Here is a 54,724-nt window from a genome sequence, read left to right on the forward strand (position 1 = left end):
GGCGAGCGCGGCGAGGACCAGGCGCGCCTCGGGGGTGTCTTCGTGGGCGGCGCGCTCCACGAACGCCCGCGCGGCCTCCTCGTCGTCGTGCCATTCGGCGGCCAGCCGGCTCGCCCACAGTTCGGCCCGCAACGGCGATCGCCACCTCAGCAGGTCATGAGCCTGCCGTACGGCGTCGCGGTAGAGGTCACTGGTCTCGTCCATCGCACCCACTCCACGACCGTACCCACTCGATGGGTCGGGACATCGCTCCGTCCGCTCGCCGCTGAACCGGGGCCGGGCCGATGCCGGGAGAACGGACCCGCCTTCCGGGCCGGGATCCGCAGTGTCGGTGCCGCATGAGGGTGAGTGACGTGGCGCCTGGCTCGATGCGGGCGGAAGCACGGCGGGGCGCAATGCCGACCGGCGGGACCGTCGCTCGCTCGCCCGGAGACGCGGGTGGTGTGACGGTCGTTCGGTGACGCGGGTGGTGTGACGGTCGTTCGGTGGCGCTGGGTGTGCGGGGTCGTCGCTGGCGGGCGGGGTGCGGAAGTCGACCGAGCGGCAGGGAGCGGGTGGTGTGACGGTCGTTCGGTGGCGCTGGGTGTGCGGGGTCGTCGCTGGCGGGCGGGGTACGGAAGTCGACCGAAGCGGCAGGGGCGCGGGGTGGTGTGACGCGCTGTCGGTGGCGCGAGGGACCGGGCGGTGGCGCTCGATCGGGCAGAGGCGTACGGGAACTCTGGTGGTTGACCTGGGGCGTGGGGTGGGCGACCTGGGTCGGTGCGCCCACCCCACGTGCGATCAGTAGTCGTCGCCTGCCAGGCCCGCCTTGCGCAGGGCCTCGGCGAGCGCGCCTGTCGGAGCAGGCCGGCGCTGGCCGCCGCGCTGGCCGCCCTGGCGACCACCGTCGCGGCCGTCTCCGGAACGGCCGCCGCCGTTCCCGCGGCCACCGTCACGGCCTCCGCCGTCGCGGCCACCACGGCCGCCGTCACCACGGCCACCGTCACCACGGCCACCATCACCGCGGCCTCCATTGCCACGGCCGCCGTCACCACGGCCGCCTTCGCCGCGGTTGTCGCCGCGTCCGGCGTCGGCGCCGCGGCCACCGCCGGAGCGTCCGTCGGCGGAGCGGCCACCCTGCTGCGCGCCGCCCTGACGGCCGTCCGCGCGGCCCTCCGACGAACGGCCGCCGCGCCCCTGCCGGGAGCCCGCGGCGCTCTCGTCCTCCAACCGCAGCGTGAGCGAGATGCGCTTGCGCGGGATGTCGACCTCGAGCACCTTGACCTTGACGATGTCGCCGGGCTTGACCACATCACGCGGGTCCTTGACGAACGTGCGCGACATCGCCGACACGTGGACCAGGCCGTCCTGGTGCACGCCGATGTCGACGAACGCCCCGAAGGCCGCGACGTTCGTCACGACGCCTTCGAGGATCATCCCGGACGACAGGTCGGAGAGCTTCTCCACCCCGTCCTTGAACGTCGCCGTCTTGAACGCCGGCCGCGGGTCACGTCCCGGCTTCTCCAGCTCGCCCAGGATGTCGGTCACCGTCGGCAGGCCGAAGGTGTCGTCGACGAACTCGGCGGGCTTGAGCGAGCGCAGCGTCGCGGTGTTGCCGATCAGCGACTTGAGGTCGGTGCCGACGGTGGTGAGGATGCGGCGCACCACGGGGTACGCCTCGGGGTGCACGCTGGAGGCGTCGAGCGGGTCGTCGCCTCCGGGGATGCGGAGGAATCCGGCGCACTGCTCGAACGCCTTGGGGCCGAGCCGCGCCACCTCCTTCAGCGCGCTGCGCGACCTGAACGGCCCGTTGGCGTCGCGGTGCTGGACGATGTTGTCGGCCAGGGTCGAGCCGATGCCCGACACGCGGGTCAGCAGCGGCGCCGAGGCGGTGTTGACGTCGACGCCGACCGCGTTGACGCAGTCTTCGACCACCGCGTCGAGCGAGCGCGACAGCCTGGTCTCGGCCAGGTCGTGCTGGTACTGGCCGACCCCGATGGACTTCGGGTCGATCTTGACCAGCTCGGCCAGCGGGTCCTGCAGGCGGCGGGCGATCGAGACCGCGCCGCGCAGCGACACGTCGAGGTCGGGCAGTTCCTGCGAGGCGTAGGCGGAGGCGGAGTAGACCGACGCGCCGGCCTCCGAAACCACGATCTTGGTCAGCCCCGGCATGTGCTTGACCAGCTCGCCGGCCAGCTTGTCGGTCTCGCGGGAGGCGGTGCCGTTCCCGATCGCGATCAGCTCGACGCCGTGCTTCTGGGCGAGCGCGCCGAGCACGGCCAGCGACTGGTCCCACTGCCGCTTGGGCTCGTGGGGGTAGATGGTCGCGGTCTCGACGACCTTGCCCGTGGCGTCGACGACGGCCACCTTGACGCCGGTGCGCAGGCCGGGGTCGAGACCCATCGTGGCGCGCGTGCCCGCGGGAGCGGCCAGCAGCAGGTCCCGCAGGTTGGCGGCGAACACCCGCACCGCCTCGTCCTCGGCCGCCTGCCACAACCGCATGCGCAGGTCGAGGCCGAGATGGACGAGGATCCGCGTGCGCCACGCCCAGCGGACCGTGTCGTTCAGCCACTTGTCGGCGGGCCTGCCCTGGTCGGAGACACCGAAGCGGGAGGCGATGCGCAGCTCGTACTCGGGCCCCTCCTCGGGCTCGAGCGCCACCGAGAGGATCTCCTCCTTCTCGCCGCGGAACATCGCGAGGATCCGGTGGGAGGGCAGCTTGGTGAAGGGCTCGCTGAAGTCGAAGTAGTCGGAGAACTTGGCCCCCGCCTCCTCCTTGCCCTCGCGCACGGTCGAGGCGGCCCTGCCGTACGACCACATGCGCTCGCGCAGCGTGCCGATCAGGTCGGCGTCCTCCGCGAACCGCTCGATCAGGATGGCCCGCGCGCCCTCCAGGGCCGCGGCGGCGTCGGCCAGCCCCTCCACGACGTACGGCTCGGCGGTGGCGGTGGGGTCGAGCGTCGGGTCGGCGAGCAGCGCGTCGGCCAGCGGCTCCAGCCCGAGCTCGCGGGCGATCATCGCCTTGGTGCGGCGCTTCGGCTTGTAGGGGAGGTAGATGTCCTCGAGGCGGGCCTTGGTGTCGGCCGCGAGGATCTGCTCCCTCAGCTCGTCGGTGAGCTTGCCCTGCGACTCGATCGACTCCAGGATGGCCGCGCGCCGCTCCTCGAGCTCGCGCAGGTAGCGCAGCCGCTCCTCCAGCGTGCGCAGCTGCGCGTCGTCGAGCGCGCCGGTGACCTCCTTGCGGTAACGCGCGATGAACGGCACGGTGGCGCCGCCGTCGAGCAGGTCGACCGCCGCTTGCACCTGCCCGTCGCGTACGCCCAGCTCTTCCGCGATCCGCTGGTGAATAGAGAGCACTGATTCGCCTTTCGATGGTCCGCCGCCCATTGTGCCGGACCCGGGGCGCGAGTGCGCTCGCCTGAGCCGTCTTGCCTGTACAGGAGGGCCCTTCCTCCCGCACGGCACGCCGACCAGGCGCCTCCGCTCCCGATGGTCCCGTCCGCCGAGGGCGCGCGCCCAGCAGGACTTCGGTCCCGCCGTCACGGCGAGCCTGAACCCGCAACCCTAGACCCCGGCACCGACGTTTTCCGCGACGCGGGGACGACCACGCGCGTGCCGCCGCCCTCCGGCGGGAACGGCGGCGGCACGCCTCCTCAGCGGGGAACGGCCGCCTTCGAGGGGGTCGAGCACTCGGGACACGCGGGCCCCGTCCACGGCGCGGGCACCAGGTGGCCGCGGTCACGCCAGGTCACGGCGCACCTGCCACGCCCGTTGTCGACGTGCCACGCCTCATACGTGTGCTGCCATTCCGAGCGGCATTGAGGGCAGTGATGGGTCCATGTCTCCAGTACGACGCAGCAATCCTTCATGTCTGGCTCCGATCATGTGGTGGTACGGCGGGCGTGGAGCCCTGTCACGTACGCCACACGCAGAGCAGCGTCTGGAGTTCGGCCGTCCGCGCGCATGGGCGCGCGGCGGGCACGCTGCTCGCGGGGGTGCGAGGCCTCGGTGCGGCCCGGCGGGCGGGACGGCGGAGGAGTCGTCCCGCCTTCCGCGAGATCTCCTCGACCGAGAAGCGTTCGGTGGCGACGACCTCGCGTTCGGAGGCGTGCGCCTCGGCGTGGGGCGCGGGCGGGCCGATGACCTGCATGGTCCAGGCGAGGGCGGCCACGAGCACCCATAGCCATGCCCTTCCGCCGGGGGACAGGCGGGGCACAGCGGCGATCACGTACCGTGATATGTCCGCTGCTCAGAGCGTGGAATCGTAACGGAGTGTAATATTCGTCCTCGGCCGCCGTCGGCGTGGCCGCATCCGCGGGCGTGTTTCCGGATGGGGCGGCTCGCGTGGTGGGGTTCCCGCCCTGGCGGGCGGTCAGGGGCGGACGGGCGTTCCGCTGGTGCGGCTCGTCAGGAGCGGGGTTCTCCGGGAGGGCCGGGTCGGGGGAGGGTTACGCGGGGGCCATGCGGTGTTCCTGGGGGCTGAGGCCCCTCTCCCGCTTGAACGCCGTGCTCAGCGCGAACGCGCTGCCGTACCCCACCTTGTGGGCCACGGACGCCACGGTCGCCTCGGGCTCGCGCAGCAGGTCGGCGGCCATGGTGAGCCGCCAGTTGGTCAGGTAGGACATGGGTGGCTCGCCCACCAGCTCGGTGAAGCGGCGGGCCAGCGCCGCGCGGGAGACGCCGACGCGCTCGGCCAGCGCGGAGACGGTCCACGGGGTGGCGGGCTCGTTGTGCAGCACCCGCAGGGCGCGGCCGACGACGGGGTCGCTGTGCGCCTGGTACCACGCGGGCGCCTCCGCCTCGGGCCTGGAGAACCAGGCGCGCAGCGTGGCGATGAGCAGCAGGTCGAGCAGCCGGTCGAGGAAGACCTCCTGTCCGGGCTGGTCCTTGGCCACCTCGTCGCCGAGCAGCGTGAGCAGGGGTGAGTCGAGTGAGGGGACGACCAGCGTCGGCGGCAGGGCGCGCAGCAGCCGCCTGCTGATCTCGCCCTGCATCTGGTAGGTGCCGCTGAGCATGGCCGTGGGGCCGTCGAGGCTGTCGCCCCACGTGCGGACGCCCAGGTCCATCGACGCGCACAGCTCCACGCCGTCGACCGTGGTGCTGCGCTCGCCGGGGTGGATGAGGATCGTCGGCTCGGTGCCGGGGTCGTCGGCCACGTTGTAGGCCTCGGGCCCTCGCATGATCGCCACATCACCCGGCCGCAGCAGTATGGGAGGCCCGCCGTCGGGTACCACCCAGGACTCGCCGCGCAGCATGGAGACCAGCGTCAGCGGGGCCCGGTCGAGGATGCGCACCGACCACGGCGGTGTCATGATCGAACGGAGCAGGAAGGCGCCCCGGGCTCGCGGCCCGTCGAGGAGTCCTGCGAGAGCGTCCATGTCGGAAAGCCTAGACGCTCGATGATGCGGGCGAGCTTCTCGACGATGGCCGCCGCGCAGGGGTCCCGGCCAAGCTGAGGGCATGACGAACCTGGTCCTGGGCGGGGCCGGCAAGACCGGCCGCCGCGTGGTGAAGAAGCTCGAGTCCCTCGGTCCGCCTGATCGCGTCGGCTCGCCGGGCCGTGAGCCGCGGGACTCCCGCCCGTACGCCGAGGAGAGCGCCGCGACCGGGGTGTGGGGCCGACGATGACGACGCTGACGCAGATCACCGCGTTGCTCAGCCTGGTGCTGCTGGGCGCGATGGCGGGGTTGTTCTACGGGTTCACGATCTCGGTGATGCCGGGGCTCGACGCGATCAGGGCCGACCAGGCGGTCGCGGCGATGCGCAGCGTGAACAGGAAGATCCTGAACCCGGTGTTCCTCCTGATGTACCTGGCCACGCCCGTCGCCCCTCTCGCGACCGGGGCGCTGCTCCTGACGCAGGACGTCTCCGAGGCGGGGATCGCCTTCCTCACCTCCGGCGCCCTCTACGTCGTCGGGTCGTTCGCGGTCACCGCGGCGATCAACGTGCCGATGAACAACGCCCTGGAGGCGGGCCAGGGCGAGGCGCAGCGGCTCTGGGCCGCCTACACCTCGCGCTGGCAGCGGTGGAACACGATCAGGGGCGTGGTGAGCTTCGCCTCTCTGATCATCGCCGGAGTCGGGCTGCTGTTGTGGTGATGCCCGCCAAGCGGGAGGTGTAAGTCGCTACGATCTTGCGCGGGCGGGGTGAAACCTGGGCGAAAAGCGCGGATCCCGTCAGAGTGGCTTACGAAAGGAAATCCCCCCATGCGCTGGCACAAGCGTCTGCTCACCGCAGGGGTCGTCGGGGCCGTGACCATGACCGCTTCCGCGTGCGCGGGCGGACAGGTACGCGGTGCCAGCCAGCCCCCTTCAGCGCCCGCCACAGGATCGACAGCCTCCCCCCAGGCGAGCACGGCGACGGAGAACGACAAGGCGTTCGTCTACGCCCCCAACCTGGACGTGGTCACCGACTGGGACCCCGCGACCTCGTACTCCAACGAGAACATCGCGATGCAGAACATCTACGAGTCGCTGACCCGCTACAACGTCACGACCCAGAAGCCCGAGCCGCGCCTGGCCACCGAGTGGAGCTCGGCGACCGGCGGCAAGGAGTGGACGTTCAAGCTCCGCGAGAACGTGAAGTTCCACAGCGGCAACCCCGTCACCGCCGAGGCCGCCAAGAAGGCCATCGAGCGGACCAGGAAGATGAAGGGCGGCGCCGCCTACATCTGGGACTCGGTCAAGAAGATCGAGACCCCTGACGAGCACACGCTGAAGTTCACCCTGTCCTACGCCACCCCGCTCGACCTGGTGGCCTCCTCCGGCTACGCCTCCTACATCTACGACACCAGCACGGTCGACCAGGTGAAGGACGGCAAGACCGACGCGGGCACCGGCCCCTACACGATCGACACGTGGGAGAAGGGCAAGGAGACCGAGCTCACGCTCAAGGCCTTCGAGGGCTACTGGGGCGGCTGGAAGCCCGAGCAATACAAGAAGGTGGCCTTCCGCGTCACGCCGGAGCTGAACACGGCCTGGCAGCTGCTGCAGAAGGGTGAGGTGAACTTCGTCCAGCGGCTCAACCCGCAGCTGTTCGCGCAGGCCGGCACCACCGCCGGCGTCCAGGCGGCTCAGACGCCTTCCTTCCAGAACCTGATGCTGCTGTTCAACACCGAGAGCGGCCCGCTCAAGGACGTCCGCGTACGGCAGGCGCTGCAGAAGGTCCTCGACTACGACGGTCTGGCCGCCGCGCTCAAGGGCGCAGGGCAGAAGGGCTCGGGCCTGGTGCCGCAGGGCCTGCTCGGCTTCACCCCCGGCCTGGAGCCCAAGCAGGACATCCAGGAGGCGACCGAGCTGCTGGCCTCGGCCGACTACGGTCCCGACCTCAAGGAGCTGAAGCTCAGCCTGACCTACGCCCAGGGCGACGCCGACCAGCAGTTGCTCGTCACGCTGCTCAGCACGGAGCTGAAGAAGCTCAACGTCACCCTGCAGGCCAAGCCCATGCAGTGGAACCCGCAGTGGGACCTCGGCAAGAAGAAGGGCCAGGACATCTTCGTCATGTACTGGTTCCCCGACTACGCCGACCCCTACTCGTGGTTCGTCAACGTCTTCCGCAGTGCCGACCCCGTCTCCTTCAACCTCTCCTACCTGAAGGACGAGGCCGTCGACAAGGCGATCGACGCGCTGCCCGAGCTGACCGCGACCGACAGGGCCGCGGCCGAGCAGTCCTACGCGGATCTGCAGAAGAAGATCATCGAGGAGAAGGCCGCGGTCGCGGTGCCGTACGTGCAGACCTACCAGCGCGCGCTCTCGGCCGGCGTGCAGGGGTACGTCGACAACCCCGCCTACCCGAACGTGGTCTCCTTCTACGAGCTGAAGCCCACCGGGTGATGCGTTACCTGGCTCGCCGGCTCGGCCAGGCTCTCCTGGTCGTGGCCGGCGTGGTCATGCTCACGTTCGTCATCATGCGGATGGTGCCGGGCGATCCGGCCGTGGCGTACGCGGGGCCGAAGGCGACGCCGGAGCAGCTCGCCGCCGCACGTGAGCAGTTCGGCCTGGACCGGCCGCTCCACGTTCAGCTCTGGAACTACGCCAGGGACCTCGTCACCGGCGACTGGGGCACGAGCCTGCGCACCCGGAGGCCGGTCGTCGACGACCTCCTCACCGCCTTCCCCGCCACGCTGGAGCTGGTGGGCGCGGCCCTGATCGTCGCGATCCTGGTGGGGGTGCCGGTCGGCGTGCTCGCCGCCCGCTACAAGACGAAATTTCCCGACTTGTCGGTACGGCTGGGCTCCATGCTGGCCGTCTCCGTCCCCGTGTTCTGGCTGGCGCTCGCCCTGCAGACCCTGTTCGCCAGCCATCTGGGCTGGTTCCCCGTCGCCGGCGAGTACGACAACACGCTCGACACCACCAGCCCGCTCACGCTCTGGACCAACATCACGATCGTGGACGCCCTCATCACCGGCAACTGGCCGATCTTCACCAGCACGCTGAACCACCTCGTGCTGCCGTCGCTGGTGGTCGCCGCCTATCCGGCGGGCGTGATCGCCCAGATGACCCGCGCCGCGCTCATCGAGGAGTCGAGCCAGGACCACGTGCGGCTGGAACGGGCCATGGGGTTCGGCGAGACCGCCATCCTGACGCGCTTCGCGCTGCGGCCCGCGCTCAACCCCGTGCTGTCGCTGATCGCCCTCGTCTTCGCCTACTCACTGGTCAACGGCTTCCTCGTCGAGGCGGTGTTCAACTGGCCTGGACTCGGGCGCTACGCGTTCAACGCCATCACCTCCGCGGACACGCCGGGCATCGCGGGCGTGACCGTGCTCGTCGCCGGGGTCTACGTGCTGGCCAACCTGGTCGTGGACCTGCTGCAGGGCGTCATCGACCCGAGAGCGAGGGCGCGATGACCGCCGTCGAGCCGCGCAGGCGACTGTTCCGCGTCCCCGACCGCTTCGCGGCCTTCGGGGCGGTCCTGCTCGTGCTCATCGCGCTGTCGGCGATCTTCGCGCCGTGGCTGGCGCCGTACGAGGAGAACGACCCCAGGCCGCTGGATTCGCTGCTGCCGCCCAGCGGTGCGCACTGGTTCGGCACCGACCAGGTCGGCCGCGACGTCCTCACCCAGGTCCTGTACGGCGGGCGCACCTCGCTGGCGATCGCCGCCGCCGTGCTGGCCATGTCGGCGACGGTCGGCGTCACGCTCGGCGTCGTCGCCGGGTACGCGGGCGGCTGGGCGCGCGACGTGATCATGCGGATCACCGACGTCTTCCTCGCCTTCCCCGCGCTGCTGCTCTCGCTGGCGCTCGCCGTCGTGCTGCAGCCGAGCGTGACCACGGTGATCCTGGCGATCGCGGTGACCTGGTGGCCCTGGTACGCCCGCCTGTCGGCCGCGGTGGCCGCCTCGGTCGCCACCAGGAGCTACGTGGACGCGGCCCGCTGCCTGGGCGTGCCCGCCCCCGTGATCGTGGCGCGGCACGTCCTGCCGAACTCCCTCACACCCGTCCTCGTGCAGCTCTCGCTGGACGCGGGAGGCGTGATCCTGACCGCGGCCGCGCTGTCCTATCTGGGGCTCGGCGCGCACGAGCCGACCGCGGAATGGGGACTGATGGTGCAGCAGGGACAGACGCTCTTCACCACGAACTGGTGGGTGGTCACCTTCCCCGGCCTGGCCATCCTGCTGACGGCGTTCGCGTTCAACGTGCTCGGCGAAGGACTGCGCGGCGCGCTCGACCCGCGGAGGGCCGCCAGGTGATCAGCATCCGCGACCTGCGGGTCGCCTACGGGACCCGGGTGGTCGCGCACGTGCCCGCGCTCGACGTGGGCGCGGGAGAGTGCGTGGCGATCGTGGGAGAGAGCGGGTCGGGCAAGTCCACCACGCTGCTGGCCGCGCTCGGCCTCACCGAGGGCGCCGACGTGTCGGGGGAGGTGACGGTGTGCGGGGTCGACGTCCTGCGGGCCAGGCCGCGTGCGCTGCGGGCGATCAGGGGGTCGAAGGCCGCGCTGGTCATCCAGTCGCCTCAGGCGGCGCTGTCGCCGACGACGCGGCTCGGCGCGCTGATGCGCAGGGCGCTCAGGCTCCATGGCGTCACCGGCCGGCCTTCCCGGGCGAAGAGCCCTTCAGAGGAACCCGGCGTCCCGGGCGGGAGTCCGCGCGGGGGGATCGACGGGGTGATGGCGGAGGCGTGCGAGGCCGTGATGCTCGATCCCGCGATCCTGCGCCGCTACCCGCACGAGATCTCCGGCGGCCAGGCCCAGCGGTTCGCCATCGCCCTCGCCATCGCGCTCGGCGCAGAGGTGATCCTCGCCGACGAGCCGACCAGCGCCCTCGACGTCACCGTCCAGGCCGAGGTGGTCGGCGTGCTGCGCAGGCTCCGCGAGGAACGAGGGCTGGCCCTCCTGATCGTCTCCCACGACCTCGCGCTCGTCTCCACGATCGCCGACCACGTGCTGGTCATGAAGGACGGCGAGGTCGTGGAGTCGGGCCAGGCCGCCCAGGTGTTCACCCGCCCCGGCCACCCCTACACCCGCGAGCTGCTGGAGGCGCTCCCATGATCATGCGCGCCGAAGGCGTCACCCTCGCCTACGGAAGGACTCCCGTCGTCCACGACGTCACCCTCGACATCTCCGCGGGCGGCGTCGGCCTCATCGGCGAGTCAGGCTCGGGCAAGACCACACTGGCCCGCGCCTTCCTTGGCCTGCTCAAGCCCGTCAGGGGCCGCATCACGTACGGCGGGCGGGACCTGCGCGAGGTCGACATGAAGGTCTTCAGGAAGGCGGTCCAGCCGGTCTTCCAGGCCGAGTCGCTCGACCCCAGGATGTCCGTCGGCCGCTCGATCGCCGAGGGAAGCCGTGACAGGGCGGCGGTGCCCGCGCTGATGGAGGAGGTCGGGCTCGACCCCGCCCTCGCAGGTCGCAAGCCGCACCAGCTGTCGGGAGGCCAGCGCCAGCGCGTGGTCATCGCCAGGGCCCTGGCCGTGCGGCCCGAGCTGCTCATCCTCGACGAGCCCACCAGCGCGCTCGACGTCACCGTCCAGGCCAGGATCCTCGGTCTGCTCGAAGGCGTCGGGACCGAACGGCTGCTCATCACTCACAACCTGGCCGTGGTGGGGCGGCTGTGCCGTACCTCCCACGTGCTCTTCGCCGGGCGGATCGTCGAGTCGGGGCCGACGGAGGACCTGCTGCGGCGCCCCGCCCACCCCTACACGCTGGCGCTGCGTGACGCCGTGCCGAAGCTGGGCGGCGAGCCGCCGGTGGCCAGGGGACGGGCGGAGTCGGCGCCCGCCGAGACGGGATGCCCGTTCAGGCTGAGGTGCCCGCTGGCCGTACCGGAGTGCGAGAGCGCGCCCGAACGGCGGGAGGTGGCGGGCAGGACGGTCGCCTGCCACCGGGCGGAGCTCGTCCTCACCGGGCTCGCGGCCAGGTGAGGGACACGGCGGCAGGCCCCGTACCGACCGGCGGTACGGGGCCTGAGGCCCGCTGAGGAGCCACGGGCCCGCGGTCCGCCGATCAGCGGACGCAGGCCGGTGATCACAGGGCGCGCAGCCCGTTGATCACTTCCAGCATCACCTTGGCGTCGGGCGCGGGCGGCGGCTTCTCGACCTCGACCAGCTTCTGCGCGTGCAGGTCGCCGACCAGCACACGCACGACGCCGATCGGGAGGTTCAGCTCCGCGGCCACGTCCACCAGCCGTGTGGGCTTGGTGCACTGTTGAAGGATGATCAGATGCTCGGGGCCGAGGCCCACGGGCATGGCCAGGCCGCCCGCCGTGATGATCACGGCGATGAGGTCGATGGCCTCGCTCGCGGGCACGGTGCGACCGCGGGTCAGCAGGTAGGCCGGGACGATGGGACCTGCGTCCTCGTCCAGCCAGCGCTCCTCACTCACTGGTCACCACCCGCATCTTTCTCACGGGTTCCTGCTCCTGCTCCTCGGGTGTCACGACGAGCTCTGCGGGGATCAGCACGATGGCGGTGGTCCCTCCATATGGCGAACCGCGCAACGTCACGCGGATGTCATGCCTGGCGGCCAGGCGGGCGACGACGAACAGGCCGAGCCTGTCGCTGTCGGCGAGATCGAACTCGGGCGGGTTGGCCAGCCGCTCGTTGAGGTCGGCCAGCTCCTCCTCGCTCAGCCCGAGGCCCCTGTCCTCCACCTCCACCACGAAACCGTGTGCGGCGAGCTCGCCCCGCACGATCACCGTGGTCTGCGGAGGGGAGAAGACAGTGGCGTTCTCGATGAGTTCGGCGATCAGGTGGATGACGTCGCCGACCACGGGCCCGGCCAGCGAGTGGGCGGGCATGGGGGAGACGGTCACCCGGGTGTAGTCCTCCACCTCGGCCGAGGCGCCACGCACCACGTCGTGCAGCGGCACCGGCTTGCGCCAGCCGCGGCCGGGGGCGGCGCCGGACAGGATGATCAGTCCCTCGGCGTGGCGGCGCATGCGGGTGGTCAGGTGGTCGAGGCGGAACAGGTCGTCGAGGGCCTGCGGATCGGTCGCGGTGCGCTGCATGCCGTCCAGTTGGATGCGCTGGCGGTGCAGCAGCGTCTGGCTGCGCCTGGCGAGGTTGCGGAAGACCTGGCCGACGCCGGCGCGCAGCCTGGCCTCGCCCACGGCCGCCTCGACGGCGGTCTGCTGGACGGTGGCGAAGGCCTTGCCGACGTCCGCGATCTCGGCTGTCCTGCCCGGCACGGTCAGCTCGGGCATCTCGACCTCCTCGCCCTGACGCAGCTTGCGGACCACCTGCGGCAGCTCGGTCTCGGCCACCTCGAGCGCCGCCTGGCGCAGTCCCGCCAGTTCCTTGGACAGCCTGTTGCCCATGCGCAGCGAGATGACGATCGAGACCACCACGACCAGCAGGCCGGTGCCCGCCAGGACCATGGCGTTGACGAGCACCGCGTCGGCCACGGGCTCGGCGCGCTCGGTGAGCACGACGCTCGCCTCGTTCTGCGCGTTCTGGATGGCGTTGGCCAGCGCGGTGGAGGTGGAGGGCCAGTCGGCGGGCGCGCGGCCCGCGATGATCTGCTCCTCCATGATCCTCAGCCGCTGGTACGCAGGGGTGGTGATGATGCCGACCTGGATCTCGCGCAGCGGCGCGTCCAGCTCGGACAGCGCCTGGTCGATGAGGAAGCGGCGGTTGCCGACGAGCTGGGTGAAGAGCTTGCGCTCCTCGTCGGCGGGGTTGCCGACCGCGATGGCCTGCTCCCTGGTCAGCAGCTCCTTGGCGTACCCGAGGTTGATGACCAGGCGTGACTGCTCGTAGATCGGGATGTCGTCGATCAGCGCGACGCTGCGCTGCAGGCCGAAGATCGCGTCGGAGATCGCGTTGTAGGCCTCGATCGTGGGCAGCCTGGGCGACAGTCCCGCGTCGACCTCGCCTCTGATCGCCTCAAGGCGCGACAGCTGGCTGAGGACCGTGTCGATCTGGCGGCGCACCGCCTCGCTGCTGGAGCTGCGCGAGCGGTCCGACAGCCGCCGGAAACTGTCTCTGGCCGCGTCGGTCCTGGCCCGCTGCTCGTAGGCGTCGCTCTGGTCCGCGGGAGCGTGCCGGCGCACCACGAGTCTGGCCGAGGTCAGCCGCTCGCGCTGAAGCTCGCCGATCAACTGGCTCGCCGGTTGGCGTAGATTGGTCCAGCGCTCCTTGTACGAACGCAGCTCAAGGCTCTCGCCTGCGGTCACGGCCACGATGACACCCCACAAGGTGATCATCGAGACCAGCGGGACTAGCAGCAGGCCGACGATCTTCACCCTGATCGTGCGGCTTCGGCCCATGACACCTCACTCCGGTCGGTCCCTAGCATCGGAACCCCGGATTTGGGACAGGTGAGAGCCTAGCAACTGCACCTCACTTTTTCCCGATTTTTCGGGATTTTCAGCGTGATTTCGTGATCTTGGAGTAGGTTCGCCAGCACAATCGGGGAGTAGAGGGAGGCAGATGCGCCGTCGGCTGATCGCGGCCGCGCTCGCGCTCCTTCTCGCGGGCTGTTCGGCCCCGCTCGCACGGCAGGAGCAGCGGCCGCCCGCAAAGGAGTCCACGTTCGTGTACGTGGAGAACCTCGGCGTGGTCACCGACTGGGACCCGGCGAGCTCCTACTCCAACGAGATCATCGCGATGCAGAACATCTACGAGTCGCTGACGTTCTACAACCCGGTCACCAAGAAGGCGGGCCCGCGCCTCGCCACCGCGTGGCGCGCCTCGCCCGACGGCAGGACCTGGACCTTCACCCTGCGCTCCGGCGTCACCTTCCACACCGGCAGACCCATGGACGCGGCCTCGGTCAAGGCGTCGATCGAGCGCACCATGGCCTCCAAGAGCGGCGCCTCCTACATCTGGGACGCGGTCGAGACCATCAGGGTCGACGACCCTCTCACGGTCACGTTCACGCTGAAGTACGCGGTGCCGCTCGACCTGGTCGCCTCCTCCGGATACGCCGCCTACATCTACGACACCGCCGCCGCGCCCGACCTCAAGAAGTGGGTCTCGACCGGAAGAGACGCGGGCACGGGCCCGTACACGGTCGCCGGCTGGCGCAAGGGCAAGAGCGACGAGCTCACGCTCAAGGCGTATCCGGCCTACTGGGGCGGCTGGGACAGACCCCACTACACCACCGTCAAGTACGTGGTCGTCCCCGAACCCGAGGAGGCGTGGCGCCGCCTGCTGCAGGGCGAGGTCAGCTTCGTACACCGGCTGAACCCGGCCCTGTACCGCAGGGCGAGCAGGACGGCGGGCGTGCGCACCGCCGACATGCCGTCGTTCCAGACGGCGATGCTGCTGTTCAACACCGCCTCGGGCCCACTGACCGACGTGCGGATCCGCAGGGCGCTGCGCAAGACCATCGACTACTCGGGCACGCTCCGCGTGCTGCGCGGGGCCGCCTCCCCCGCGACGGGCCTGGTTCCAGACGGGCTGCTCGGCCACGTGGCGGGCCGCTCACCCCGGCAGGACCTGCAGGGCGCGGCGGACCTGCTCGCCAGGGCGGGGTACGGCCCCGGCCGTCTCCCGCTCCGCCTCACCCTCACCTACGCCCAGGGCGACGAGGACCAGCGCGTCTTCGTCCAGCGCCTGGCCGCCACCCTCGAGCCGCTCAACGTCACGCTCGTGGCCAAGGCGATGCCGTGGGAGGAGCAGTGGGCGCGCGGCAAGAAGCGCGGGCAGGACATCTTCCTCATGTACTGGTGGCCCGACTACGCCGACGCCTACTCCTGGTTCGCCAACGTCTTCAGGAGCGCGGAGAGCGTCCAGTTCAACCTGACCTACCTCAAGGACCGCGACGCCGACGCGCTGATCGACACCCTGCCCCAGCTCACGGTCACCGACCGCGCGGCGGCGCAGAAGGCCTACGCCAAGCTCGGCAGGCGGCTGCTGGACGTGCAGGCGGCGGCCGCGGTGCCGTGGGTGGTCAACTACCAGCGCGCCTACCTGAGCGGCATCCAGGGCTACAGCGACAACCCCGCCTACCCCGACGTGGTCTTCGTCCACGAGCTGCGCCCGGTCGGCTGAGGGTCAGGCCCTCTTGTCGGGGACCTCGACGCGCTCGCGAAGCCTGGACCTGATCTCCTCCGGCGTGTAGGCGCGGCGCCGCCGTTCGGCGCGGGCCATGACGACACCGGTCGCGGCGACTCCCGCCATACCGGCCAGGCCGAGAATCTTCCACCACTTCGTGCGCATGTGCCTAGGGTAGTGGTGTGCTGACTCTCGACGAGGCCGTGAACCTCACCCGCACCGGCGACCTCTGGGTGTTCAGGGGACGTTCGGTGCCCGACCGGGCGATCCAGACGGTGACCAACAGCCCGGTCAACCACGTGGGCATGTCCATCGTCATCGAGGACATGCCGCCGATGATGTGGCACGCCGAGCTCGGCAAGTCTCTGCTCGACCTGTGGTCGGGCACCCACCAGCGCGGGGTGCAGCTGCACGACCTGCGCGAGGCGGTCACCGTGTGGGGCCAGAGGTACGGCCAGCGCGGCTGGCTACGGCAGCTCGAGCCCATGGCCACCGGCGAGATGGAGGACGCGGCCCTGCGCACGGTCGCCAGGCTCGACGGCACGCCGTTCCCCTCGACCGCGCGCCTGGCGGGGCGGTGGCTGCGCGGCAGGGTTCCGCGCCTCCGGCGTGAGGTGGGGGAGCGGACGCTGGAGCGCGCCTACTGCGCCGAGGTCGTCGCCGTCACCTACGAGGAGATGGGCCTGCTCTCCCCCGGACGCAGGCCCAACTGGTACGACCCTGGAAGGTTCTGGAGCGGTGACGACCTCGACCTGCGGATGGGCCGGAAGCTGGGCGGCGAGATCTCCGTGGCCGTGCCGCTCGCCCAGGGCTGACGCGGCTACCCGGCCAGCTCCCACACCGACTCGAACGCCTCCCGGCTGATCTCCGTCAGCTCCCAGATCTCCAGCGCCTGGTCGGTGAGGAAGCCGTGCTCGTCCTGCAGGTGGCGCCACCAGTAGCGGTGGACCGAGCGGTCGGCGCCGATCTCGACCTGCCTGATCGCCCAGTGCTCGCCGTCGCCCTCGACGCTCTCGAACAGCCACACCCCGCCGTCCTCGTCGTCGGCCCTCCAGTGGTGTCGGGCCAGGTCGGACTCGGCGAGCTGCCTGATGACGGGCTCACGTAGATCTGGAAGCACGCGCCCCACTCTAGGAGGCGCGACCGACACTTCCGCCGGCCGCAAGGGCCCGGAACGCGGCCGCCCCTTCACGCTCCATCCACGTCGCGAAGTCCATCAGGCCGGGGTGAAGCCTCCTGAGCATGGGCACGTCCGCGCTCCATCCCGCGAAGGATCCCGTCAGGTCGGGCTCGTAGCCGCCGAGCCGTTCGCGCAGCTCGGCGGGCAGCGGGTCGGTGTCGATCGGCACGCCCACCACCTCGCGGACCGCCGCGACCAGGCTGTCGCGCGGCAGTTCGTCGCCCGCGAGCTCGATCTCCCTGCCCACGTAGGCGTCGGGGTCGCCGAAGGCGAGCCCGGCGAACGCCCCGATGTCGGCCACGGCGATCAGCTGGACCGTCATCCCCCGCGGGATGATCCTGACCAGCGCGGTCTCGCCGAAGACGCCGAAGCGCGGGTCGAGGTGGTTCGACATGAACTGCACGGGCCGCAGGATCGTGTACGGCACGCCGCTCGCGCGCACGTGTCGCTCGATGTCCAGCTTGGGCGCCCACGGCCGGACGGTGGGGGCGCGATGGAGCGCGCCGACCGAGGTGTAGACGAGGTGCTTCACGCCCGCCTGGCGCGCGGCGTCGGCCACGTTGACGCCGAGCCGTACCTCCTCGTGGTCGAAGTCGAGCGAGCCCGCGGTGGGCTGGACGCTGAAGACGCCGTAGGCGCCCTCGGCGGCGGCGTCGAGCGCGGCCCTGTCGCCCATGTCGCCCCTGACGAGCTCGGCCCCCGCGGCTTCGAGCTCCCGCGCGGCCGCCGCCGAGGGGTCGCGCACGAGCGCCCGCACCCGCCAGCCGTCGGCCAGCAGCCGGTGGGTGGTCGCGCCGCCCTGCTTTCCTGTCGCGCCTGTGACCAGCACGATCCGTGTCATCTGCGTCTCCCGTGACTAGGATGTGGAGCAGTGCTCCGATAATAGGCGGAGCACTGCTCCGCTTGTCAATGGGAGGACGCATGGCCGAGGTGGCCCGCGCCGACGCGCGGCGCAACTACGAACACCTGCTGGGCGTGGCCCGTGAGGTGTTCGCCGAGCAGGGCACGGACGCCTCGCTGCGCGAGGTCGCCCGCCGCGCCGGCGTGGGCATCGGCACCCTCTACCGGCACTTCCCCACGCGGGAGGCGCTGCTGGAGGCGCTGACCCGCGCGGGCTTCGAGGCCCTGCGCGAGCGGGCCGACGAGCTGCTGACCGCCGACGCTCCGCGCCAGGCCCTGCTCGACTGGCTGCGCGTGTTCGCCGTCCGCTCGACCACCTACCGGGGGCTGCCCGAATCCGTGATGGCCGCGCTCCGCCAGGAGGGCTCGGAACTGCACGCGTCCTGCGAGGCCATGCGTACGGCGGGCGGCAGGCTGCTGGCCAGGGCGCAGCAGGCGGGAGAGGTGCGCCCCGAGGTCACCGGCGCCGAGCTGCTGGCCCTCGTCGCCGGCATCGCGTGGGCGGTCGAACAGTCGCCGGGCCGCGACGACCTCATGGACCGCCTGCTGGCCCTGGCCGCCAACGGCTTCCTCCCGTGACGGCGTCCACGCGGCTCGTCGTCCTTCGCGGCAACTCGGGCTCGGGCAAGACGACCGCCGCCCGAGCGCTCCGCGCCGCCTACGGCAGGCGCGGGCTGGCCGTCGTCGGCCAGGACGTCGTCCGCCGCGACATCCTGCGCGAGCACGACAGGCCCGACGGCGTGAACATCGGCCTCATCGACACGATCACCCGGTACTCGCTGGAGCACGGGCACCACGTCGTCCTCGAAGGCATCCTCGCGGCGGACCGCTACGCGCCCATGCTGGCGGCGCTGGAGCGCGACCACGCGGGGCGGGCGGAGTTCTTCTACCTGGACGTTCCGCTCGAAGAGACCCTCCGGCGGCATGCCACCAGGCCGCAGTGCGCGGAGTTCGGCGAGGAGCTGATGAGGGAGTGGTACGTCGAGCGGGACCTGCTGCCCGACACGGACGAGCGGATCATCGACCAGGACAGCTCGCTCGACGACACCGTCGACCTGTTGATGGGCGCGCTGCTCGCCTGATCCGGTGCTCGCCGATTCGCCGATTCGCCGATTCGACGGCTCCTCGGAGAACGGCAGGCGTCAGGGGCGGCGGGGACGCTCCAGCAGGGCGTCGGTCGCCGCCACCGCGCCCACGACCAGCGTGGCCACGATCCCGAGGGCCAGCGGCGGCATCAGCGACGGTGCGAGGATCACCAGCACCCCGACCGCGGCCAGCACCGCGACCCCGGCGATCCGGTTGAGCGACAGGTCGCCGAACACGGCCCGCTTGAACAGCGCGTGCCCCACCAGGAACAGCGCGGGCCCGCCGAGCACGGTCAGCGCGGTGCCCAGCGAGATCTCGCCGGTCGGGTGCGCGATCGCCAGCTCGTCGCCGACCGCGGTGATGATGATCCCCATGACCATCGGGATGTGGATGTAGGTGTAGGCCGACCTGCCCAGCCGTGCCGGGTCGTCCGACTCGGCGATCGCCTCGGCGGCGGCCTCCGCCGTACGGTCGAAGTAGACCCACCACATCGCCACGCTGCCCAGGAAGGCGATCACGAACGCGGCCACCGTCGCCGCCGTCAGGTGGTCGTTGTCGGCCAGAGTCAGCCCGGTGACCAGCACGGACTCGCCGAGCGCGATGATCACGAAGAGCTGGCAGCGCTCGGCCATGTGCGCGCCGTCGATCGTCCAGTCGGTGGTCGAGACCCTGCCGGCGTACGGCGTGCGGTAGCCCGCCCACGGCCCGCCGTACTCCACCAGCAGCGCGGCGATCCACAGCACCGCCTGGGCCGTGCCGCCGAGGACGGCGCCGGTGATCCACAGTGCGGCGCTCGCGACGTGCCAGACCAGGATCAACCGGAAGGTGCGCCCGATCGGGAAGGTCCGCGTCGCGACGGCCACCGCCATCGCCCGCCCGACCTGGATGGCGACGTACGCGCCCGCGAACCACAGCGCCCGATCACCGAACGCCTGGGGCAGCGCCGCCGACATGACCAGGCCTGCCAGCATCATCCCTGTCAGCGTCAGCCGCAGCACGGGATGGTCGGGATTGCCCAGGTTGGTGGTCCACGTGGCGTACATCCACGCCCACCACACCGCCAGCGTGAGCAGCAGCGTCTGCGCGGCTCCCGCCACGTCGAGATGGGCGAGGAGCAGGTGGGACAGCTGAGTGATGGCGAACACGTAGACGAGATCGAAGAAGAGCTCGATGGGCACGACCTTGGCGGTCTCGCCGCGAGGCCGAAGAATCTCCGCTGCCATTGGCTTCCTTCCCCCTGTGCCCGCGAGAACCCGTGGACCCGCTGCGACCCTGCGTACCGATTCGTCATAGTAGGGCCCGTCACACCCCGACGATCACGTCTGCTGCGGATGGTTCGGGGGAATTGCCCGCATGATCACTCGGCGGCCACGATGGTGCCATGATCGCCCGCGACCTTGAACCAGCGGGAAGACCGGCAGCGGTGACCCGCAGGAGGCGAGGCCCGCACCGGGTGGATCGAGCCGGACCCCTGGGGTCGGCGGGACGCCCAGGGAGATCGGCGACGATCAGCGGAAGTCCGCGACGTGGTCGCGGGCCCATTCGGCGTAGCTGCGTGGGGGGCGTCCGGTGACCTGCTCCACGTCCGGCCAGACCCGCATGAGCGCCGACCAGTCCTGGTCGGCGTAGCCGTCGGCGCCCTTGGCGGCATCACCGCCGTACTCGACGAAGCCCAGCATGAGGTCGGCCGACTCGGCGGCGAACCCTCCCTGCGCCTTCATCAGCTCACGGGCGAGCTCGCGGGTGACCTCCTCGTAGCGAACCGGTTCGCCGAGCGCGTCGCCGATGGCCGCCACCTGCTCGCGAATGGTAACCAAGCCGGGCCCGGTCAAGGTGTACGCCCTGCCGTGATGACCGTCCTCCAGCAGCGCGGCGACCGCGACGGCGGCGATGTCGGCCTCGTGGACGAGGTTCATCGGCTCGTCCGCGAACGGGTAGCGGACCACGCGCTCAGCCCGGATGGAGGGTGCCCAGATCTGCAGCATGTTCGTCATGAACCCGCACGGCCGTACGTGCGTCCATTCCAGCCCGGACTCCTCGACCGCCCGCTCCACCGGGTTGGTGTGCAGACCGGCGGTCACCGACGCCGCCGACAGCACCACGATGCGCCGTACTCCCGCCTGCGCGGCCAGCGCGACGACCTCGCGCGCGCTCTCCTCCACCGAGAACAGGTACACGCGTTCCACGCCTTCCAGCGCGGCGGCCACGCTCGCGGGTGCGGTGAGGTCGCCCTCGACGACCTCCACCTGGGGCGGCAGGTTGGCCTCCGCGGGGTTGCGGGTCAGCGCCCGCACGTCGGCGCCCGCCCTCACGAGCCGGTCAACCACGTGGCGGCCGACGATCCCCGTCGCCCCGGTCACCAGGATCCTCATCTGCGTTCCTTCGTTCATGGAAGCAACGCTAGAGACAATTCATGTCACTTCCTGACCGGAATATGCGGGAACCTGGAATCATGGCGAACACGAGCGCGCGCATGCTGCGGCTGCTGTCCCTGCTGCAGAACCACCGGTACTGGCCCGGCCTGGAACTGGCCGATCGGCTCGCAGTGAGCGAGCGCACCCTGCGCCGCGACATCGACCGGCTACGGGAGCTGGGTTACCCGGTCGACGCCAACCGCGGCGTCGCCGGCGGCTACCAGCTCCGATCCGGTACGGCGATGCCGCCCCTGCTGCTCGACGATGAGGAGGCCGTCGCCATCGCGGTCAGCCTTCGCACCGCCGCCGGCGGCACCGTCGAGGGCATCGAGGAGACCTCGCTGCGCGCCCTGACCAAGGTCGTCCAGGTGATGCCGCCCCACCTGCGCCGCCGTGTGGACGCCGTACGGGACTCCACCGTCGCCGTGCCGACGGACGGCCCTCAGATCGACGCCGCCACGCTCACCGTGATCGCCCAGGCGTGCCGCGACGACGAACGGCTCACCTTCACCTACGCCGGCCCGTCCGGCGAGCCGGCCACCCGGCTGGTCGAGCCGCACCGGCTCGTCTCACTCAAACGCCGCTGGTATCTGGTCGCCTTCGACCTTGATCGCGCGGACTGGCGCGTCTTCCGCCTCGACCGCCTTACCGACCCGGCCGCCACCGGAGCCCGCTTCCGCCCTCGCGACCTGCCCGCCGCCGACGCCGCCGCCTTCGTCCAGGACCGGCTCGGCTCCCGCCCCACCCGGCACGACATCACCGTCCTCCTCCACGCTCCGGCCGGAGTGGTCGAGCAGGTCGCCGCCGTCACCGGCGGCCGGGTCGAGCCCGTCGACGACCGCTCCTGCCACCTGCGGCTGCAGGTGGACGCCTTCGACTGGCCGGTGCTCATCCTCGCCGCGGTGGGCGCGGAATTCGACGTCATCCATCCCCCCGCGTTCCGCCACTACCTTCGCGAGGTGGGCGGGCTCTTCCTCCGCGCCGGCGCGGCCTAGCCGGCCCTCCGCTCGAGTCGGTGCGATGAGCCCCGAAGCGGTTGGCGGGCGTGGGGGTTCCCGGGGCTCTCACAGGTTGCCTTGACGCTGGCGTCAACGTTTTAGCGTGGCCGCCATGAAGTTCGGGATCAGGTACAGCACGCCGTATCACGGGGTCGACCCAGACAAGCTCGCCGCCTACGCCCAGCACGCCGAGGAAAGCGGCTTCGAGTCCCTGTACGTGCCGGAGCACATCGTGCTCTACCCCGGCGCGACCATCGGCTCCTTCGCCATGCCGCCGTCGCTGCCGTACGGTGATCCTCTCGACTGCCTGGGCTTCGCCGCCGCGCACACGAGCCGGATCCTGCTGGGCACGGGCGTGCTGCTGCTGCCGTACCACCACCCCGTGACGCTCGCCAAACGCCTGGCCACCATCGACGTGCTGTCGAAGGGGCGGATGCGGCTGCTGACGGTGGGGCTGGGGGCGCTGCCCGGTGAGGCCCAGGCGGTGGGCGTCGACTACGCCACCCGCGGCCGCAGGGCCGACGAGGCGATCGACGTGCTGCGGCTGCTCTGGGAGGGCGGCGAGGAGGGCGTCGGCTACGCAGGGGAGTTCTTCGCCTTCGAGAACCTGAGCAGCTTCCCGAAGCCTTACGGGGTCACGCGCCTGCCCATCCACGTCGGCGGGTCGAGCCGGGCGGCCGCGCGCCGCGCCGGGCTGCGCGGCGACGGGTACTTCCCCGGCGGCGCGCTCCACGCCGACGAGCGGGCCGTTCAGCTGGACATCGCCAGGAAGGCCGCCGTGGAGGCGGGGCGCGATCCGGAGGCGCTGGAGTACACCCGGTCCGCGTCGATGGACATCTCCGCCGAGCAGGTCGCGGCCCTCGCCGAGCAGGGCGTGACCCGTATCGTCGTCAGCTCCGGCGCCACGGAACCGGCCGAGCAGCGCGACCAGATGTCCGCCTTCGCCGAGCGCCTCATGGGCCGGGCGGCAGCAGGCTCCAGTTCTTGAGGTGGCGAAGGCGCGGCCGGGTGCGGCAGGTCAGCCGCTCGGCTCGGGCACGGCCCGCTGTCTGGGCATGGCAGTAAGCCGCTCGCCCGGTCGGGTGCGGGCGAGGGCTCAGGTTGCCGGTCCTCCGTCCGGTCCGGCCGGCCTCAATGCCGGCGCAGGCGCAGCCGGTCCAGGAACCGTCGCGCCTTGGCCTGGTTCTGCGGGTCGTTGGCCATGCGCTTGGCCTTCTCGATCGTCTGCTTGCCTTGCGGGCTGCGCAGGTACGCGCGCAGCTTGTCCATGAGCGTGGTCATGGGCGTCCCCTACCCACGATGCCTCCACATTCGCCTCTCGCCCCCTGCGTAGAGTGTCCGGCGATGTGGACCACGATGACTCTTGAGCATGACGGCGTTCGGCTGGTCTGCCGCGACAGCGGAGGATCGGGGCCCGCCGTCCTGTTGCTTCACGGCCTGGCGGGGCAGTCCCGCGAGTGGGAACCGCTCGGCGAGCGCATCGGCGGCCGCTACCGGCTTCTGGCTCTGGACCAGCGCGGACACGGCGACAGCGAGCCGCGGCCTGGCGACACCTCCAGGGCCGCCTTCGTCGCCGACGCCGTCGAAGCGATCCGAGCGCTCGACGTCGCGCCGGTGATCCTCGCAGGGCAGTCGCTCGGCGGGGTCACCGCCATCCAGACCGCCGCCGCGCACCCTGACCTCGTCGCCGCGCTCCTGCTGGTCGAGGCGGGCGCCGCACCGGGCGAGACCGGACTGCCCGGCCAGATCGACGGCTGGCTCGGCTCGTGGCCCGTCCCCTTCGCCACCCGGGGGGACGCGGCGGGATTCTTCGGCGGCGGGCCGGTGGGCGAGGGATGGGCCGCAGGGCTGGTCTCCACGCCGGACGGCCTGCGCCCGCCGTTCGACCCCGAGGTCATCGTGAACGTCATCGCCGACCACGTGCATCGCTCGAACTGGGAGGCGTGGGCGCGCATCACCTGCCCGGCGACCGTCGTCCTCGGCGAGCAGGGCATCCTGCCCGCGGGGGAGGTGGCCGAGATGCGGCGCCTCCGCCCGGACGCCCGGTTCGTCACCGTGCCCCAGGCCGGGCACGATCTCCATCTGGACCACCCCGCCGCGGTGGCGGGCGAGCTCGATGAGCTCGCCCGGCGGCTGCTCGTCACACGTTGTTCCGCAACGGGACGTCGCGGATGATCAGCCAGGTGAGGCCCAGTCCGACGGCGAAGGTGGCCAGCCCCGCGGTGAGCGCGAGCCCCACCGACTCCTGGAGGTCGAAGCCGAGCTTGAAGGTGATGAACGGCAGCGGCATCTTGTCGCCGATCGCGCTCTGCGCGAACAGGATCATGACGATGCCGACGGGTACGGCCAGCAGCCCCCCGCCCTGCCACCGGTAGAACGCGGCCGAGACGAAGGCGCCGGTCACGAGCCAGGCGAGGAACATCACCGTGTACTCGACGAAGATCAGCGGAACCTGGGTGGGGGCGGTGAAGAGGTGGGCGTGGTCGAGCGCCCAGGTCCAGCCCGTCACGCCATACAGCACGGATTCCAGCAGGAAGCTGATCACCAGCAGGACGGACAGGAACGGGGCGAAGATCGCGAGGGTGACCGCCGCCTGGAAGCCGAACTGGCGGCGGCTCTGCCCGTGGGCGATGAACAGCGGCAGGAACTCGGTGACCAGGGCGACGCCGGCGAACAGCGCGTACCAGCGGGTCAGCTGGACGGCCTTCTCCCACACGCTCTCGTCGAGGTCGCCCCAGACGGCGATGCCGACGGTGACCAGCGTGATGACCACGAAGTAGGCCAGCCAAGCGAAGCCCGCGACCCACATGTTGGCGCAGAGGAGGCGGCTGGGGAATCTCATGAGGCCGGGCCTCCCGTCAGGTGGATGAACAGCTCCTGCATCGCGATGGGGCCCGTCTCCAGACCCGCCCTGCGGGCCTCCGCGTGGTCGAGCCTGCCGTAGACCATGGCGGAGCTGGTGGGGCCGAGCTTCTTGGTGCCGAGGACGGTGAGGTCCCTGGTGAAGGACTCGACCTGCTCGGTAGGCCCGGTGACGGAGGTGCCCATGGACACCAGCTCGTCGGCGGGGGAGTGGACGACGAGGCGGCCCCTGTCGATGATCACGACCTCCTCGAACAGGGCGCTGACCTCCTCGATGAGGTGAGTGGACAGGATCATGGTGCGCGGGTGCGCCATGAAGTCGGCCAGCAGCGCGTCGTAGAAGGCCTGCCTGGAAGGGGCGTCCATGCCGAGGTAGGACTCGTCGAACATGGTCAGCGGAGCGCGCGAGGCGAGCCCCACGACCACGCCGACGGCCGAGCGCTGGCCCTTGGACATGGTCTTGACGTTCTTCTTGGGGTCGAGCTCGAACAGGTCGATGAGCTCCTTCGCGTAGGCGGCGTCCCATCGGGGGCGCAGGTCCTCGGCGAAGTACAGGGCGTCCTCCACGGTGCCCAGGTCGATCGTCTCCCCCGCGTCGCGGATCAGCGAGATCTCCCTGGTGGTCGCGGTGTTCTCGAAGATGGGGCGGCCGTCGGCCAGGGCGCTGCCCCCGCTCTGCCTGCGGAAGCCCGCCAGGACCGACAGCAGGCTCGTCTTCCCCGCGCCGTTGCGGCCGAGCAGCCCGTAGATCTTGCCGCCGTCGAGCGCGAGCGACAGCCCCTCGATGGCCGTGACCTCGCCGTAGCTCACGCGGAGGTTCTCGACGTCGATCCTCATCGGCTGTTCCTGATGCGGTCGATCACGTCGTCGAGCGCGATGCCGATGGCCTTGGCCTCGGCCACCATCGGGTCGACCACCTCGCTGAAGAAGCCCTCCCTGCGCTCCGCGCGGAGCGTGTCCCGGGCGGCAGGGCTGACGAACATCCCGATACCTCGTTTCTTGTAGAGGACGCCTTCGTCGACCAGCTGCTGGAACGCCTTCTGCGCGGTGGCGGGGTTGATCCGGTAGAAGGCGGCGTACTGGTTGGTCGACATGACCTGCTCGTCTCCCTTCAGCGCCCCGCTCATGACCTCGGCCTTGATGCGGTCCGCGATCTGCCGGTAGATGGGGCTCCGGTCGTCGAACATGGCTTCTCGCTTCGTTGGTTCGTTACTCCTGTAATGAACCATAGAAGTCATGCCGGGGCGCGTCAACATCGCGGGAAGGGCTCAGCCCAGCAGGTCCGCCAGCGCCGCGCGGTCGCTGACGCCGGTCTTCTCGTAGACCGCGTAGAGGGTGTTGGCGACCGTCCTGATCGACACCACCAGGCGGGCCGCGATCTCCCTGTTGGTCAGGCCCTGGGCGGCGAGCAGGGCGACCTCGCGCTGGCGAGGGGTCAGGTCGGGCACGTCCAGATCGAGCAGCGCGGGGGTGCGGGCGCCCTGGCAGCGCCGCGCGAGCGCCCACGCCCTGGTCTCCGCCGCCCTGGCCGCGCGGGTCAGCCCCTCATGGCGGTGGCGGCGGGCGGCCTGGGCGGCCGCCTCGGCGGCGTGGACGATCAGGCCGAGCCGCTCGAAGCCGGCGGAGACGGCGTCCAGGTCGGGCCCGGTGCGGGCGGCGGCGTGCTCGGCGAACAACGCGACCAGCGGGCCCTCGCCCGTCAGGCGGGCGGCGACCTGCGCCGGCCGGCCGAGCCGTACGACGTCGTGGAGGAGGAAAGGCACCTGGGCGGGCAGCGCCCGCTCGGCCGCGGCGAGCGCGGTCGAGACGGCGCCGGAGATGTCGCCGCGGGCGGCCAGCGTCCACACCTTCGCCTGCTCCACGGGGACGACGACGGGAGGGCCGAGCGGCAGCCCTCTGCGCTCGGCCAGCGCGATCGCCTCTTCCGCCGCCTCGACCTCGCCGAGCATCGCGTGGGCGTGGGCCAGTTCGCCCAGGCACAGGCCCGCCCACACGCTGCGCTCGGGCAGGCGGGCGATCGCCTCCCTGCACCAGCCCAGCGCGTCGGTGATGCTGCCGCGCAGCCTGAGCGCCTGCGCCTTGCGGGTGCCGAAGTAAATGATCGCCTTGGCCCACGCTCCGAATTCGCCGTCGAGGCCACGCCCCTGCTCGGCGTAGCGTTCGGCCGCGGCCAGGTCACCCAGGAAGAGCGCGGCCTCCGAGGCGGCCTCCAGGATCGCCGCCCTGAGGCTCGGCAGCGCGTTCGGCGCGCGGTCGAGCGCCGCCTCGGTGCGGGCGACCGTCTCCAGGCACTCGGTCGCCCTGCCCTCGGCGGCCAGGATGACGGCTTCGGTCGTGCCGGACGCCAGCACGTTGCGCGGATGCGTGGAGGGCCCCATCGCGGCCGCGGCCCGCAGCGACGCCCTCGCCGCCTCCAGGTCGCCGGCGAACACCTCCAGCGAGGACCTGGTGCTGCGGGCGCCCTGTCGCGCGTCGGCGTCGGTGATCGAGCGGTCGATCGCCGTCATCAGTTCCAGCGCCTCCTCGACCCTGCCCAGCCCCCAGAACAGGTTGAACGCCCTGGTGGTCGCGCAGTCGGTGCGGGAGGAGTCCTCACGGGCCAGCGCGGAGGCGGCGGCGAACGCCTCCTCCGACTCTGCGTAGCGGTCGGCGTAGAACAGGATGCTGCCCAGCGCGAGCCTGGCCCGGAAGCCGTCGCCCGCCGCGCGGGCCAGGCGCTCGGCCAGCTCCAGGTCACGGACCATCCTGGCCAGGTCGCAGGCGGCGAGCAGCAGCTCGGGGTCGCTGGCCGCGCCGCTGTCGAGCCGCCACACCGCCACGCGCAGCACGTCCTCGCGGCGGCGCAGGCCCGACGCCGCCACGGCGTCGGCCAGCTTGCGCAGGAGCTTGCGGGCGCGCAGGGTGCCGCAGCCGTGCCTGATCACCTCGCCGTAGAGCGGGTGGCCGAGCCGTACCTGCAGGCGGCGGCCCTCCAGCTCGACCGTCACGAGCTGGCGGTCCTCCAAGCGCTCGACCGCGGCGGCCGAGGCGAGCGACGAGAGCAGATCGGCGCCGAGCGGCTCGCCGTAGGCCAGCAGCTCCAGGACCTCGCGCTCGTCGGGCGTCAGCTCGCCGACGCGCCCCGCGATCGTGTCCCGCAGCGACGGCGTGATCGACAGCGGCCCCCGCCAGCGCCACACGCCGCCGCTGTCGGCGAGCATGCCGGCCAGCACCAGTTCGCGCAGGTAGAGGGCGTTGCCCCGGCTCGCGTGCCACAGCCGCGTCACCGTGCCCGGCTCCACCCTGCCGCCCAGCGCCCGTTCGAGGACCCGCCCGGTCTCCTCCACCGTCAGCGGCGCCAGCTCCATGCGCGGCAGCAGGTCGTCCTTCCACAGCGCCCGCACGGCGTCGGGCACGGGCGTCTCCGTGCGTAAGGTCGCGATCACCCTGGTACGGCCGCGCGCCACCAGGTGGTGGACGAGCGCGGCGGAGGCGGCGTCGAGCAGGTGCGCGTCGTCCACGACCAGGACGGGCGCGCGCACGGCGTCGGCCGCCCAGCCGAGCGGGTTGCCCGCGGGCGGCGTGGAGGGCAGCAGCGGGCCGAAGGCGCCCAGCGGCAGCTCGGCCGCCGCGGCCGTGGCCCGCACCCACGCCACGTCGTCGAGACCACCCACGGCCTGCGCCACCAGGCGGCTCTTGCCCACCCCCGGAGCGCCCACGACGACCAGGCCGGCGCCGGCTGACCTGATCTCGGCCAACTCCGCCGCCCGGCCTGCGAAGGGCCACGAACCTGCCACGCTGGAAGCGTATTTGAGTAGCCCTTACTCATGCGAGGAGATCGCGAGAGGGAGCAAGGTCGAGGCATGGACATCAGGGCCCTGGTACGGCGCAGCCTCGGCGACCCGCTCGCCGAGATCGCCGAGCAGCGCAGCGAGCCCGTGGCCCCGCACGGGTTCGGCGCGCTGTCCACCACCTCGCTGCGCAGGCTCCACGGCACCACGACGGCGGGCGTGCCGTGGTCCTTCTTCGTCAAGTCGATCGAGTCGCCGCAACGGCGTCCCGGGTTCGAGGACAAGGCCGCGCACTTCCCGTGGCGGGTCGACCTCGACACCTACATGGCGGGCTTCGCGCTGCCGGAGGGCATGCGCCTGCCCCGCCTGCACCACGTGGAGGACCTGGGCGACGACCGCTACGTGATGTGGCTGGAGGACGTGCGGACCGCCGACGCGGCATGGGACCTCGACAGGTACAGGTCCGCGGCCAGGCTGCTGGGGGAGCTGGCCGCCATGCATCCGGCGGCGGGGCCGAACGAGGGGCTGCGCCACTTCCTCGCCGGGCCCGTCGAGCACCTGTTCCTGCCCGCGCTGCGCGACCCCGGCCTCTGGCGGCATCCGCTCGTCGCCGCGCACGCCGACCCGCTGCTGCGCTCCGACCTGCTGGCGCTCGCCGCGCGGATCGACTCCCTGGTGGATGCGGTCGCCGGGCTGCCGCACACGCTTTCGCACGGCGACGCCTGCCCTGCCAACCTGCTCGTTCCCGCCGACGGCTCCGCGCGGTTCGTGGCGATCGACTGGAGCTGGCCCTGGGCGACCTGCGCGGGCTTCGACCTCGGACAGCTCCTGGTCGGCAGAGCCCACACGGGAGAGCTCTCGCCCGGGGACCTGCCCGCCGTCCACGAGGCGATCGAGACGGCCTACGCCGAGGGGTCGGGCTTCTCCGCCGACGAGGTGGCGCTCGGCTACGCCGCCACGCTGGTGCTGTGCAGCGCGTGGACGGCCCTGCCGTTCGAGCGTCTCGGCGACGAGCCGACGCCCGAGCTGCACGAGCTCTTCCGCCGGCGCGCGGGGCTCGCCAGGTTCGTCGCCGACGTCGGCCGCGGTCTCTGACGTGGGTCGATTCGCGGGTATCGGCGGTCCATGATCTGGGGCTCCCTTTCGGTGATATACAGGTGCCCTCTCTAGGGAGCTAACCGGGGGAAAAGGGGCATCGTGGTCGAGATGAGACCGCTCATACCTGAGGATCCAGCGGCGGTCGGGGGACACCGCATCCTCGGCAGACTGGGCGAAGGTGGTCAGGGCATCGTCTTCCTGGGCGAGGGGCCAGGAGGGCAGAGGGTCGCCGTCAAAGTCCTGCAGGGCTACCTGACGGCCAACGCGGAGGCCCGCGAGCGGTTCGTCCGCGAGGTGCGGATCGCCACCAGCGTGGCGAGGTTCTGCACCGCGCAGATCCTGGCGACCGGCGTGGTGGGCGACAGCCCCTACATCGTCAGCGAGTACGTTCCCGGGCCCTCGCTCGAGGAGTCGGTGCGCGACGCGGGGCCCCGCACGGGTGCGGCACTCGAACGGCTGGCGCTCAACACCGCCATGGCGCTGGCCGCCATCCATCGTGCGGGCGTGCTGCACCGCGACTTCAAGCCGGCCAACATCCTGCTGGGACCCGACGGTCCGGTGGTGATCGACTTCGGCATCGCCAGGGCGCTGGACGGCGGGCTGGCGGGGATGACGCACCAGGGACAGTTCTTCGGTACGCCCAGGTACATGGCGCCCGAGCAGTTCGCCGAGGCCCCTGTCGGGCCGCCCGCGGACGTGTTCGCGTGGGCGATGACGATGGTGTTCGCGGCGAACGGGCGGCCCGCGTTCATCACCGAGACCCTGCCGGGGCTGCTGCACTCGATCATGCATGAGGAGCCTGACCTCGGGGTGCTCGCCGGAGGGCTGCGTGACCTGGTGGCCCTCTGCCTGGCCAAGGATCCCGCGCGCAGGCCGACGGCCGAGCAGCTCGTGGCCCACCTGAGCGGCGCCCGCACCCCTGTGCCGCCCGCGACGCAGGCCTTACCGCAGGTCCCGCCCGCACCGCAGCCGCCCCCCTTCCTCCAGCAGGCGTCGCCGGGCTCCGAGCCCCCGTCGCCGGTCGCGCACCACACGTCCCCCGGCCCCCAGCCCGCGGCCACGGGCCTCCAGCAACCGCCGCCGTCTCCCGGGCACCCGTCTCCCGGACACGGGCATCCGTCTCCCGGGCACCAGCACGCGTACCCCGTCGACCGGCAGACAGGGCCCGTCAGCCCGCAGGCAGGGCCCGTCGCGCCGCCGTCGCCGCCGGTCGCCCTCCATGCGCCGACCGCCCCGCCTCAGGCGCCCCCACCGGTCGCCCTCCATGCGCCGACCATCCCGCCTCAGGCGCCCCCGCCGGTCGCGCTCCAGCCGCCGACCATCCCCCCGCAGGCGCCCCCGCCCGGCCCGCCAGGGCAGGAGGGCAGACCGTCGAAGGGGAACAGGCGGCTGCTCGCCGTGCTGGCGGGGGCGACCGTCGTCGTGCTCGGCGCGGTCACAGCAGGGGTGCTGCTCAGCAGGGACGGCAGCGCGCCGCAGGCCGTCGAGCGGGCGCAGGGCGACCCCCAGCCGAGCACCCTGCCCGTGGCCGTCCCCTCGAATCCCGACCCGTGGTCCAGCCCGGTGCCGAGCGGGTCGCCGAAGCCGAAGGCCAAGAAGACCCGGTCGCCGACGCCCACCCCGACCGCGGTCCCCACCCCGGTCAGGAAGGCGCGGCTCACCGAGCGCAACCTGCTGGCCAACGGCGGGTTCAACGGCGCCGACCTGGCCCCCTGGTACCTCAGAGGTACCGTCAAGCAGGTCACCAGCGGCCAGCGCAGCGGCTGGGGAGCGCTCTGGATGACCTCCACCTCGGGGATGGACGCCGCCGCCGAGCAGGTGACCAGGCTGCGCCCGAACACCAAGTACACGCTGAGCGGCTGGGTCCGCTCCGACGGCAGGCGAACCGTGCTGGGCGTCAAGACCGCCGACCCCCACAGGGGCGGATGGAGGGCGCACAGCGGGAAGAAGTACGGCTACTACTCGATGACGTTCACCACCGGCAAGGACACGACGAAGGCGACGGTCTTCTGCTGGCGCAAGGACGCCGGCCAGGGCTACTGCGACGACGTCAGCCTCCGCGCCTGGCAATGAGCCCTTCGATCAGCCCCTTGACCGCCGTGGCCTCGTGCGCGTCGCCGTCGAAGGGACCGAGCAGGACAGGCCCGTCCTCGGCGCTGTCGGGCAGCCGGCCGTGGCTGCCCCGCACCGGTGACGGGTCCAGCGGCACCACCGACATCGTGTAGCGCAGGCCGAGCCGCTTACGGGCCAGCGCCAGCCCCGCGCGGACCTTGACGAGCGGGTCGGCGGGGTCCATGAAGAGCTCGGCCGGGTCGTAGCCGGGCTTGCGGTGGATCTCGACGAGCCTGGCGAAGTCGGGGGCGCGGGCGTCGTCCAGCCAGTAGTAGTAGGTGAACCACGCGTCGGGCTCGGCGACCGCGACCAGTTCGCCCGCCCGTTCGTGGTCGAGGCCGTAGGCGGCCTTGCCCGCGCCGTCGAGCACCTCGTCGACGCCCGGCAGCCCGGCCACGACCGAGCGCGTTCTCGGCAGGTCGGCGGGGTCGCGCACGTAGACATGGGCGAGTTGGTGGTCGGCGACGGCGAAGGCCCGCGAGGTCCACGGGTCGAGGTACTCCATCCCCGCCTGCGTGTACACCTCCAGCAGTCCGGCCGCGCGCAGCGCCCTGTTGATGTCGACGGGTCTGGCGGCGGGGGTGATGCCGTACTCCGACAGGACGACGAACGTGGCGTCCTCGGCCAGCAGGGGCGCGAGCGCGGCGTCGACGGCCTGGGCCGCGGCGACGGCCTCGGGCCCGTCGGGTCCGTACCGCTGCAGGTCGTAGTCGAGGTGCGGGACGTAGACCATCAGCAGATCGGGCCGGTGGGCGCGCAGGATGTGGACGGAGGCGCCGACGATCCACTCGCTCGAGGCGATGCCCGCGCCCGGCCCCCAGTAGCTGAACAGCGGGAACGGCGGCAGCTCGTCATGCAGCGAAGGCGGCCTGGTGTAGCAGTCGGGCGACTTGCGGCCGTCGGCGTGGTAGATCGGGCGCGGGGTGATGAGCAGGTCGGAGGCCGCGCCCATGGCGTACCACCAGCACACGTTGGCGGTGCGCAGGCCCGGCACGGAGTCCCACAGCTGGCCGCCCTGGATGAGCGCGTTGTGCTGGCGCCACAGGAAGATCTCGCCGAGGTCCCTGAAGTACCAGCCGTTGCCCACGATCCCGTGCTCGCGCGGCGGCGCGCCGGTGAGCAGGGTGGCCTGCATGGAGCAGGTGACGGCGGGCAGCACGGGCCGCAGCGCCGCCGCCGCGCCGACCTTCGACACTCCCGGCATGTGCGCGAGCAGGCGCGGCGTCAGCCCGACCACGTTGATCACCACGATGGGCGCCATCACAGCTCCTTCAGGCCGAGAACGGCCAGCTCGCGCCGCATCCAGTCCAGCTCGGCCGCGATCCCGCCGGTGACGTCGGGCTCCGGCAGGACGCTCCAGGTATAGGTCTCGACCTCGATGTGCCTGGTCAGCGGCGCGGCCAGCACGGTCCGCAGCAGCTCGCCCAGATAGCCCGCGGTGGTGGTCAGCGGCGGGGGAGGGGCGGCGTGCAGCGGCATGTGGAAGTGGGTCCGCCACCTCTCCCCGTACGGCAGGCGCGCCAGCGCCTCGCCCAGGTCGTCGGCGTAGCCCGAGGCGCACCTGGTCTGGTGCAGGAACCGCGCCTCGTCGTAGGCCCCGAGCGCCCGCTGCGCCCCCGGAGGCGTCTCCAGCGCGCACGACGCCTGCAGCTTGACGATCGGCAGGTCGCCGAAGTCGAGGCCCTCGAAGCCGACCGCCAGGTGGCAGGCGTCCAGGCAGACGCCGAGCAGCTCGTCGCGCGGCAGCAGCTCGGCGGCCTGGGCGGTGGTCTCGATGACGCAGCCGGGCTCGGGCTCGAAGGCGACCCTGATGGTCCTGCCCGTCCTGGACCTGACCTCGCGCAACCCCTCGACCAGTGGCTTCAGCAGTGCGGTCGGCGCGCCTTCGGTGCGCCAGGCGAGCGGCAGCGTCGAGATCGAGCCCTCGGTCACGTCGTCCGGCAGCAGGGCGGCCAGGATCGCGGCCAGGTCGAGGGTGTAGCGCAGCCGCTCGGGTGAGGACCAGTCGGGGGAGTAGACCCGGTGCTTCACGACCTCCTGCTGGAAGCCCCGGTAGGGGAAGCCGTTGAGCGTGACGACCTCCAGGCCGTGGGAGTCGAGTGCGGCGCGCAGCCGTACCAGCTCCCGGGGGTCGTCGAGCAGCGCGCGGGCGGCGCCCGCGGGCAGCCACAGTCCCACGCCGAGCCTGGGTACCCCGAGCAGGGAGCGGACGCGGGCGCAGAAGCCGGACAGCTGGGCGTGGATGCCGGGAAGATCCTCTGCGGAGTGGACGTTCGTGCAGTAGGCCAGGTGGACGATGGAGCCGCCGGGGTGCAGGAAGCGCATCAGCCACCCCGCTTGATCGTGTTGCCCGCGTAGTCGGCCCCCGTGGCCTGCGCTTCCGGGGCGACGCCGTAGAAGGCGGACGGGTTGCGCCACAGCACCCTGTCGACGTCGTCCTCGGTGAAGCCTGCCGCGCGCATCGCGTCGCCCACGGCCCTGGTGCGCAGCGGATCGCTGCGGCCCCAGTCGGCCGCCGAGTTCACCAGCATCCGCTCGGTGCCGTACTCCTGGAGGATCGCCACCATCCGCCCCGGGTCCATCTTGGTGTCGGGGTAGATCGAGAAGCCCATCCAGCAGCCGGAGTCGGCGACCATGCCGACCGTCACCTCGTTGAGGTGGTCGATCAGCACGCGCTCGGGAGGCAGGCCCTTGACGACGTCGAGCGTGCGCCTGGTGCCCTCGGCCTTGTCCCTGTGCGGGGTGTGCACGAGCACGGGCAGGTCATGCTCGGCCGCCATGGCCAGCTGCGCCTCGAACGCCCTGTCCTCCGCAGGGGTCATGGAGTCGTAGCCGACCTCGCCGACCGCCACCACCGACTCCTTCAGCAGGTAGCGGGGCAGCTCGTCCAGCACGCCTTCGCAGCGCGGGTCGTTGGCCTCCTTGGGGTTGAGCGCGAGCGCGCACAGGTGGCGGATCCCGTGCTGCGCCGCCCGGTACGGCTCCCAGCCCAGCAGCGCGTCGAAGTAGTCGAGGAAGCTGCCCACGTTCGTGCGCGGCTGCCCCAGCCAGAAGGCCGGCTCGACGACGGCCCGCACGCCGGCGTCATGCATCCGCTCGTAGTCGTCGGTGGTTCTGGAGGTCATGTGGATGTGGGGGTCGAAGATGCGCATCAGATCCTCTCCAGCACGTCGCGGGGCACGGGTCTGCCCGCGGCCCTGCGCTCGTCGGCGTAGGCGGTCAGCATCCTGGCCAGCTCGGCGTCGGAACGCTCGTCGAGCCCGGCGATCCCGTCGAGCGGGATCGACATGAACACGCACTTCAGCACGCCCTGGCGGTAGGCGTGGTCGTCGAGCGTCCGCGCGCCGTAGGGGCCGAGGGCCGCGGCGACGAGCCTGGCGTCGTTGGTGCGCAGCGCGTCCTCCACCAGGGGCAGCCCCGCGTCGCCCAGGTCGAGGTCGGCGAGCGCGTCCAGGACGGCCAGGCGCTCGCCCGCGTCGCCGTTCCTGTACAGCGCGACGACCGTCGCCGCGTCGACGTGCCGGAGCAGAGCCCGCCTGGCCCCGGGCCCGCCTTTGCGCGCCGCCACGGGGAACAGGCGGTGAACCGCGCCCTGGTCGTCTTTCACCCGCCGCACGGCCTCAGCCGTCCAGTCGCCCATGTGCCCTCCTCAGGAAGTCGATCGACCGCCGGGCCACCTCGGGCGCGGCGTGGCCGTGCCTGGCCAGCTCGACCGCCACCTGGCCGCCGTAGCCCGCGAGCGCGGCCATGACCGGCGGGAAGTCGATGTCGCCCGCCCCGAACTCCAGGTGCTCGTGCACCCCTCGGCGCATGTCCTCGATCTGCACGTGCGCCAGGTACGGCAGCGCCCGCCGTACGCACGAGGGCACGTCCTGCGGTTCCAGGCACCTGCAGTGCCCGATGTCGAGCGTGAGCCCGAACCGGGGATGGCCGCCGAGCAGGCGCCGCAGCCGCTCGTAGTCGGCCAGGTCCTGGACGAGCATCCCCGGCTCAGGTTCGAAGGCGAGCGTGACGCCCGCCTCGTCGGCGTCGTCGAGCAGCCGTTCGCACCACCCGGCCAGCCTGGCCCACGCCTCCTGCTCGGTGACGTCGCAGGGCGTGGCACCGCTCCACAGGTGCACCACGGGCGCGCCGAGGTCGGCGGCGATCCGCATGGCCCTGCGCAGGTAGTCGGCCCTGCGCCACGCCTCGTCGCCGAGCAGTGTCGGATGGTGCTTGCGCCGGGGGTCGAGCGTGTAGCGCCCGCCCGTCTCGACGACCGCGGTCATGCCGAGCTCGCCGAGCAGCTTGGCGGTCGCCGCGACCTCCCTGTTCAGGCCGAGCGCGTAGGGATCGAGGTGGCCGTGGTCGAGGGTGATGGCGGCGCCCGTGTAGCCGAGGTCGGCCAGGACGGCCAGCGCCTCGGGCAGCCGGTGGTCGCGGAAGCCGTTGGTGCAGTAGGACCAGTTCACGAGGTCGCCACCCGTCTGGACAGCCATCCGCCGAAGGGGGCGGCCGCCAGGAGGGCCACCGACTGGGCGGGGCGGCCGTGGCCGGCGACGGCGGCGGCCTGCAGGGGGACGAGCGCCATGATGCTCAGCCGGACGGCCCGCCGTACGTGCTCGGGGTCGGGGTGGGCACGTAGCCCTGCATGGGCCCGCGCGACGGTGGCGAGGTAGCCGGCCAGCGGCGCGCCGGGGCAGGTCCAGGCGAGGAGCGCGGCCGCGGTGGCGCAGGCGGCGAGCGCGCCGCTGACGGTCGACGGCGTGGCGCCCTTCACCTCGGCGCGGCCGAGGACGCTGATGCCGTAGGTGTGCGCGCCGATGGCCAGGGCGGTGGGCGCGGCTCTGGCCGCGCCGCCCGCGCCGAGCATGACGTCGAGCGCCCTGCACGCAGCCATGGCCGCGGGCCCCCACGGTGTGCGCTTGAGCCCGAGGTCGTAGGCCCACACCGCGCCCGCGAGCAGGCCCGCGAGGCCGAGCCCTCGCCTGCCGTCCGCGGCGAGGGCCGCGAGCAGGCCTGCGCCCGTGCAGCCCGCCGCCGTGGCCAGAGCCATTGCGGGGCTGATCCTGCCGGAGGGGATGGGCCGCTCGGGACGGTCGAGCGCGTCCTGGTGGCGGTCCGACCAGTCGTTGAGCGCCATGCCCGCCCAGTAGAGCAAGGTCGAGGCCAGCGCGGGCCCTGGACGGGCCGGCAGACCGGCGGCCGCCGCGCCCGCCATCGTGTCACCTGGCACGGACAGCGCGGCGGGTGCTCTGATCAGCTCCAGCAGCGCCCTCATGCGAGCGACTCCGCGAAGGCTCGCAGCCTGTCGTACTGGGCGGGCAGCGCGTGCTCGTCGCTGCCGAGCGGGTCCTTGAAGAAGTAGCCGAGCTCGCCGAGGACGCCGTGCCTGCCCCGCTCGTGGGCGCGAGCCACGAGCCTGGCCAGGTCGAGCACCAAGGGGGCGGCGAGCGCGGAGTCACACCCCTGCCAGGTGAACTGCATGGTCATCCGCACGCCCATGAACCCCTCGAAGGTGACGTGGTCCCACGCCGTCTTCCACTCGCCGAGGTCGGCCACGTAGTCGATGTGCGTGCGGCCTTCGACCCGGCCGCCGAGGACGCCCTCCACCGCCCTGTCCTTCGAGGCCTCCTTGCTCCGCCTGGCCGCGGGGTCGGCCAGGGTGGCGCCGTCACCGCCGCCCAGCAGGTTCAGGCCCGACCACGAGCGGACCGCCAGCCCTCGGCCCTCGAACATCGGCGCGAGCGCGCTCTTCACCAGCGTCTCTCCCGTCTTGCCGTCGCGTCCGGCGTACGGCAGGCGCTCGGCGGCGGCGAGTTCGGCCAGCGCGGGCAGCGAGGGCCCGGTCGAAGGGGTGAACGCGACATGACCGCAGCCCGCGCGGAAGGCCGCGTAGGCGTACAGCGAACTGGCGGGCAGCACCGGCTCCCCTGACGCCAGAGCCGCCTCCAGCGTCGCGAGCCGGGCGAACTCGGGTCGCCACGGCACGGGCGGCTCCGTCGAGGAGAGGTCCACCACCACGACCCTCGACAGTCCCTTCCTCTCGCGGAAGGCGGCCAGGTCGCGGGCGATCCTGGCGGCGGCGCTCGCCTGGTCGCCCTCCTGGCCGTGGCCCGGCCTGATCTCCGCCTCGGCCGCGTCCAGGTCCTCCGCCAGCAACCTGGGGAGCGCAGGGGGGATCACCCCTGCCTCGCTCAGCCGTTCGGCCCGTTTCGTCAGGGAGGTGGAGGCGATGTCATGACCGCCGAAGACCAGGTCGGCGACGCCGGGTAAGCCGCACGGAGGCAGCCGTTCCGCCACGCATCCCGTGGCGGGCAGCAGCCCCGACCTGATGGCCGCCGCCCCGGCTATGACGGTGGTAGCGACCGAGCCTCTAGCGCCGATGAGCCATACACCAATAGCCATAGTCGGTATATAAGCCGGAGACCTTCTGAAGTAAACCCCTGACTTTTGCTTGACCATCGTCATAAGTCGGATCTACGATCCCGAAACATGGAGGACATAAGCCGGGAATCGGCTGATAATCCCCGAGTGGGCATCATCGGGACCGGCTTCATGGGCCGCGTGCACGCCCGGTCCGCCCGGCTCGCAGGCGCCGTGATCGTCGGCGTCGCCGGGTCCAGGCCCGACAGGTCGCAGGGCCCCTACAGCTCGGCCGACGAGCTGATCGAGTCCGGTGCGATCGACCTGGTCCACATCTGCACGCCCAACCACCTGCACGCGCCCCTCGCGCTCAAGGCCATCGCCGCCGGCGTGGCGGTCATCTGCGAGAAGCCGCTGGCCACCGACGGGGAGACCGCCGCGCTCATGGCGGCCCGCGCCGACGAGGCCGGGCTGGTGGCCACCGTCCCGTTCGTCTACCGCTTCCACGCGATGGTCCGCGAGGCAAGGCAGCGCGTGGCTCGCGGTGACGTCGGCAGGGTCACGCTGATCCACGGCAGCTACCTGCAGGACTGGCTGCTGCGCCCCGAGGACGACAACTGGCGGGTCGACCCCGAGCTCGGCGGCCCCAGCCGTACGTTCGCCGACATCGGCTCGCACTGGTGCGACCTGGCCGAGTTCGTGACCGGCGAGCGCATCCGCGCGGTGTCCGCCCAGACGGGCGTCGTCCAGCGGGAGCGCGCCGGCCACGCCCCCGTGCTGACCGAGGACGTGGTCACCGTCCAGTTCCGCACGGCACACGGCGCGCTCGGCTCCGTCACCACCAGCCAGGTCTCGCCAGGCCGCAAGAACCGGCTCTTCCTCGAGGTCGCGGGCACCGAGCAGAGCCTGGCCTTCGACCAGGAGCAGCCGGAGAAGCTCTGGGTCGGCGGGCGCGAGGGCTCGACGGCGCTGGTGCGCGATCCGGGGACGCTGACCGCCGAGGCGATGCCGTACTCGCCGCTGCCTCCCGGGCACGCGCAGGGCTACCACGAGTGCTTCGAGGCGTTCGTCGCCGACAGCTACGCCGCGCTGCGCGGCGAGCACCGCGACGGACTGCCCACCTTCGACGACGGCGCCCGCGCCGCGCGCGTCTGCGACGCGGTGCTCGCCTCCGCCGCCTCAGGGAGGTGGGTGGAGTGCTGAGCATGACCGGTATCGGCAAGAGCTTCCTCGGCGTGCGCGTGCTGTCGGAGGTGGGCCTGGCCGTCGAGGCCGGAGAGGTGCACGCCGTCGTCGGCGAGAACGGCGCGGGCAAGTCCACGCTCATGAAGATCCTGGCCGGGGTGCACACGCCCGACGCGGGGACGATCACCATCGACGGGCGGGAGGTCTCCTTCAACCACCCGCTCGACGCCCAGCGGGCGGGGGTGGCGATCATCTACCAGGAGTTCACGCTCCTGCCCGAGCGCAGCGTCGCGGAGAACGTATTCCTCGGCAGGGAGCCCCTGCGCCGCGGCCTGGTCGACAGAGCGGCGATGGACGGCGCGACCGCCGCCCTCCTGGCCGAACTCGGCGAGGACTCCTTCGGCCCCCGCGACCCTGTCAAGCGCCTGTCCGTCGCGCAGCAGCAGGTCGTCGAGATCGTCAAGGCGCTCTCGCTCGACGCGCGCATCGTCGTCATGGACGAGCCGACGGCCGCCCTCGCCGACCACGAGGTGGAGCTGCTGTACCGGCTGGTCAGGCGATTACAGGAGCGCGGCATCGCGGTGCTGTACATCTCGCACCGGCTGCGCGAGGTCTTCGACCTCGCCTCACGGGTCACCGTGCTGAAGGACGGACGCCTCGTCAGCACGGTCGCCGCCGCCGACGTCACCTCCGACGACCTGGTCCGCCTCATGGTGGGCCGAGACCTGGGCACCTACTTCCCTCCCCGCTCCTCCTCGACGGGGGACGTGCGGCTGAGCGTCACCGGCGGCGGCAACGCCCGCCTGTCGGACATCTCGCTGGAACTGCGGGCGGGCGAGATCGTCGGCATCGCAGGACTGCAGGGCTCGGGCCGCTCCTCCCTGGCCAAGGCGCTGTTCGGCGCCGCGCCCTTCACCACCGGCACCATGACCCCCGTCAGGCCCCGCTCGGTCCGCGAGGCCGTCGCCGCGGGGATCGGGCTCGTCACGGAGGACCGCAAGGCCGAGGGCCTGGCCCTGCGCCAGTCGGTCCGCGACAACGCGCTGCTGGTGGCGCGCGCGATCGGCCGTCCCGGCGCCTCGGTGCGCGACCTCCTCGACCGGGTACGGCTCTCGCCGCCGCGCCCCTCGCAGGAGGTGCGTTACCTGTCGGGCGGCAACCAGCAGAAGGTCGTCCTCGCCAAGTGGATGACGCTCGCCCCCGACGTCCTGCTCTTCGACGAGCCGACCCGAGGGGTCGATGTCGGGGCGAAGGCCGCGATCCACGACCTCATGCGGGAACTGGCCGAGGACGGCACCGCGATCATGATGATCTCCTCCGAGTTACCCGAGCTCATCGGGATGAGCGACCGCGTCATCGTCCTGCGCGACGGGCGCGTCGCGGGGACCCTGCCCGCGGGCTCGTCGGAGGAGGCCGTCATGCGGCTGGCCGCGAGCGAGGAGACGGCATGAACGACGCGCCCCCATCCGAGGCCACGGCCCCGCCCGAGGCGTCGCGCCCCGCGGCCGGCCGCGCAGCGGCGGCCACGCGCCGGTGGGCCGACCTCGGCTCCACCCAGGTCGTCTTCCTCGCGCTGCTGGTCACCATCGTGGTCGGCTGGATCCTCGTCGCCGTCGACGGCGGGAACCTGCTCACCGTGGAGACGATCGTCGGCGTCCAGCAGCGCAGCGCCGCCCTCGGCATCGTCGCCGTCGGCCAGACCCTGGCCATCCTCGCAGGATCGCTCGACCTGTCGGTCGCCTACCTGATCAGCCTCGCCTCCCTGGTCGCCGCCGAGATCATGCAGGCGGGCAGCATCCCGGGGGCCGTCGCCGCCGTCATCGGCGTCAGCGCGCTCGTGGGCCTGGTCAACGGGGTGGTGATCACCAAGCTCAAGGTGCACGCCTTCATCGCCACCCTCGGCGTCGCCCTCATCATCAAGGGAGTCCTCGACCACCTCTACGACGGCCCGGCGGGCCGCGTCCCCGAGTCCTTCCAGCACCTCGGCTATGACCGCGTCGGGCCGATCCCCGTCTCCGCGATGCTGTGGGCGGCCGTGGCGCTGACAGCATGGTTCCTGCTCAGCAGGACCAGGTACGGCTACCGCGTCTACGCCGTCGGCGGCGACCCCGACGTCGCCCGGCTGTCCGGCGTGCGCACCGACCGGGTGATCATCCTCACCCACGTCCTGTGCTCCCTGTGCGCGGGCATCGCGGGCCTGCTGCTGGCCAGCAGGCTCGGCGCGGGCGTCCCCACCGTGGGCACCGACGGCGGCTACGACCTGGAGTCGATCGCCGCGGTCGTCCTCGGCGGCACCGCGCTGGCGGGCGGCAGAGGCGGGGTGGCGGGCACCGTCGGCGGCGTCCTGCTGCTGGCCGTCCTCGACAGCGTCTTCAACCAGCTCGAAGTCAACTCCTTCTTCAAGGACGTCGTCCGCGGCGTGGTCATCGTGGTCGCCGTGGCGGTCTACGCGAGGAAGAGGAGCACCTCATGAAGCGCGCGCTGCCGATCTTCGCGGTCCTGGCCGTCCTGCTGGCCGCGATCGCGCTGGCCAACCCGTTCTTCCTCGAACCCGTGGGCTTCCTGGCCTTCGTCAAGCGGGCCGCGCCGCTGGTGATCCTGGCGGCCGGGCAGTACTTCGTGATCGTCTCCGGCGAGTTCGACCTGTCGGTCGGGTCGCTGGTCACCGTCGAGGTGGTCGTCGCGGCCCGGCTGATCGACGGGAACGAGGACGCCACCTGGCCCGTCCTCGCCCTCGTGGTCGTCATCGGCCTGCTGGTCGGACTGGTCAACGGCGCGGTGACCACACTGCTGCGAGTGCCGTCGTTCATCACCACGCTCGGCATGATGCTCATCCTGTCCGGCGCGGTCTTCCTGTGGACGGGCGGGGCGCCGCGTGGCGCGCTTTCCCAGGCCTTCAGGGTCTTCGGCCGCGACACGCTGTGGTCGGTGCTGATCCTCGCGGCCGTGGGCGTCGCGGCGGTCCTGCTCATGCGCGCCGACTTCGGCCGCACGCTCATCGCGACGGGCGACAACGAGCGCGCCGCCGCGCTGTCGGGCGTCAGGGTCACCAGAGTCAGGATCCTCGCCTTCGCCATCTCGGGGCTGGCCGCCGCGGTCGCGGGCATCCTGCTCGGCGGCTTCGCCGGAGTGTCGGCGCAGGTCGGCCAGGGTCTGGAGTTCTCCGCCATCACCGCGGTCGTCCTCGGCGGCGTGGTGCTCGGCGGCGGCAGGGGGTCGGTCGTGGCAGCCATGGCGGGAGCGCTCACCTTGGAGGCCCTGTTCACCCTGCTCAACCTGTACGGGATCTCGGGGGCGCTGGAGTTCACCGTGCAGGGCGTCATCATCATCGCCGCCGTGGCGGCGGGAGCCGTACGGCTGCCCTTCTCCCTCACCCCCCGAAAGTCCAAAGGAGACGCACATGCCGCGTCATAAGCCCCTCTCTCTCGTCGCGACGGCGGCGCTCGCGCTGCTCATCGCGGGCTGCACCAGCGACAAGCCGACGGACACGACCACGGCCGCGGCGTCCGCGGCGCCCGCCTCCTCCGCTGCCGCCTCCGAATCAGCGGCTGCGGGGACCGGCGCGCAGTCCTCGTTCTTCGTCCAGGCCGACTACGACGCCCAGCTCGGCATGCGCGCCAAGAGCGCGCAGGGCCCCGCGGACAAGCCGTGGGAGCAGGCCATCGACCCGCAGATGGTCAGCACCTCCCAGTACAAGAAGTCCGGCGGCCTGCACCTGTGCTTCTCCAACGCGGCGGTCAACAACCCCTGGCGGCAGGTCGGATGGAAGAGCATGCAGGCCGAGGTGGCGCTGCACAAGGAGATCGCCACGTTCACGGCGCTGGACGCTGAGGGCAAGGACGACAAGCAGATCTCCGACATCGCCGAGCTCACGGGCAAGGGCTGTGACGCGCTGATCGTCTCGCCCAACACCACCGCCACCCTCACACCCGCGGTGAAGGCGGCCTGCGGCAAGCTGCCTGTCATCGTCTTCGACAGGGGCGTGGAGACCGACTGCCCGGTCACCATGATCAACCCGATCGGCGGCTACGCCTTCGGCGCCGACGGCGCCGAGTTCCTGGTCGAGAAGGTGCCCGCGGGCGGCAAGATCCTCGCCCTGCGCATCCTGCCGGGCGTCGACGTGCTGGAGACCCGCTGGTCGGCCGCCAAGGTGACGTTCGACAAGAGCCCGCTCAAGGTCGTCGGCGTGGAGTTCACCGACGGCGACGCGGCCAAGACCAAGAGCATCGTCAGCGACTACATCGCCCGTCACGGCAAGCTCGACGGCGTCTGGATGGACGCCGGCGCCACAGCCGTCGCCGCGATCGAGGCCTTCGAGGACGCGGGAGTGCCCGTCCCCGCCATGGTCGGCGAGGACCAGCAGGACTTCCTGCAGAAGTGGAAGCAGAACAACCTGACCGCCATCGCGCCCACCTATCCGACCTACCAGTGGCGCACGCCCGTCATCGCCGCCCTCAAGATCCTCAAGGGTGAGGAGGTTCCGAAGACGTGGAAGCTGCCCCAGCCGAAGATCACCTCTGACAACCTCGACACCTACCTGCAGCCGAACATGCCGCCGTTGCACTACGCGCTGTGCGGATGCGAGGGCCTGCCCGGCTTCCCCGAGACGTGGGGCGGCAAGAAGTGAACCTGGGGGTCAACACCTGGGTGTGGACCTCGCCGCTCACCGACCGTGACCTTGCGGCGCTCGCGCCCAAGGTCGCGAGGTGGGGGTTCGACGTGATCGAACTGCCCGTCGAGCGGCCGGGCGACTGGGACCCCGCCAGGGCGGCCGACCTGCTGGCCTCGCTCGGCCTGGCCGCCACCGTCGTGCTGGTGATGCCGCCAGGACGTGACCTCGTCGCCTCCGACACGGTCAAGGAGACCCAGGACTACCTCATGCACTGCATGGACGTGGCCGAGATCGTCGGCTCGCCCGTCATCGCGGGGCCCGCCTACAGCGCGGTCGGCCGTACCTGGAGGATGTCGCAGGGCGAGCGCGCCGCCGCGTACGCCGAGTTGCGCGAGAACCTCAAACCCGTCATCGACCACAGCGGGGTCAAGCTGGCCGTCGAACCGCTGAACCGCTACGAGACCAGCCTGCTCAACACCGTCGAGCAGGCACTCGAGGCGCTGCCCGAGGACGCCGGCCTGGCGCTCGACGTCTACCACCTGAACATCGAGGAGAAGGATCCCGCCGCGGCCGTCCGCGCGGCCGCGGGCAGGATCGCGCACGTGCAGGTCTGCGGCACCGACCGGGGGACCCCCGGCCAGGATCGCTTCGACTGGACCGCCTTCACCGCGGCCCTCCGCACGGCCTCCTACGAGGGGCCGCTGGTCATCGAGTCCTTCACCGCCCACAACCAGACGATCGCCACCGCGGCCTCCATCTGGCGGCCGCTGGCGCCCAGCCAGGACGCTCTCGCCGTCGACGGGCTGGCCTTCCTCCGCACTCTCTGACTCTCCGCCCCTCCTGTCACCGGAGTCATCGCCATGCGTCGTGTTTGTGCTGTCCTGATCCTCCCCTTCCTGCTGTTGTTACCCGGTACGGCGAACGCCGCCGCCCGCCATGAGATCTTCCGTGCACTGCTGTTCACGAAGGCCGTCGGCTACGTCCACGGCTCCATCCCCGCCGGCATCCAGATGGTCAAGGACCTGGCCGCGGCCAACCACTTCGAGGTCGTGCAGACCGACGACTCCTCGGTGTTCAACGACGCCGACCTGGCCGGCTACGACGTGCTGATCATGCTGCAGAACTCCGGCATGGTCTGGGAGAACGACGCCCAGCGCCAGGCCGTGCAGAAGTACGTCCGCTCGGGCAAGGGCGTCGTCGCCGTCCACAACGCGCTCGACATGGGCATCGAGAACGACTTCCCCTGGTGGGACGACCTGGTCAACGGCGGCGCGCACATGCCCGCCCACTCGCCGGGCGTGCTGCAGGGCACCGCCAAGGTCACCGACAGGGTCCACCCCTCGACCAAGAAGCTGCCGCTGCGCTGGGAACGGCCCGAGGAGTGGTACAACTTCTCGCCCAACCCGCGCGGCAACGTGCACGTGCTCGTGTCGGCGGACGAGAAGACCTACAACCCGGGACCCTCGGCCATGGGCCCCGACCACCCCATCTCCTGGTGCCGCAACGCCGAGGGCGGCAAGGTGTGGGCGACCGCGATGGGCCACGACACCGCCGCCTACACCGAGACCGCCTTCCGTGACCACGTGCTCGGCGGCATCACCTGGGCCGCCGGCGCCGAGGCAGGCGACTGCGGCGGCACGGTGAACAGCAGCTTCGAGAAGATCACCCTCGACGACAACACCGCCGACCCGATGGAGCTCGACGTCGCCGCCGACGGCCGCGTCTTCTACGTGCAGCGCAAGGGCGAGATCAAGATCTTCAAGCCCGACACCCACGCCACGGTCACCGCCGCCACGCTCGACGTCTACACCGGCGGCGAGGACGGCCTGGTCGGCATGGAGCTCGACCCGGCCTTCGCGCAGAACGGCTGGATCTACCTCTACTACTCGCCCGCCTCCAGCGCCGAGGACGTCAACAGGCTCTCCCGCTTCACCGTGACAGGCGACAGCATCGACCTGGCGTCGGAGAAGAAGATCCTCGACGTGCCCGCCTACCGGCAGCGCACCTACCCCGAACCCGGACACACCGGCGGCGCCGTGGAGTTCGGCCCCGACGGCACCCTCTACCTCAGCACCGGCGACGACGTGCCGCCCAACCTGTCACCCGACTGGCAGGGCTACTCGCCGATCGACTGGCGTCCAGGCCAGCACATGCTCGACGCCGCCCGCACCGCGGGCAACACCAACGACCTGCGCGGCAAGATCCTGCGGATCAAGCCGAAGGCCGACGGCGGCTACGACATCCCCTCCGGCAACCTGTTCGCGCAGGGAACGGCCAAGACCAGGCCGGAGATCTTCGCCATGGGCTTCCGCAACCCGTTCCGCTTCACCGTCGACCAGAAGACCGGCTACGTGCACGTCTCCGACTACGGCCCCGACCGTGGCGGCCCGACCACCGACAGGGGACCCGAGGGACTGGTCGAGTACAACGTCATCAAGAAGGCGGGCAACTTCGGCTGGCCGTTCTGCCACGGCGACAACCAGGCGTACGCGCCCTACAACCCCGACACCAAGGTCGTCGGGCCCAAGTTCGACTGCGCCAACCCCGTCAACGACTCGCCCAACAACACCGGGCTGACCGAGCTGCCGCCCATCGAGCTGCCCGTCATGTGGTACGGCTACGGCACCTCGCCGTCCTTCCCCGAGCTCGGCTCCGGCGGCTCGGCCCCGATGAGCGGCCCCGTCTACCGCTACGACGCGGCCTCCACCTCCGCCACGAAGTTCCCCGCCTACTTCGACGGCAAGAGCTTCTTCTACGAGTGGTCGCGCCACTACGTGAAGACCCTCCACCTCGACGACCAGGACAAGCTCCTCAAGATCGACCCGTTCCTCGGCGCCTTCGTCAAGCCGATGGACATGACGTTCGGCCGCGACGGCTCGCTCTACCTGCTCGAATGGGGCAGCTCGTTCGGCGGCGGCAACAACGACTCGGGCCTGTACAGGATCGACTACTCCGCCGGCGCCCGAGCGCCCATCGCCAAGATCACCACCTCGCGCACCGACGGCCCCACTCCGCTCAGCGTGGAGTTCGACAGCGCGGGCAGCTTCGACCCCGACGGCGACCCGATCGACTTCTCGTGGGACTTCGACGGCGACGGCACCTTCGACTCCACCGAGGCGAAGGTCACGCACGTCTACTCGGCCAAGGGACAGTACACCGCGCAGCTCAAGGTCAAGGACTCCACCGGCAAGGAGGGCTTCTCCAACGTCGTCATCACGGCCGGCAACACCAAGCCGGTGGTGACCGTCGAGACGCCGATCGACGGCAGCACGATCGAGTTCGGCCAGGACGTGCCGTACAAGATCAAGGTGACCGATCCCGAGGACGGCACGATCGACTGCGCCAAGGTCTTCGTCAACCCCGCGCTCGGCCACGACGACCACGAGCACGAGACCGTCGAGATCCCCGGCTGCCAGGGCACCATCTCGACCAGCGACATCGGCGGCCATCCGGCGGGCGCCAACCTCTACTACGTCATCAACGCCCACTACACCGACAAGGGCGACGACTCTCTCACCGGCTACGCCAAGGTCGTCCTGCAGCCGAAGAGGAAGCAGGCCGAGTACTTCAAGACGTCGTCGGGCGTCAGGGTGATCGACCAGGCGGGCGCGGAGAGCGGCAAGCGCATCGGCGACATCAGCGACAACGACTGGATCGCCTTCACCCCGCTCGACCTCAACGGCGTCAAGTCCGTCGCCTTCCGGGTCTCCAGCCCGTACGGCGGAGGCACGATCGAGCTGCGCGCCGACTCGCCCACAGGCGCGCTCCTCGCCAGCGCCCCCGTCCAGAACACCGGCGGCTGGGACACCTACCAGATGACCAGCGCCGCCCCGGTGAAGAACGACGTGCGGACCAAGACCGTCTACGCGGTGTTCAAGAACAGCCGCAACAACGGCTTCGACCTCGACGCCGTCCAGTTCGCCGGCGAGGATGCGGGCGGCGGGCTCGACCCGGGCGTCTACACCGTCACCGCCCAGCACAGCGGCAAGAACGTCACGCCGGTGTCCCTGCTCGACGACGCCAAGATCGTCCAGCTCGGCGCGAACCAGGGCGATGAGCAGAAGTGGGAGGCGATCCCGGCCACCGCGGGCGGCTACCAGCTCAAGAACGTCAAGAGCGGCAAGTGCCTGGACGTGCCCGGCGGATCGACGGCGACGGGCACCCAGCTCGTCCAGTGGACCTGCCACCCCGACGGCGCCGCTCACCAGCTCCACCAGCGCTTCTTCATCACCGCCTCCGGCGACGACCACATCATCACGGCTTCGGCCAGCGGCCTGTGCGTCGACGTCAACGGCGTCTCCCAGGCCGACAACGCCGCCGTGATCCAGTGGACCTGCGTCAACGCCCCCAACCAGCGCTTCCGCTTCACCCCCGTCGCGGGAGCCGACAAGACGCCGCCGGTGACCACCGCCAAGGCCGCGCAGCCCAACGCCGAGGGCTGGCACACCACGGCCCCCGTCGAGGTCACCCTGACCGCCGAGGACGAGGCGTCGGAGGTCGCCGCGACCGAGTGGCGGCTCGACGGCGGCGCGTGGACGCCCTACACCGAGCCCGTCCTGGTGAGCGGCGACGGCGCCAGGAAGCTCGAGTTCCGCTCGCGTGACGGCGCGGGCAACGTCGAGGAGCCCAAGGCGCTCGACCTCAAGCTCGACACGACCGCCCCGGTGACCACCGCCGCCTTCGCCCCGCCCAACGCGGAGGGCTGGAACGACGGCGACGTCCCCGTCCTGCTGTCCGCCGCCGACGCCACCTCTGGGGTGTCGAAGACGGAGTACTCCTTCGACCAGGGCCCGTGGACGGCCTACGCGGGCACGCCCGTGGTCGTCAGCGGCGACGGGCCGCACGAGCTGCGCTACCGCTCGGCCGACACGGCGGGCACCACCGAGCAGGAGAAGGCCGCCGTCCTCAAGATCGACGGCACCAAGCCCACGCTCATGGTCTCGGGGGTCTCCGACGGCGAGGTGTACGGCGACGCCCAGGACCTGCGCATCACCTGGCAGGCCGTCGACACCACCTCGGGCGTCAAGACCACCTCCGGCACGCTGGACGGCAGCGCGCTCACGCCCGACTCGGTCGTGCCGCTGTTCCCGCAGACCCTCGCCCCGCACGCGGTCTCCGTCACGGCGGGGGACAACGCGGGCAACTCGATCACCACCAACGTCCGCTACACGGTGACCACGTCACTGCGGGACATGCAGAACCTCATCGACCGCTTCCGCGCGACGAACTGGCTGTCCGGGTCGGCCGCGCAGTCTCTCACGAAGGAGCTCTCCAAGGCCCGCAAGGCCGAGGCGTCAGGCAAGGACGCCAAGGCCATCAGACACCTGCAGGCGTTCAAGGCCCTGGTGGCCGACACCCGCCAGGTGCCCAGGGCCGATGTCCGCCAGGTCCTGACCAGGGACGCCGACAAGGTCATCTCGACCTTGGACTGACACACCGCACATGAGGGAGCCCCCGGACCCGGTGGTCCGGGGGCTCACGTCACCTTGGGATCAGGCGCTCACCCTGCGCTGCAGATCCATGAGGATCTCCATGGCCGCCGTGTTGAACTCGGTCTGGCTGGCGTTGAACTGGCTCTGGCTGGCCTTGAACTCCTGGACGTCGGTCTTGAGTGCGGTCAGCTCCCTGGTGACCTCGGACCGGAACGCCTTGAGATCGTTCGCCACGCCGTTGATCCGGTGCGTCAGGTCCTCCAGGCCCTGCATCATGTCCGTCCGAGTCTCGATGATCGCGTTCTCGATGTCGGTGGCGAACTGCAGGCCGGATTCCTTGATGCCCATCTGTTTTCTCCCTTACGGTGAGGGAGGGACCTGGACGGTAACGGCGTTCAGGTCCCGTTCTTGTGTTCTAACCGTAGCGTCTGACAGACCGTCACGACAGGGTAATGAACACTTTCCGTCAGCTAAAAACCACAGCATGTCATATTTTCTGAGATACATAAGAAAGTGCTAACCTCGCGACCAAGCAAGCGCTCGATCGCACGGAGGTGGCGGGTGGATCGCACGGCCGTCCTGGTGATGGAGATGCAGAGAGGCGTCGTCGGCGATATCGCGAAATTTCCGGACCTGGTGGTCGCGTGCGACAAGCGTGACGTGATCCGTAACGCGGCCCACGTCCTGAACGGCGCGAGGGCCAGGGGCATCCCGGTCGTCCACTGCACGGCCGCCTTCCGCGCCGACCGGGCGGGCTCGCACGCGAGCACCACCCCCTTCCTCGCCCACCTGCTGAAGGACCCCGCTCACATGCTCGACGGCACCGCGGCGGTCGAGGTGCTGCCGGAGTTACGGGACCCCGGCGACCTGGAGAGCCGCCGCTTCCACGGGTTCTCGCCGTTCACGGGAACCAGCCTCGACATGACCCTGCGGTCACTCGGAGTGACGCGGGTGGTCGCGGTGGGCGTCTCGCTGAACCTCGGCATCCAGGGGCTTGCCATCGAGGCGGTCGCGCTCGGTTACCGGGTCACGGTCGTCACCGACGCCGTGGCGGGCATTCCTGAGGACTACGCGCAGGCCGTACTCGACCACACGATCGGCCTGCTGGCGACCAGGGTGACGGCCGCGCGCCTCTGGGAGGACGCCGGGTGATGGAAGGGCTGCGGCTGGACGGCAGGACGGCGGTGGTGACCGGGGGAGCGGGCGCGATCGGGGCCGCGATCTGCGCGGACCTGGCCGCCCTCGGCGCGCGCGTGGTGGTCGCCGACGTGAACGAGCAGGGCGCGGCGGAGGTGGCCGGGCGCCTCCCGGCGAGTGCGGCGGGCCGGGTCGACCTCGCGGACGCCGCCTCCATCGAGGCGTTCTGCGCGAGCGCGGGACCGGTGGACATCCTGGTCAACAACGCGGGTGTCTCCATCGTCGAGCCCTTCACCTCGGGCGATCCCGCTCACTGGGACCTCATGTGGCTGGTCAACCTGCGGGGGCCCATGCTCATGACCAAGCTCCTGCTGCCCGGCATGGTCGGGCGGGGCTGGGGCCGGCTGGTGTTCGTCTCCTCCGACGGGGCGAGGGCCGGCTCGGGTGGCGAGGGCGCCTACGCCGCGACGAAGGCGGGCCTGTTCGGGCTGGCGAAGACGCTGGCGCGGGAGGCGGCCAGGGGCCGGGTGACCTCCAACGTGGTCTGCCCTGGCCCGACCGACACCCCGATGCTGCGCAGGGTGGACGCCGAGAAGCCGGGACTGGTCGACAGGATCGCCAAGGGCATCCCGCTGCGCAGGCTGGGCGCGCCCGAGGACGTCGCGGGCCTGGTGGCCTACCTGTGCACCGACAGGGCGGCCTACATCACCGGGCAGACCCTGTCGGTCAGCGGCGGGGTGACGATGCAGTGAGCTCAGAGCGCGTCGTAGACCGCGGCGGTCAGCTCCCATGCGGGCGTGGTCGCGGCGAAGGCGGTGGAGAGCCTGTTCATGGTGTAGGCGATGGCCACCCCGCGCTCGGGGTCGCCCAGGCCGAGGAATCCGCCCAGGCCCGAGTGCCCGAACGCGGAGGGCGCGAACGGGGCGAAGCTCTCCGAGGAGGTCATGAAGCCCAGACCGAACGAGGTGCCGATCTGCAGTACCCGGTCCTGGCCCGCGACCCTCGGCCTGACGGCGTCGTTCAGCGTCTCGGGCCGCAGGATCTCTCCCGCGATCAGCGCGCGGTAGAAGCCGGACAGCGCTCGCGCGGTGGTCACCAGGCCCATGGCGGGCCAGCCCGCCCGCAGGATGTCAGGATGGTTGGCGCCGCCCTTGAGGCGGTGCACCCCCGGGTTGCCGAGCGCCCTGTTCATGAGGCTGTACGGATCGAGGGCGGCCAGTTCCACCGCGGTGCGCGGAGCGGGCGGGGCGGCGGTCTCGGACGGGGTGGTGGTCTCGGGCGGGGCGGTGGTCTCGGAGGGGATGGTGGTCTCGGGCGGGTCGCCCGCCGACAGCCTGGCGGCCCTCGGGATGACCTCGTCGGGCGCGCCCAGCCACATGTCGAGCCCGAGCGGCCCGGCGATCTCCGCGGCCACCAGTTCGGCCACCGGTTTGCCCGTGACCCTGCGCACCACCTCGCCGACCAGGAACCCGTAGGTGAGCGCGTGGTAGCCGTGGGCGGTGCCCGGCTCCCACAGCGGCGACTGTACGGCCAGCCTGGCGGCGATCGCGGCGTGGTCGCCGTACTCCTCGACGGGCACCCGCTCCTCGATCACCGGCAGCCCCGCCTGGTGGGTCAGCAGGTGCTCGACGGTGACCGAGGTGGCGGCGAACTCGGGCCACACCTCCTTCACCGGCGTCGACAGGGCGAGCAGGCCCCGCTCGACCAGCAGCAGCGCGACGGTCGCCGTGACCGCCTTGGTGCAGGAGTAGGAGAGCACGGGTGTGTCCCGCTCCCACGGGCGTCCGGTGTGCCGGTCGGCGATCCCGCCCCACAGGTCCGCCACCAGCTCCCCTCCCACATGAACGGCGAAAGCCGCGCCGAGTTCGGTGTGCCGCGCGAACACCTCGTCAAGCCGCATGGACAACTCTCCTCAAGGAAGGAAGCGCTTGCTTGGTCACCGAGCCTAACAACTGGGGCCGCTTCGGCCCAGACGACCAGCGCGGCACGCTGAACCTCCTCACCCCCGAGGCGGTGCTGCGAGCCCTGGCATGCGCGAGGACAGGGAGGGTGCTCAGCCTGTCGATGCCGATCAGGGGCGCCACGTCCTCGCCGGCCCCCACCACCGTTCCCCACCTGCGTGGACGCCCGCTGCCCCAGCACTTCATGTCCGTGGACGGCGGCGACTACGCGGCGGGCGCCAGGGCGATCGGCGCCGGCCTACGCATGGCCGACGACGCGCTGGTCGTCACCCACCACGGCACCACCACGCACATGGACGCGCTCTGCCACATGTGGGAGGGCGAGGAGCTCTACAACGGGCACCCGTCGGGAAGGGTCCGCTCGTACGGCGCGACCCGCTGCGGCATCGAGCAGGTCGGAGGCGTCGTGGCGCGAGGGGTGCTGTTCGACGTGCCCGGCCATCTCGGCATGGCGCACCTGCCCGCCGACTTCAGGATCGAGGCCGCGCTGCTGGAGGAGATCAACCCCGGCGTGCGGCAGGGCGACGTGCCGGTGATCCGTACGGGCTGGCCGCTGACCTGGCCGGACACCTACTGGACGGGCCAGCCTGGCCTGTCACCGAGCGCGGGCCGCTGGCTGGCCGCGCGCGACGTCGCCGCCGTGGCCAGCGACAACGCCGCCATCGGCGGCCTGAACGCCGACCAGCTCGCCGACGAGGGCCTGGAGGACGACCTCCACCTCATCCTGCTGCACCGGCACGGCATCCACCTGGTCGAGATGCTGTGGCTGGAGGAACTGGCCGCGGCGGGTCCCGCCGACTTCGTCTTCGTCGCCGCCCCGCTGAAGATCGAGGGCGGCACCGGCAGCCCGCTCAACCCGCTGGCGATCCTTTGACATCCTCCCCCTCGTGAACGAAGAGGATTCCAACCCGTTCCTACGCTGAAAGGAGGACAGGTTGAGGTTCGCGGTTCGTCCGCCCCGGCAACCCGGAGCGTCCCCGCGCAGCCACCGCATGCCCTGCGGCGGTACCACGCATGTTGCATGCCGCGTTCACGTCCGCGTTGGCCCGATACCCGCAGACCACGCACAGGAAGAGAGCTTGGCTCTCGCGACTCTCCCGAGCGATGTGCTTGCAGGCGTTGCAGGTCTGCGACGTGTAACGCGGGTTGCAGTGCTGGTCTTCTCCACCCAATCCTTGCGCCGGTCGCTCTCGCGCGCCTTCAAGCGTGCGAGAGCGGCTTTGATCTTGCTGCGCCGGTTGGAGCCGCGCTCGGCGCGGGCCAGCTTGCGCAGCAGCCGCACCAGCCGCGTCTTCTCGCTCTCCCGCAGGCCGGGCGCGTGCAGCAGCTCGCCCGTGGACAGCGCCGCGCTGACGGTCACTCCACGGTCGACTCCCACCACCTCGCCCGTGCCCGGTCCGGCGATCGGTTCGGGGATGGCGGCGAAGGCGACATGCCATCGCCCCGCCCGGTCGCGGGTGACCCGGTAGGACTTCACCCCGTCCGGTACGGCGCGCGACCAGCGCAACCGCACCCACCCCACCTTGGGGATCTTCACCTCGCCCACCCGCCGGGAGAGGCGGCGCACGTCGCCCGCCTTGACCGCGATGATCCGAAACCCTTCGTGCCGTCCGGCCTTGCGCCAGCTCGGCCGCCGGTGCGTCCCGGCGAAGAAGTCGGCCATGGCTTGGGCGAAGTCACGCAACGCCTGCTGCTGGACGGTCACCGATCCCGCGGCCAGCCAAGGATTGGCCGCTCGCGCCTCGGTCAGCTGACGGCACTGTTCGGCAAACCCCGGCGCGCCCTTCCGGCCCGGCTTCCAATGCGTGCGCTGCTCGACGGCGAGGTTCCACACATACCGGACGTGCCCGCAATGCTCGGCCAACGCCCGCTCTTGGGCGGGCGTCGGCTGGAGGCGGTAGCGAGACACGCCGATCAACCTAGCGGGAAGGACCGACAAATCTTGATGCGCGCTTCGCGCTCAGGGCTGTCCCAGCTTCGCGGGGCCACCCCTTGCGGGGTCCGGATTCCTCCCCGCCCTGAAAGGCCGGGCTTCCTCCAGAGGTTCCCGTGAGTCTGAGGGGGCCGGCGGCCAGGTCAGGTCAGCGAGATCGAGGACGCGCAGGGCCTGCGCGGCGGTGTCGCGCAACCTGGCCGGGTCGGTCGACCCCTTGCCGACCAGGCGCAGCCCCTGCAGCACCGTGAGCAGGAACCTGGCGAGCGAGCGGGGATCCTGGC

General features: G+C 71.4%; 54 protein-coding genes (2 of these 54 running past the window's edge). 26 read left to right on the top strand and 28 right to left on the bottom strand.

The window, feature by feature from the left end; translation table 11 throughout:
- The 4 genes from AC3EO4_RS35205 to AC3EO4_RS35220 form a co-directional block, all read right to left on the bottom strand.
- Positions 1–204, bottom strand: partial view of a hypothetical protein gene (locus AC3EO4_RS35205; protein ID WP_431899721.1) — the beginning only. Its footprint begins 1,239 nt before the window's first position; 204 of the gene's 1,443 nt are visible here — the first part of the coding sequence; it begins with the start codon at positions 202–204; its stop codon lies beyond the left edge, outside the window.
- A 576-nt stretch (positions 205–780) separates the two neighbouring features.
- The gene (locus AC3EO4_RS35210) at positions 781–3,366 is read right to left on the bottom strand and encodes a Tex family protein (protein WP_431899722.1); all 2,586 of its coding nucleotides are present in this window, start codon (positions 3,364–3,366) and stop codon (positions 781–783) included.
- Between the two features lie 526 nt (positions 3,367–3,892).
- Positions 3,893–4,207, bottom strand: a complete 315-nt coding sequence (locus tag AC3EO4_RS35215) for a hypothetical protein (protein WP_379578643.1) — start codon at positions 4,205–4,207, stop codon at positions 3,893–3,895.
- A gap of 220 nt (positions 4,208–4,427) precedes the next feature.
- Positions 4,428–5,357: an AraC family transcriptional regulator gene (locus tag AC3EO4_RS35220; RefSeq protein WP_431899724.1), complete on the bottom strand. Its 930-nt coding sequence runs from the start codon at positions 5,355–5,357 to the stop codon at positions 4,428–4,430.
- Between the two features lie 82 nt (positions 5,358–5,439).
- On the opposite strand from AC3EO4_RS35220, the gene AC3EO4_RS35225 reads away from it, so the two are divergent.
- The 7 genes from AC3EO4_RS35225 to AC3EO4_RS35255 all read left to right on the top strand — a co-directional run bounded on the left by AC3EO4_RS35225 (position 5,440) and on the right by AC3EO4_RS35255 (position 11,338).
- Positions 5,440–5,607: a hypothetical protein gene (locus AC3EO4_RS35225; RefSeq protein ID WP_431899726.1), complete on the top strand. Its 168-nt coding sequence runs from the start codon at positions 5,440–5,442 to the stop codon at positions 5,605–5,607.
- Complete coding sequence (locus AC3EO4_RS35230) at positions 5,604–6,077, top strand: anthrone oxygenase family protein (RefSeq protein WP_431899727.1); 474 nt, start codon at positions 5,604–5,606, stop codon at positions 6,075–6,077. Before AC3EO4_RS35225 ends, AC3EO4_RS35230 begins: the two co-directional genes overlap by 4 nt.
- 108 nt (positions 6,078–6,185) lie before the next feature.
- Positions 6,186–7,811, top strand: a complete 1,626-nt coding sequence (locus AC3EO4_RS35235) for an ABC transporter substrate-binding protein (RefSeq protein WP_431899729.1) — start codon at positions 6,186–6,188, stop codon at positions 7,809–7,811.
- Positions 7,811–8,824: an ABC transporter permease gene (locus AC3EO4_RS35240; RefSeq protein WP_379578633.1), complete on the top strand. Its 1,014-nt coding sequence runs from the start codon at positions 7,811–7,813 to the stop codon at positions 8,822–8,824. The genes AC3EO4_RS35235 and AC3EO4_RS35240 overlap by 1 nt, the downstream gene beginning before the upstream one ends.
- Positions 8,821–9,666: an ABC transporter permease gene (locus tag AC3EO4_RS35245; RefSeq protein WP_379578631.1), complete on the top strand. Its 846-nt coding sequence runs from the start codon at positions 8,821–8,823 to the stop codon at positions 9,664–9,666. Before AC3EO4_RS35240 ends, AC3EO4_RS35245 begins: the two co-directional genes overlap by 4 nt.
- A complete protein-coding gene (locus AC3EO4_RS35250) occupies positions 9,663–10,466 on the top strand; it encodes an ATP-binding cassette domain-containing protein (protein WP_431899732.1) in 804 nt (267 codons plus the stop codon). The genes AC3EO4_RS35245 and AC3EO4_RS35250 overlap by 4 nt, the downstream gene beginning before the upstream one ends.
- Positions 10,463–11,338 carry an ABC transporter ATP-binding protein gene (locus AC3EO4_RS35255; RefSeq protein WP_379578627.1) on the top strand — a complete coding sequence of 292 codons (876 nt, stop codon included), beginning with the start codon at positions 10,463–10,465 and terminating at the stop codon, positions 11,336–11,338. The genes AC3EO4_RS35250 and AC3EO4_RS35255 overlap by 4 nt, the downstream gene beginning before the upstream one ends.
- A gap of 103 nt (positions 11,339–11,441) precedes the next feature.
- Here the strand turns inward: AC3EO4_RS35255 and AC3EO4_RS35260 are convergent, their stop codons facing one another.
- Both AC3EO4_RS35260 and AC3EO4_RS35265 read right to left on the bottom strand, forming a co-directional pair.
- Positions 11,442–11,798, bottom strand: a complete 357-nt coding sequence (locus tag AC3EO4_RS35260; RefSeq protein ID WP_354913508.1) for a DUF742 domain-containing protein — start codon at positions 11,796–11,798, stop codon at positions 11,442–11,444.
- A complete protein-coding gene (locus AC3EO4_RS35265; protein WP_379578624.1) occupies positions 11,791–13,683 on the bottom strand; it encodes a sensor histidine kinase in 1,893 nt (630 codons plus the stop codon). Before AC3EO4_RS35265 ends, AC3EO4_RS35260 begins: the two co-directional genes overlap by 8 nt.
- Before the next feature lie 163 nt (positions 13,684–13,846).
- On the opposite strand from AC3EO4_RS35265, the gene AC3EO4_RS35270 reads away from it, so the two are divergent.
- The gene (locus tag AC3EO4_RS35270) at positions 13,847–15,412 is read left to right on the top strand and encodes an ABC transporter substrate-binding protein (RefSeq protein ID WP_379578620.1); all 1,566 of its coding nucleotides are present in this window, start codon (positions 13,847–13,849) and stop codon (positions 15,410–15,412) included.
- Positions 15,413–15,415: 3 nt separating this feature from the next.
- Here the strand turns inward: AC3EO4_RS35270 and AC3EO4_RS35275 are convergent, their stop codons facing one another.
- Entirely contained in the window at positions 15,416–15,580 is a 165-nt protein-coding gene (locus AC3EO4_RS35275; protein ID WP_379578653.1) for a hypothetical protein, read from the bottom strand.
- Positions 15,581–15,600: 20 nt separating this feature from the next.
- On the opposite strand from AC3EO4_RS35275, the gene AC3EO4_RS35280 reads away from it, so the two are divergent.
- Positions 15,601–16,230, top strand: coding sequence for a hypothetical protein (locus AC3EO4_RS35280; protein WP_379578651.1), 630 nt, complete (start codon positions 15,601–15,603; stop codon positions 16,228–16,230).
- A gap of 5 nt (positions 16,231–16,235) precedes the next feature.
- Here the strand turns inward: AC3EO4_RS35280 and AC3EO4_RS35285 are convergent, their stop codons facing one another.
- Both AC3EO4_RS35285 and AC3EO4_RS35290 read right to left on the bottom strand, forming a co-directional pair.
- The gene (locus tag AC3EO4_RS35285) at positions 16,236–16,535 is read right to left on the bottom strand and encodes a hypothetical protein (RefSeq protein ID WP_379578618.1); all 300 of its coding nucleotides are present in this window, start codon (positions 16,533–16,535) and stop codon (positions 16,236–16,238) included.
- Between the two features lie 10 nt (positions 16,536–16,545).
- Complete coding sequence (locus AC3EO4_RS35290) at positions 16,546–17,436, bottom strand: NmrA family NAD(P)-binding protein (protein WP_431899734.1); 891 nt, start codon at positions 17,434–17,436, stop codon at positions 16,546–16,548.
- A gap of 80 nt (positions 17,437–17,516) precedes the next feature.
- On the opposite strand from AC3EO4_RS35290, the gene AC3EO4_RS35295 reads away from it, so the two are divergent.
- Both AC3EO4_RS35295 and AC3EO4_RS35300 read left to right on the top strand, forming a co-directional pair.
- Positions 17,517–18,074: a TetR/AcrR family transcriptional regulator gene (locus tag AC3EO4_RS35295; RefSeq protein ID WP_431899736.1), complete on the top strand. Its 558-nt coding sequence runs from the start codon at positions 17,517–17,519 to the stop codon at positions 18,072–18,074.
- Positions 18,071–18,577 carry an AAA family ATPase gene (locus AC3EO4_RS35300; RefSeq protein WP_379578612.1) on the top strand — a complete coding sequence of 169 codons (507 nt, stop codon included), beginning with the start codon at positions 18,071–18,073 and terminating at the stop codon, positions 18,575–18,577. Before AC3EO4_RS35295 ends, AC3EO4_RS35300 begins: the two co-directional genes overlap by 4 nt.
- A gap of 60 nt (positions 18,578–18,637) precedes the next feature.
- On the opposite strand, the gene AC3EO4_RS35305 is transcribed toward AC3EO4_RS35300, so the two are convergent.
- Positions 18,638–19,804, bottom strand: coding sequence for a low temperature requirement protein A (locus tag AC3EO4_RS35305; protein WP_379578610.1), 1,167 nt, complete (start codon positions 19,802–19,804; stop codon positions 18,638–18,640).
- Between the two features lie 285 nt (positions 19,805–20,089).
- Positions 20,090–20,971, bottom strand: coding sequence for an SDR family oxidoreductase (locus AC3EO4_RS35310; protein ID WP_431899737.1), 882 nt, complete (start codon positions 20,969–20,971; stop codon positions 20,090–20,092).
- A gap of 62 nt (positions 20,972–21,033) precedes the next feature.
- Between AC3EO4_RS35310 and AC3EO4_RS35315 the strand changes: the two genes are divergently transcribed.
- Together AC3EO4_RS35315 and AC3EO4_RS35320 are read left to right on the top strand one after the other, a co-directional pair.
- Positions 21,034–21,990, top strand: a complete 957-nt coding sequence (locus AC3EO4_RS35315) for a helix-turn-helix transcriptional regulator (RefSeq protein ID WP_431899738.1) — start codon at positions 21,034–21,036, stop codon at positions 21,988–21,990.
- Positions 21,991–22,105: 115 nt separating this feature from the next.
- Positions 22,106–22,981: a TIGR03619 family F420-dependent LLM class oxidoreductase gene (locus AC3EO4_RS35320; RefSeq protein ID WP_431899740.1), complete on the top strand. Its 876-nt coding sequence runs from the start codon at positions 22,106–22,108 to the stop codon at positions 22,979–22,981.
- Between the two features lie 143 nt (positions 22,982–23,124).
- On the opposite strand, the gene AC3EO4_RS35325 is transcribed toward AC3EO4_RS35320, so the two are convergent.
- A complete protein-coding gene (locus AC3EO4_RS35325) occupies positions 23,125–23,274 on the bottom strand; it encodes a hypothetical protein (RefSeq protein ID WP_431899742.1) in 150 nt (49 codons plus the stop codon).
- A 75-nt stretch (positions 23,275–23,349) separates the two neighbouring features.
- On the opposite strand from AC3EO4_RS35325, the gene AC3EO4_RS35330 reads away from it, so the two are divergent.
- Positions 23,350–24,168 carry an alpha/beta fold hydrolase gene (locus AC3EO4_RS35330; RefSeq protein ID WP_431899744.1) on the top strand — a complete coding sequence of 273 codons (819 nt, stop codon included), beginning with the start codon at positions 23,350–23,352 and terminating at the stop codon, positions 24,166–24,168.
- Here AC3EO4_RS35330 and AC3EO4_RS35335 read toward each other — a convergent pair.
- From AC3EO4_RS35335 to AC3EO4_RS35350, 4 genes are all read right to left on the bottom strand, one after another.
- Positions 24,134–24,835, bottom strand: coding sequence for a hypothetical protein (locus AC3EO4_RS35335; protein WP_431899745.1), 702 nt, complete (start codon positions 24,833–24,835; stop codon positions 24,134–24,136). The two genes, AC3EO4_RS35330 and AC3EO4_RS35335, sit on opposite strands and share 35 nt — an antisense overlap.
- A complete protein-coding gene (locus AC3EO4_RS35340) occupies positions 24,832–25,692 on the bottom strand; it encodes an ATP-binding cassette domain-containing protein (RefSeq protein WP_379578596.1) in 861 nt (286 codons plus the stop codon). The genes AC3EO4_RS35335 and AC3EO4_RS35340 overlap by 4 nt, the downstream gene beginning before the upstream one ends.
- Positions 25,689–26,042: a GntR family transcriptional regulator gene (locus tag AC3EO4_RS35345; RefSeq protein WP_379578594.1), complete on the bottom strand. Its 354-nt coding sequence runs from the start codon at positions 26,040–26,042 to the stop codon at positions 25,689–25,691. Before AC3EO4_RS35345 ends, AC3EO4_RS35340 begins: the two co-directional genes overlap by 4 nt.
- 81 nt (positions 26,043–26,123) lie before the next feature.
- A complete protein-coding gene (locus AC3EO4_RS35350) occupies positions 26,124–28,631 on the bottom strand; it encodes a helix-turn-helix transcriptional regulator (protein WP_431899747.1) in 2,508 nt (835 codons plus the stop codon).
- Between the two features lie 66 nt (positions 28,632–28,697).
- Here AC3EO4_RS35350 and AC3EO4_RS35355 point away from each other — a divergent pair, with 66 nt between their 5' ends.
- Both AC3EO4_RS35355 and AC3EO4_RS35360 read left to right on the top strand, forming a co-directional pair.
- On the top strand, positions 28,698–29,720 hold the full coding sequence (locus AC3EO4_RS35355; protein WP_431899749.1) for a phosphotransferase: 1,023 nt from the start codon (positions 28,698–28,700) through the stop codon (positions 29,718–29,720).
- Between the two features lie 111 nt (positions 29,721–29,831).
- Entirely contained in the window at positions 29,832–31,796 is a 1,965-nt protein-coding gene (locus AC3EO4_RS35360; protein ID WP_431899751.1) for a protein kinase domain-containing protein, read from the top strand.
- On the opposite strand, the gene AC3EO4_RS35365 is transcribed toward AC3EO4_RS35360, so the two are convergent.
- From AC3EO4_RS35365 to AC3EO4_RS35395, 7 genes are read right to left on the bottom strand one after another with little or no spacing between them, the layout of a single operon-like run.
- Positions 31,774–33,096, bottom strand: a complete 1,323-nt coding sequence (locus AC3EO4_RS35365) for an alkaline phosphatase family protein (RefSeq protein ID WP_379578586.1) — start codon at positions 33,094–33,096, stop codon at positions 31,774–31,776. The two genes, AC3EO4_RS35360 and AC3EO4_RS35365, sit on opposite strands and share 23 nt — an antisense overlap.
- Positions 33,096–34,160 (bottom strand): metabolite traffic protein EboE, encoded by a 1,065-nt coding sequence (eboE, locus tag AC3EO4_RS35370; RefSeq protein WP_431899752.1) that lies wholly within the window; start codon positions 34,158–34,160, stop codon positions 33,096–33,098. The genes AC3EO4_RS35365 and eboE overlap by 1 nt, the downstream gene beginning before the upstream one ends.
- On the bottom strand, positions 34,160–34,987 hold the full coding sequence (locus tag AC3EO4_RS35375; RefSeq protein ID WP_379578582.1) for a TatD family hydrolase: 828 nt from the start codon (positions 34,985–34,987) through the stop codon (positions 34,160–34,162). Before AC3EO4_RS35375 ends, eboE begins: the two co-directional genes overlap by 1 nt.
- On the bottom strand, positions 34,987–35,475 hold the full coding sequence (locus AC3EO4_RS35380; RefSeq protein WP_431899754.1) for an EboA domain-containing protein: 489 nt from the start codon (positions 35,473–35,475) through the stop codon (positions 34,987–34,989). Before AC3EO4_RS35380 ends, AC3EO4_RS35375 begins: the two co-directional genes overlap by 1 nt.
- Positions 35,456–36,313, bottom strand: a complete 858-nt coding sequence (locus tag AC3EO4_RS35385) for a sugar phosphate isomerase/epimerase family protein (RefSeq protein WP_379578577.1) — start codon at positions 36,311–36,313, stop codon at positions 35,456–35,458. The genes AC3EO4_RS35380 and AC3EO4_RS35385 overlap by 20 nt, the downstream gene beginning before the upstream one ends.
- Positions 36,283–37,095, bottom strand: a complete 813-nt coding sequence (locus AC3EO4_RS35390; RefSeq protein WP_431899756.1) for an SCO3242 family prenyltransferase — start codon at positions 37,093–37,095, stop codon at positions 36,283–36,285. Before AC3EO4_RS35390 ends, AC3EO4_RS35385 begins: the two co-directional genes overlap by 31 nt.
- Positions 37,092–38,222 (bottom strand): inositol-3-phosphate synthase, encoded by a 1,131-nt coding sequence (locus AC3EO4_RS35395; RefSeq protein WP_379578573.1) that lies wholly within the window; start codon positions 38,220–38,222, stop codon positions 37,092–37,094. Before AC3EO4_RS35395 ends, AC3EO4_RS35390 begins: the two co-directional genes overlap by 4 nt.
- Positions 38,223–38,348: 126 nt before the next feature.
- Between AC3EO4_RS35395 and AC3EO4_RS35400 the strand changes: the two genes are divergently transcribed.
- From AC3EO4_RS35400 to AC3EO4_RS35430, 7 genes are read left to right on the top strand one after another with little or no spacing between them, the layout of a single operon-like run.
- Positions 38,349–39,383: a Gfo/Idh/MocA family protein gene (locus AC3EO4_RS35400; protein ID WP_379578571.1), complete on the top strand. Its 1,035-nt coding sequence runs from the start codon at positions 38,349–38,351 to the stop codon at positions 39,381–39,383.
- 2 nt (positions 39,384–39,385) lie between these two features.
- Positions 39,386–40,816 carry a sugar ABC transporter ATP-binding protein gene (locus tag AC3EO4_RS35405; protein WP_431899801.1) on the top strand — a complete coding sequence of 477 codons (1,431 nt, stop codon included), beginning with the start codon at positions 39,386–39,388 and terminating at the stop codon, positions 40,814–40,816.
- The gene (locus AC3EO4_RS35410; RefSeq protein WP_431899758.1) at positions 40,813–41,838 is read left to right on the top strand and encodes an ABC transporter permease; all 1,026 of its coding nucleotides are present in this window, start codon (positions 40,813–40,815) and stop codon (positions 41,836–41,838) included. Before AC3EO4_RS35405 ends, AC3EO4_RS35410 begins: the two co-directional genes overlap by 4 nt.
- Positions 41,835–42,779, top strand: a complete 945-nt coding sequence (locus AC3EO4_RS35415) for an ABC transporter permease (protein ID WP_379578567.1) — start codon at positions 41,835–41,837, stop codon at positions 42,777–42,779. Before AC3EO4_RS35410 ends, AC3EO4_RS35415 begins: the two co-directional genes overlap by 4 nt.
- Entirely contained in the window at positions 42,766–43,992 is a 1,227-nt protein-coding gene (locus tag AC3EO4_RS35420) for an ABC transporter substrate-binding protein (protein WP_431899761.1), read from the top strand. The genes AC3EO4_RS35415 and AC3EO4_RS35420 overlap by 14 nt, the downstream gene beginning before the upstream one ends.
- On the top strand, positions 43,944–44,804 hold the full coding sequence (locus AC3EO4_RS35425; protein WP_431899762.1) for a sugar phosphate isomerase/epimerase family protein: 861 nt from the start codon (positions 43,944–43,946) through the stop codon (positions 44,802–44,804). The genes AC3EO4_RS35420 and AC3EO4_RS35425 overlap by 49 nt, the downstream gene beginning before the upstream one ends.
- Positions 44,805–44,837: 33 nt before the next feature.
- Complete coding sequence (locus tag AC3EO4_RS35430) at positions 44,838–49,409, top strand: ThuA domain-containing protein (RefSeq protein ID WP_431899764.1); 4,572 nt, start codon at positions 44,838–44,840, stop codon at positions 49,407–49,409.
- A 60-nt stretch (positions 49,410–49,469) separates the two neighbouring features.
- On the opposite strand, the gene AC3EO4_RS35435 is transcribed toward AC3EO4_RS35430, so the two are convergent.
- Complete coding sequence (locus tag AC3EO4_RS35435) at positions 49,470–49,757, bottom strand: hypothetical protein (RefSeq protein ID WP_379578559.1); 288 nt, start codon at positions 49,755–49,757, stop codon at positions 49,470–49,472.
- A 213-nt stretch (positions 49,758–49,970) separates the two neighbouring features.
- Between AC3EO4_RS35435 and AC3EO4_RS35440 the strand changes: the two genes are divergently transcribed.
- Together AC3EO4_RS35440 and AC3EO4_RS35445 are read left to right on the top strand one after the other, a co-directional pair.
- Complete coding sequence (locus tag AC3EO4_RS35440) at positions 49,971–50,561, top strand: cysteine hydrolase family protein (protein WP_379578557.1); 591 nt, start codon at positions 49,971–49,973, stop codon at positions 50,559–50,561.
- Positions 50,561–51,298 (top strand): SDR family NAD(P)-dependent oxidoreductase, encoded by a 738-nt coding sequence (locus tag AC3EO4_RS35445; RefSeq protein ID WP_431899766.1) that lies wholly within the window; start codon positions 50,561–50,563, stop codon positions 51,296–51,298. Before AC3EO4_RS35440 ends, AC3EO4_RS35445 begins: the two co-directional genes overlap by 1 nt.
- A gap of 2 nt (positions 51,299–51,300) precedes the next feature.
- Here the strand turns inward: AC3EO4_RS35445 and AC3EO4_RS35450 are convergent, their stop codons facing one another.
- Complete coding sequence (locus AC3EO4_RS35450) at positions 51,301–52,446, bottom strand: serine hydrolase domain-containing protein (RefSeq protein ID WP_431899767.1); 1,146 nt, start codon at positions 52,444–52,446, stop codon at positions 51,301–51,303.
- Positions 52,447–52,478: 32 nt separating this feature from the next.
- Between AC3EO4_RS35450 and AC3EO4_RS35455 the strand changes: the two genes are divergently transcribed.
- Entirely contained in the window at positions 52,479–53,381 is a 903-nt protein-coding gene (locus tag AC3EO4_RS35455; protein WP_379578553.1) for a cyclase family protein, read from the top strand.
- 40 nt (positions 53,382–53,421) lie between these two features.
- On the opposite strand, the gene AC3EO4_RS35460 is transcribed toward AC3EO4_RS35455, so the two are convergent.
- The 3 genes in view from AC3EO4_RS35460 to AC3EO4_RS35470 are tightly spaced (at most 51 nt apart) and all read right to left on the bottom strand, a layout consistent with a single transcriptional unit that may run on beyond the window.
- Positions 53,422–53,613: a hypothetical protein gene (locus AC3EO4_RS35460; protein ID WP_431899803.1), complete on the bottom strand. Its 192-nt coding sequence runs from the start codon at positions 53,611–53,613 to the stop codon at positions 53,422–53,424.
- Positions 53,538–54,416 carry an RNA-guided endonuclease InsQ/TnpB family protein gene (locus AC3EO4_RS35465; RefSeq protein WP_431899769.1) on the bottom strand — a complete coding sequence of 293 codons (879 nt, stop codon included), beginning with the start codon at positions 54,414–54,416 and terminating at the stop codon, positions 53,538–53,540. Before AC3EO4_RS35465 ends, AC3EO4_RS35460 begins: the two co-directional genes overlap by 76 nt.
- Before the next feature lie 51 nt (positions 54,417–54,467).
- Positions 54,468–54,724: the end of a TetR/AcrR family transcriptional regulator gene (locus AC3EO4_RS35470; protein WP_431899771.1), read on the bottom strand. Its footprint extends 448 nt past the window's final position; only the last 257 of its 705 coding nucleotides appear in the window; its start codon lies off the right edge, out of view; the stop codon is at positions 54,468–54,470.

It is taken from the genome of Nonomuraea sp. bgisy101, assembly GCF_057708945.1.

Excerpts from the sequence above, each read along its gene's own strand:
- AC3EO4_RS35235 (WP_431899729.1), top strand. The coding sequence starts at position 6,186 with ATGCGCTGGCACAAGCGTCTGCTCACCGCAGGGGTCGTCGGGGCCGTG.
- AC3EO4_RS35380 (WP_431899754.1), bottom strand. The coding sequence starts at position 35,475 with ATGGGCGACTGGACGGCTGAGGCCGTGCGGCGGGTGAAAGACGACCAG.
- AC3EO4_RS35450 (WP_431899767.1), bottom strand. The coding sequence starts at position 52,446 with ATGCGGCTTGACGAGGTGTTCGCGCGGCACACCGAACTCGGCGCGGCT.
- AC3EO4_RS35445 (WP_431899766.1), top strand. The coding sequence starts at position 50,561 with ATGGAAGGGCTGCGGCTGGACGGCAGGACGGCGGTGGTGACCGGGGGA.
- AC3EO4_RS35265 (WP_379578624.1), bottom strand. The coding sequence starts at position 13,683 with ATGGGCCGAAGCCGCACGATCAGGGTGAAGATCGTCGGCCTGCTGCTA.
- AC3EO4_RS35345 (WP_379578594.1), bottom strand. The coding sequence starts at position 26,042 with ATGTTCGACGACCGGAGCCCCATCTACCGGCAGATCGCGGACCGCATC.
- AC3EO4_RS35365 (WP_379578586.1), bottom strand. The coding sequence starts at position 33,096 with ATGGCGCCCATCGTGGTGATCAACGTGGTCGGGCTGACGCCGCGCCTG.
- AC3EO4_RS35230 (WP_431899727.1), top strand. The coding sequence starts at position 5,604 with ATGACGACGCTGACGCAGATCACCGCGTTGCTCAGCCTGGTGCTGCTG.
- AC3EO4_RS35435 (WP_379578559.1), bottom strand. The coding sequence starts at position 49,757 with ATGGGCATCAAGGAATCCGGCCTGCAGTTCGCCACCGACATCGAGAAC.
- AC3EO4_RS35240 (WP_379578633.1), top strand. The coding sequence starts at position 7,811 with ATGCGTTACCTGGCTCGCCGGCTCGGCCAGGCTCTCCTGGTCGTGGCC.
- AC3EO4_RS35360 (WP_431899751.1), top strand. The coding sequence starts at position 29,832 with ATGAGACCGCTCATACCTGAGGATCCAGCGGCGGTCGGGGGACACCGC.
- AC3EO4_RS35425 (WP_431899762.1), top strand. The coding sequence starts at position 43,944 with ATGCGAGGGCCTGCCCGGCTTCCCCGAGACGTGGGGCGGCAAGAAGTG.
- AC3EO4_RS35335 (WP_431899745.1), bottom strand. The coding sequence starts at position 24,835 with ATGAGATTCCCCAGCCGCCTCCTCTGCGCCAACATGTGGGTCGCGGGC.
- AC3EO4_RS35340 (WP_379578596.1), bottom strand. The coding sequence starts at position 25,692 with ATGAGGATCGACGTCGAGAACCTCCGCGTGAGCTACGGCGAGGTCACG.
- AC3EO4_RS35320 (WP_431899740.1), top strand. The coding sequence starts at position 22,106 with ATGAAGTTCGGGATCAGGTACAGCACGCCGTATCACGGGGTCGACCCA.
- AC3EO4_RS35375 (WP_379578582.1), bottom strand. The coding sequence starts at position 34,987 with ATGCGCATCTTCGACCCCCACATCCACATGACCTCCAGAACCACCGAC.
- AC3EO4_RS35430 (WP_431899764.1), top strand. The coding sequence starts at position 44,838 with ATGCGTCGTGTTTGTGCTGTCCTGATCCTCCCCTTCCTGCTGTTGTTA.
- AC3EO4_RS35330 (WP_431899744.1), top strand. The coding sequence starts at position 23,350 with ATGACTCTTGAGCATGACGGCGTTCGGCTGGTCTGCCGCGACAGCGGA.
- AC3EO4_RS35290 (WP_431899734.1), bottom strand. The coding sequence starts at position 17,436 with ATGACACGGATCGTGCTGGTCACAGGCGCGACAGGAAAGCAGGGCGGC.
- AC3EO4_RS35220 (WP_431899724.1), bottom strand. The coding sequence starts at position 5,357 with ATGGACGCTCTCGCAGGACTCCTCGACGGGCCGCGAGCCCGGGGCGCC.
- AC3EO4_RS35225 (WP_431899726.1), top strand. The coding sequence starts at position 5,440 with ATGACGAACCTGGTCCTGGGCGGGGCCGGCAAGACCGGCCGCCGCGTG.
- AC3EO4_RS35255 (WP_379578627.1), top strand. The coding sequence starts at position 10,463 with ATGATCATGCGCGCCGAAGGCGTCACCCTCGCCTACGGAAGGACTCCC.
- AC3EO4_RS35270 (WP_379578620.1), top strand. The coding sequence starts at position 13,847 with ATGCGCCGTCGGCTGATCGCGGCCGCGCTCGCGCTCCTTCTCGCGGGC.
- AC3EO4_RS35305 (WP_379578610.1), bottom strand. The coding sequence starts at position 19,804 with ATGGCAGCGGAGATTCTTCGGCCTCGCGGCGAGACCGCCAAGGTCGTG.
- AC3EO4_RS35295 (WP_431899736.1), top strand. The coding sequence starts at position 17,517 with ATGGCCGAGGTGGCCCGCGCCGACGCGCGGCGCAACTACGAACACCTG.
- AC3EO4_RS35385 (WP_379578577.1), bottom strand. The coding sequence starts at position 36,313 with ATGGCTGTCCAGACGGGTGGCGACCTCGTGAACTGGTCCTACTGCACC.
- AC3EO4_RS35275 (WP_379578653.1), bottom strand. The coding sequence starts at position 15,580 with ATGCGCACGAAGTGGTGGAAGATTCTCGGCCTGGCCGGTATGGCGGGA.
- AC3EO4_RS35325 (WP_431899742.1), bottom strand. The coding sequence starts at position 23,274 with ATGACCACGCTCATGGACAAGCTGCGCGCGTACCTGCGCAGCCCGCAA.
- AC3EO4_RS35315 (WP_431899738.1), top strand. The coding sequence starts at position 21,034 with ATGGCGAACACGAGCGCGCGCATGCTGCGGCTGCTGTCCCTGCTGCAG.
- AC3EO4_RS35395 (WP_379578573.1), bottom strand. The coding sequence starts at position 38,222 with ATGGCTATTGGTGTATGGCTCATCGGCGCTAGAGGCTCGGTCGCTACC.
- AC3EO4_RS35415 (WP_379578567.1), top strand. The coding sequence starts at position 41,835 with ATGAAGCGCGCGCTGCCGATCTTCGCGGTCCTGGCCGTCCTGCTGGCC.
- AC3EO4_RS35420 (WP_431899761.1), top strand. The coding sequence starts at position 42,766 with ATGCCGCGTCATAAGCCCCTCTCTCTCGTCGCGACGGCGGCGCTCGCG.
- AC3EO4_RS35405 (WP_431899801.1), top strand. The coding sequence starts at position 39,386 with ATGACCGGTATCGGCAAGAGCTTCCTCGGCGTGCGCGTGCTGTCGGAG.
- eboE (WP_431899752.1), bottom strand. The coding sequence starts at position 34,160 with ATGCGCTTCCTGCACCCCGGCGGCTCCATCGTCCACCTGGCCTACTGC.
- AC3EO4_RS35310 (WP_431899737.1), bottom strand. The coding sequence starts at position 20,971 with ATGAACGAAGGAACGCAGATGAGGATCCTGGTGACCGGGGCGACGGGG.
- AC3EO4_RS35245 (WP_379578631.1), top strand. The coding sequence starts at position 8,821 with ATGACCGCCGTCGAGCCGCGCAGGCGACTGTTCCGCGTCCCCGACCGC.
- AC3EO4_RS35210 (WP_431899722.1), bottom strand. The coding sequence starts at position 3,366 with ATGGGCGGCGGACCATCGAAAGGCGAATCAGTGCTCTCTATTCACCAG.
- AC3EO4_RS35355 (WP_431899749.1), top strand. The coding sequence starts at position 28,698 with ATGGACATCAGGGCCCTGGTACGGCGCAGCCTCGGCGACCCGCTCGCC.
- AC3EO4_RS35390 (WP_431899756.1), bottom strand. The coding sequence starts at position 37,095 with ATGAGGGCGCTGCTGGAGCTGATCAGAGCACCCGCCGCGCTGTCCGTG.
- AC3EO4_RS35410 (WP_431899758.1), top strand. The coding sequence starts at position 40,813 with ATGAACGACGCGCCCCCATCCGAGGCCACGGCCCCGCCCGAGGCGTCG.